This is a genomic window from Actinoplanes sp. NPDC051537, from assembly GCF_055586105.1.
In genome coordinates this window covers 1-52,985 of record NZ_JBVJIU010000012.1, presented here as the reverse complement: position 1 = coordinate 52,985, position 52,985 = coordinate 1, and the positions used below count along the sequence as shown (strand labels likewise).

General features: G+C 70.6%; 45 protein-coding genes and 2 pseudogenes. 23 read left to right on the top strand and 24 right to left on the bottom strand.

The features are described 5' to 3' along the window. Positions 1-137: 137 nt before the first annotated feature. The 5 genes from ACZ6TB_RS28240 to deoC form a co-directional block, all read right to left on the bottom strand. Positions 138-2,534 carry a transposase gene (locus ACZ6TB_RS28240; RefSeq protein WP_465558729.1) on the bottom strand — a complete coding sequence of 799 codons (2,397 nt, stop codon included), beginning with the start codon at positions 2,532-2,534 and terminating at the stop codon, positions 138-140. Between the two features lie 64 nt (positions 2,535-2,598). Next, the gene (locus ACZ6TB_RS28235) at positions 2,599-3,477 is read right to left on the bottom strand and encodes a DNA primase (protein WP_465558727.1); all 879 of its coding nucleotides are present in this window, start codon (positions 3,475-3,477) and stop codon (positions 2,599-2,601) included. Between the two features lie 100 nt (positions 3,478-3,577). Further along, positions 3,578-4,372, bottom strand: a complete 795-nt coding sequence (locus tag ACZ6TB_RS28230) for an aldehyde dehydrogenase family protein (RefSeq protein WP_465559245.1) — start codon at positions 4,370-4,372, stop codon at positions 3,578-3,580. 103 nt (positions 4,373-4,475) lie between these two features. Further along, positions 4,476-5,894 carry an aldehyde dehydrogenase family protein gene (locus ACZ6TB_RS28225; protein WP_465558725.1) on the bottom strand — a complete coding sequence of 473 codons (1,419 nt, stop codon included), beginning with the start codon at positions 5,892-5,894 and terminating at the stop codon, positions 4,476-4,478. Between the two features lie 5 nt (positions 5,895-5,899). Continuing rightward, positions 5,900-6,826 (bottom strand): deoxyribose-phosphate aldolase, encoded by a 927-nt coding sequence (deoC, locus tag ACZ6TB_RS28220; protein ID WP_465558723.1) that lies wholly within the window; start codon positions 6,824-6,826, stop codon positions 5,900-5,902. A 60-nt stretch (positions 6,827-6,886) separates the two neighbouring features. Between deoC and upp the strand changes: the two genes are divergently transcribed. Beyond that, positions 6,887-7,519: a uracil phosphoribosyltransferase gene (gene upp, locus ACZ6TB_RS28215; RefSeq protein WP_465558722.1), complete on the top strand. Its 633-nt coding sequence runs from the start codon at positions 6,887-6,889 to the stop codon at positions 7,517-7,519. On the opposite strand, the gene ACZ6TB_RS28210 is transcribed toward upp, so the two are convergent. Continuing rightward, a complete protein-coding gene (locus tag ACZ6TB_RS28210; protein ID WP_465558720.1) occupies positions 7,516-8,004 on the bottom strand; it encodes an NUDIX hydrolase in 489 nt (162 codons plus the stop codon). The genes upp and ACZ6TB_RS28210 overlap by 4 nt on opposite strands. Positions 8,005-8,082: 78 nt before the next feature. Here ACZ6TB_RS28210 and ACZ6TB_RS28205 point away from each other — a divergent pair, with 78 nt between their 5' ends. Beyond that, positions 8,083-9,693 carry a stealth family protein gene (locus tag ACZ6TB_RS28205; protein ID WP_465558718.1) on the top strand — a complete coding sequence of 537 codons (1,611 nt, stop codon included), beginning with the start codon at positions 8,083-8,085 and terminating at the stop codon, positions 9,691-9,693. A gap of 21 nt (positions 9,694-9,714) precedes the next feature. Here the strand turns inward: ACZ6TB_RS28205 and ACZ6TB_RS28200 are convergent, their stop codons facing one another. Next, positions 9,715-12,555: a stealth conserved region 3 domain-containing protein gene (locus ACZ6TB_RS28200; protein WP_465558717.1), complete on the bottom strand. Its 2,841-nt coding sequence runs from the start codon at positions 12,553-12,555 to the stop codon at positions 9,715-9,717. Positions 12,556-12,575: 20 nt separating this feature from the next. Beyond that, a complete protein-coding gene (locus ACZ6TB_RS28195; protein WP_465558715.1) occupies positions 12,576-13,580 on the bottom strand; it encodes a hypothetical protein in 1,005 nt (334 codons plus the stop codon). Between the two features lie 211 nt (positions 13,581-13,791). Between ACZ6TB_RS28195 and ACZ6TB_RS28190 the strand changes: the two genes are divergently transcribed. Then, positions 13,792-14,478, top strand: a complete 687-nt coding sequence (locus ACZ6TB_RS28190) for a GOLPH3/VPS74 family protein (RefSeq protein ID WP_465558713.1) — start codon at positions 13,792-13,794, stop codon at positions 14,476-14,478. Between the two features lie 12 nt (positions 14,479-14,490). Here ACZ6TB_RS28190 and ACZ6TB_RS28185 read toward each other — a convergent pair whose 3' ends face one another. Both ACZ6TB_RS28185 and ACZ6TB_RS28180 read right to left on the bottom strand, forming a co-directional pair. Continuing rightward, on the bottom strand, positions 14,491-16,128 hold the full coding sequence (locus ACZ6TB_RS28185; RefSeq protein ID WP_465558711.1) for a phospho-sugar mutase: 1,638 nt from the start codon (positions 16,126-16,128) through the stop codon (positions 14,491-14,493). Between the two features lie 18 nt (positions 16,129-16,146). Further along, positions 16,147-18,039 (bottom strand): serine/threonine-protein kinase, encoded by a 1,893-nt coding sequence (locus ACZ6TB_RS28180; protein ID WP_465558709.1) that lies wholly within the window; start codon positions 18,037-18,039, stop codon positions 16,147-16,149. A 205-nt stretch (positions 18,040-18,244) separates the two neighbouring features. On the opposite strand from ACZ6TB_RS28180, the gene ACZ6TB_RS28175 reads away from it, so the two are divergent. After that, positions 18,245-19,807 carry an acyl-CoA mutase large subunit family protein gene (locus ACZ6TB_RS28175; RefSeq protein WP_465558708.1) on the top strand — a complete coding sequence of 521 codons (1,563 nt, stop codon included), beginning with the start codon at positions 18,245-18,247 and terminating at the stop codon, positions 19,805-19,807. A gap of 240 nt (positions 19,808-20,047) precedes the next feature. Beyond that, the gene (locus tag ACZ6TB_RS28170) at positions 20,048-21,292 is read left to right on the top strand and encodes an amidohydrolase (protein ID WP_465558706.1); all 1,245 of its coding nucleotides are present in this window, start codon (positions 20,048-20,050) and stop codon (positions 21,290-21,292) included. Between the two features lie 243 nt (positions 21,293-21,535). Here the strand turns inward: ACZ6TB_RS28170 and ACZ6TB_RS28165 are convergent, their stop codons facing one another. Then, entirely contained in the window at positions 21,536-22,576 is a 1,041-nt protein-coding gene (locus ACZ6TB_RS28165) for a DUF4349 domain-containing protein (RefSeq protein ID WP_465558704.1), read from the bottom strand. Positions 22,577-22,684: 108 nt separating this feature from the next. Here ACZ6TB_RS28165 and ACZ6TB_RS28160 point away from each other — a divergent pair, with 108 nt between their 5' ends. From ACZ6TB_RS28160 to ACZ6TB_RS28145, 4 genes are all read left to right on the top strand, one after another. Continuing rightward, positions 22,685-23,314: an MBL fold metallo-hydrolase gene (locus ACZ6TB_RS28160; protein ID WP_465558702.1), complete on the top strand. Its 630-nt coding sequence runs from the start codon at positions 22,685-22,687 to the stop codon at positions 23,312-23,314. Beyond that, positions 23,283-24,242: a hypothetical protein gene (locus tag ACZ6TB_RS28155; protein WP_465558701.1), complete on the top strand. Its 960-nt coding sequence runs from the start codon at positions 23,283-23,285 to the stop codon at positions 24,240-24,242. The genes ACZ6TB_RS28160 and ACZ6TB_RS28155 overlap by 32 nt, the downstream gene beginning before the upstream one ends. A gap of 109 nt (positions 24,243-24,351) precedes the next feature. After that, entirely contained in the window at positions 24,352-25,089 is a 738-nt protein-coding gene (locus tag ACZ6TB_RS28150) for an SCO6745 family protein (RefSeq protein ID WP_465558699.1), read from the top strand. 59 nt (positions 25,090-25,148) lie between these two features. Then, the gene (locus tag ACZ6TB_RS28145) at positions 25,149-26,132 is read left to right on the top strand and encodes a GNAT family N-acetyltransferase (protein WP_465558698.1); all 984 of its coding nucleotides are present in this window, start codon (positions 25,149-25,151) and stop codon (positions 26,130-26,132) included. On the opposite strand, the gene ACZ6TB_RS28140 is transcribed toward ACZ6TB_RS28145, so the two are convergent. Further along, positions 26,129-26,590, bottom strand: coding sequence for a gamma-glutamylcyclotransferase (locus ACZ6TB_RS28140; protein WP_465558696.1), 462 nt, complete (start codon positions 26,588-26,590; stop codon positions 26,129-26,131). The two genes, ACZ6TB_RS28145 and ACZ6TB_RS28140, sit on opposite strands and share 4 nt — an antisense overlap. Before the next feature lie 98 nt (positions 26,591-26,688). On the opposite strand from ACZ6TB_RS28140, the gene ACZ6TB_RS28135 reads away from it, so the two are divergent. Beyond that, positions 26,689-28,089: an NAD(P)H-quinone dehydrogenase gene (locus tag ACZ6TB_RS28135; protein WP_465558694.1), complete on the top strand. Its 1,401-nt coding sequence runs from the start codon at positions 26,689-26,691 to the stop codon at positions 28,087-28,089. Here the strand turns inward: ACZ6TB_RS28135 and ACZ6TB_RS28130 are convergent. Continuing rightward, complete coding sequence (locus tag ACZ6TB_RS28130) at positions 28,019-28,792, bottom strand: DedA family protein (RefSeq protein WP_465558692.1); 774 nt, start codon at positions 28,790-28,792, stop codon at positions 28,019-28,021. The genes ACZ6TB_RS28135 and ACZ6TB_RS28130 overlap by 71 nt on opposite strands. Positions 28,793-29,124: 332 nt before the next feature. Between ACZ6TB_RS28130 and ACZ6TB_RS28125 the strand changes: the two genes are divergently transcribed. Further along, positions 29,125-29,646, top strand: a complete 522-nt coding sequence (locus tag ACZ6TB_RS28125) for a GNAT family N-acetyltransferase (protein ID WP_465558690.1) — start codon at positions 29,125-29,127, stop codon at positions 29,644-29,646. A gap of 28 nt (positions 29,647-29,674) precedes the next feature. Next, entirely contained in the window at positions 29,675-30,415 is a 741-nt protein-coding gene (locus ACZ6TB_RS28120; protein WP_465558688.1) for a TetR/AcrR family transcriptional regulator, read from the top strand. 311 nt (positions 30,416-30,726) lie between these two features. Here ACZ6TB_RS28120 and ACZ6TB_RS28115 read toward each other — a convergent pair whose 3' ends face one another. Beyond that, positions 30,727-32,475 carry an acetyl/propionyl/methylcrotonyl-CoA carboxylase subunit alpha gene (locus ACZ6TB_RS28115; protein ID WP_465558686.1) on the bottom strand — a complete coding sequence of 583 codons (1,749 nt, stop codon included), beginning with the start codon at positions 32,473-32,475 and terminating at the stop codon, positions 30,727-30,729. A 44-nt stretch (positions 32,476-32,519) separates the two neighbouring features. On the opposite strand from ACZ6TB_RS28115, the gene ACZ6TB_RS28110 reads away from it, so the two are divergent. Genes ACZ6TB_RS28110 through ACZ6TB_RS28100 form a run of 3 tightly spaced genes read left to right on the top strand, consistent with a single transcriptional unit; the run spans position 32,520 to position 34,850 of the window. Further along, positions 32,520-33,104: a PadR family transcriptional regulator gene (locus ACZ6TB_RS28110; protein ID WP_465558684.1), complete on the top strand. Its 585-nt coding sequence runs from the start codon at positions 32,520-32,522 to the stop codon at positions 33,102-33,104. 42 nt (positions 33,105-33,146) lie between these two features. Beyond that, a complete protein-coding gene (locus tag ACZ6TB_RS28105; protein ID WP_465558682.1) occupies positions 33,147-34,091 on the top strand; it encodes an ATP-binding cassette domain-containing protein in 945 nt (314 codons plus the stop codon). 3 nt (positions 34,092-34,094) lie between these two features. Further along, positions 34,095-34,850, top strand: coding sequence for an ABC transporter permease (locus tag ACZ6TB_RS28100; protein ID WP_465558681.1), 756 nt, complete (start codon positions 34,095-34,097; stop codon positions 34,848-34,850). An 8-nt stretch (positions 34,851-34,858) separates the two neighbouring features. On the opposite strand, the gene ACZ6TB_RS28095 is transcribed toward ACZ6TB_RS28100, so the two are convergent. From ACZ6TB_RS28095 to ACZ6TB_RS28075, 5 genes are all read right to left on the bottom strand, one after another. Continuing rightward, complete coding sequence (locus ACZ6TB_RS28095) at positions 34,859-35,473, bottom strand: Maf family protein (protein ID WP_465558679.1); 615 nt, start codon at positions 35,471-35,473, stop codon at positions 34,859-34,861. A 72-nt stretch (positions 35,474-35,545) separates the two neighbouring features. Continuing rightward, a complete protein-coding gene (locus ACZ6TB_RS28090; protein ID WP_465558677.1) occupies positions 35,546-36,655 on the bottom strand; it encodes a S8 family serine peptidase in 1,110 nt (369 codons plus the stop codon). A 57-nt stretch (positions 36,656-36,712) separates the two neighbouring features. Continuing rightward, positions 36,713-38,143 carry a hypothetical protein gene (locus tag ACZ6TB_RS28085; protein WP_465558675.1) on the bottom strand — a complete coding sequence of 477 codons (1,431 nt, stop codon included), beginning with the start codon at positions 38,141-38,143 and terminating at the stop codon, positions 36,713-36,715. Further along, complete coding sequence (locus tag ACZ6TB_RS28080) at positions 38,143-38,571, bottom strand: hypothetical protein (RefSeq protein WP_465558674.1); 429 nt, start codon at positions 38,569-38,571, stop codon at positions 38,143-38,145. Before ACZ6TB_RS28080 ends, ACZ6TB_RS28085 begins: the two co-directional genes overlap by 1 nt. A gap of 125 nt (positions 38,572-38,696) precedes the next feature. Then, positions 38,697-38,894 carry an acyl-CoA carboxylase epsilon subunit gene (locus ACZ6TB_RS28075; protein ID WP_465558672.1) on the bottom strand — a complete coding sequence of 66 codons (198 nt, stop codon included), beginning with the start codon at positions 38,892-38,894 and terminating at the stop codon, positions 38,697-38,699. Positions 38,895-38,995: 101 nt separating this feature from the next. Here ACZ6TB_RS28075 and ACZ6TB_RS28070 point away from each other — a divergent pair. From ACZ6TB_RS28070 to ACZ6TB_RS28060, 3 genes and pseudogenes are all read left to right on the top strand, one after another. After that, positions 38,996-40,258, top strand: a pseudogene (locus ACZ6TB_RS28070) (serine/threonine-protein kinase); the annotation flags it as partial. Between the two features lie 1,772 nt (positions 40,259-42,030). Continuing rightward, positions 42,031-42,264, top strand: coding sequence for a hypothetical protein (locus ACZ6TB_RS28065; RefSeq protein ID WP_465558670.1), 234 nt, complete (start codon positions 42,031-42,033; stop codon positions 42,262-42,264). Between the two features lie 23 nt (positions 42,265-42,287). Further along, positions 42,288-43,010, top strand: coding sequence for a M50 family metallopeptidase (locus tag ACZ6TB_RS28060; RefSeq protein ID WP_465558668.1), 723 nt, complete (start codon positions 42,288-42,290; stop codon positions 43,008-43,010). A gap of 7 nt (positions 43,011-43,017) precedes the next feature. Here the strand turns inward: ACZ6TB_RS28060 and ACZ6TB_RS28055 are convergent, their stop codons facing one another. After that, positions 43,018-44,592 carry an acyl-CoA carboxylase subunit beta gene (locus ACZ6TB_RS28055; RefSeq protein ID WP_465558666.1) on the bottom strand — a complete coding sequence of 525 codons (1,575 nt, stop codon included), beginning with the start codon at positions 44,590-44,592 and terminating at the stop codon, positions 43,018-43,020. Between the two features lie 405 nt (positions 44,593-44,997). On the opposite strand from ACZ6TB_RS28055, the gene ACZ6TB_RS28050 reads away from it, so the two are divergent. From ACZ6TB_RS28050 to ACZ6TB_RS28040, 3 genes are read left to right on the top strand one after another with little or no spacing between them, the layout of a single operon-like run. After that, positions 44,998-45,747, top strand: coding sequence for a hypothetical protein (locus tag ACZ6TB_RS28050; RefSeq protein ID WP_465558664.1), 750 nt, complete (start codon positions 44,998-45,000; stop codon positions 45,745-45,747). A gap of 9 nt (positions 45,748-45,756) precedes the next feature. Further along, positions 45,757-46,611: a biotin--[acetyl-CoA-carboxylase] ligase gene (locus ACZ6TB_RS28045; RefSeq protein WP_465558662.1), complete on the top strand. Its 855-nt coding sequence runs from the start codon at positions 45,757-45,759 to the stop codon at positions 46,609-46,611. 4 nt (positions 46,612-46,615) lie between these two features. Further along, positions 46,616-47,200 carry a PH domain-containing protein gene (locus tag ACZ6TB_RS28040; RefSeq protein ID WP_465558660.1) on the top strand — a complete coding sequence of 195 codons (585 nt, stop codon included), beginning with the start codon at positions 46,616-46,618 and terminating at the stop codon, positions 47,198-47,200. On the opposite strand, the gene ACZ6TB_RS28035 is transcribed toward ACZ6TB_RS28040, so the two are convergent. The 3 genes from ACZ6TB_RS28035 to ACZ6TB_RS28025 form a co-directional block, all read right to left on the bottom strand. Beyond that, positions 47,166-47,780, bottom strand: a complete 615-nt coding sequence (locus tag ACZ6TB_RS28035; RefSeq protein WP_465558658.1) for a GtrA family protein — start codon at positions 47,778-47,780, stop codon at positions 47,166-47,168. The two genes, ACZ6TB_RS28040 and ACZ6TB_RS28035, sit on opposite strands and share 35 nt — an antisense overlap. Before the next feature lie 28 nt (positions 47,781-47,808). After that, on the bottom strand, positions 47,809-48,357 hold the full coding sequence (locus tag ACZ6TB_RS28030; RefSeq protein WP_465558656.1) for a GtrA family protein: 549 nt from the start codon (positions 48,355-48,357) through the stop codon (positions 47,809-47,811). Positions 48,358-48,418: 61 nt separating this feature from the next. After that, positions 48,419-49,183, bottom strand: a complete 765-nt coding sequence (locus ACZ6TB_RS28025) for a sigma-70 family RNA polymerase sigma factor (protein ID WP_465558654.1) — start codon at positions 49,181-49,183, stop codon at positions 48,419-48,421. A gap of 233 nt (positions 49,184-49,416) precedes the next feature. Between ACZ6TB_RS28025 and ACZ6TB_RS28020 the strand changes: the two genes are divergently transcribed. Both ACZ6TB_RS28020 and ACZ6TB_RS28015 read left to right on the top strand, forming a co-directional pair. Further along, positions 49,417-51,267, top strand: a complete 1,851-nt coding sequence (locus ACZ6TB_RS28020; RefSeq protein ID WP_465558652.1) for a phosphoenolpyruvate carboxykinase (GTP) — start codon at positions 49,417-49,419, stop codon at positions 51,265-51,267. Between the two features lie 163 nt (positions 51,268-51,430). Then, positions 51,431-52,201, top strand: coding sequence for an isoprenyl transferase (locus tag ACZ6TB_RS28015; RefSeq protein ID WP_465558650.1), 771 nt, complete (start codon positions 51,431-51,433; stop codon positions 52,199-52,201). A 129-nt stretch (positions 52,202-52,330) separates the two neighbouring features. On the opposite strand, the pseudogene ACZ6TB_RS28010 reads toward ACZ6TB_RS28015, so the two are convergent. Further along, positions 52,331-52,633 (bottom strand): annotated as a pseudogene (locus tag ACZ6TB_RS28010) (IS30 family transposase); the annotation flags it as partial. Positions 52,634-52,985 lie beyond the last annotated feature (352 nt).

Genomic DNA, 52,985 nt, shown 5'->3' with positions numbered 1-52,985 from the left:
GGGTAGGCCGCGGGAGAGACCGCAGAGAGGACCACCACCCCCCCCCCCACCGCGCGCAACGCGAGCGCCCCCGCCCCCACCCCCCCTCCCCCCCCGCTAACGGCTGATTGGTGCGCCGGCGGGTGGGCCGGCCCGGCTCAGCGGGAGCTGTAGTTCGCGTTGTCGTTGTTCCGGTAGTCGTCGGCGCCCTCGCGGTCGCGGGTGAAGTCCCAACCGCCCGCCGACTCGCGGCCGGGGCGGCCGCCCATCGCGAAGCCGCCGATCTCCTGGCCGCGACGCCAGCCTCGGAAGTAGCCCGTGGTGTGGGCGGCGATGCTGGCCGCGTCGCGGACGATGCGCAGCGGGCGCTCGTCGCGCAAGGGGGAACCGGGCACCAGGTTGGCCTGCGGGACTCGCTTGGGCAGGCCGGCCGGGGTCTCGGCGGCGATCTCGGGGGTGGCCGCGCGCTCGGCGGCGCGCCAGCCGCTGTCGTTCGGGTTGGCCCAGTCGAGGTCGGCGGGGGTGTCGGTGTGGCCGGTGAACCAGGCGGAACGGGCCGCCGCGAAGATCAGCAGGTCGCCGTCGCTGCCGTCGGACGGGACCGGCGGCGTGGTGCTGCGGTCGAGCGCCGTGAGGGTGGTGCTGCTGCTCATCGCGCCGGTCGGCATGGGGGGAGCGACGGGGCGCCGGACGGGGGGGCGGCGGCTGTCGCCGTCGATCAGGCGCAGGGGCGGCGGCTCGCTCATCGCGGGCAGGTCGGTCACCGTTGCGTCGAGGCTGCTGCCGCCGCCGAGCTGGGTGTCCACCAGGCGCAGGGCCGGCGGCTCCTTCGGCATGTCCTGCCACGGGGGCTTGACCCGGCCGGTGTCGGCCGGCGGCGCGCTGATCGATGCCGCGGGGGCCTCGTCGTTGCCGGGGTTGATCAGCGGCCAGTTGGCCCGGGAGCCCGGCTCGGCCTGCTCGGGACGCTGCGTCGGCATCGGCAGCGAATAGTCGGTGGGGCTGCCGGCCGCGGGCGGGCGGGTGCTGGGCCGCGGCGGGATCACCGAACGCTGACGCTCGGCCCGGGCGTTGTTGATCGCCGCGTTGGTGAGCGTGGCCCGGAACGGCTGACCACTTTCCGCAGGCGAAACCGAAGCCGACGGCAGCGAGCCGTTGGAAAGCGAGCCGTTGGAAAGCGAGCCGTTGGACAGCGAGCCGTTGGACAGCGAGCCGTTGGACAGCGACCCGTTGGACAGCGACCCGTTGGACAGCGACCCGGTGGAAAGAGAGCCCGGCGGGAGAGACGTCGAGGCGGCCGGCAGACCCGAGGCCGGACGCGCGGCGGGCGACGACGGCGCCGGGGCCATCGGGTTGCGCGAGCCGGGAACCGGGCGCGAACCGGGCGTGATCGGCGTCATGCCGGGCGGGGGCGGCGGCACCGAGACCGGCCGGTTGCCGGGCACGGGCGCGCGGTTGGGGAACGCCGCGGCGGCCGCCGGAGCGGCGGGCGGCGGGGTGACCGGGCGTGGCGCGAGCGGCGGCGGGGCCACGGGGCTGGGCGCGGCGGGCGGCGCGTTCATCGGCTGGGGCACGACCGGGCCGTTGCCGGTGCTCATCGGCTCGCGGCGGCTGCGCCGGCCGGCGGCGCCGGGGACGGCCTGGAGGGCGGCGGGCGCGGTGGCCCGACGGCCCGAGGACGGGGCGCTGCGGTCACTGATCGTGCTGATCAGGGCGAAGCACGCGGCGTCGCAGGAGCGGACGGCGGCGATCGACTGGCGGACCGTCTCGGCGGCGGCCGGGGCCAGCGACTTGTTGACCCCGCCGCGGCGGGGCGACTCGCTGATCGCGACGTGCAGGGCGGTGACGGCGGAGATGATCTCGTCGTCGGAGCCGGCGCCGGCGCGGATCAGCTCGGCGGCGACCTGCTCGGCCACGCGCTCGGGGTCGGCGCCCTGTGCGGTGAGCCGGCCGGGCTCGGGCAGCGCGCCGAGCACGGCGAGCGCGAGCGGGTGGGCCGGGTCGGGGTAGGCGCGCAGCGCCGCGGGGTAGAGCTCGCGAAGGACCTCGCGCAGGGCGACCGCGGCGGCGTGGCGGCCACCGAGCATGGCGATGTGGGCGGCCAGCACCGGCTTGTAGCTCACCAGCTCGCGCGGGGTGGGCTGGTTGGCGGCGGCGATGGCGCCGGCCTGCAGGGCCCGGGCGAGGCCGACGGCACGACGGGCGGCCGGCGGCGCCTGCATCTCCTCGACGGAGTCGTCATCGGCGAAGCGCTCGGCGAAGTCGTCCGTGGTGTCGTCGTCGGTGACCACGAGTGGCCGGCCGGCCGCGGTGAGCAGCGAGGTGACCAGGTGGTCGTCGCTGTCGGCGGCGACCGCGGCGTCGGTGAATCCACTCGTCCGCTCCACGAGCAGCATCCCGAGCTCGGCGTAGCCGCCGGGGTCGTCGCTGATCTCGTGGACGCCGAGCAGCCGGCCTGCGTCATCCACCACGGCAATGGTCAGCTGCGCGGCCTGGGCCACGCGTACCGATTCATCAGCCGACGCCAGACCGCAGTACACGCGCACGAGCGCCACAGCGTCGTCCTCCTCCCCGGGATGCCCTGAATTTGGCCAAGCACTGATGGTCCCTGGTGAAGGGTCAGTCGCGCCAGTCCACAGCGGCAGAGATCTTGCCGATTACCGAACGCCAACCGAGGCTTGCCTGTTGTGCCCCGATTTTCTTCAATCGACGTCGACCGAAGAATCCGCCCATCCCGCCGGTCTCCGCGGACCGCAGTGACTCGTCCAGATCGTCGAGCGGCGAGCCCGGCGACAAGGCCAGGATCACCGGCTTGAGCCGGAGAGCGTACCCGAGGTCGCGGGCGATCTCGCCGGCGGCGATGAGCAGCGGCAGGTCCCACGTGTCGTGCCCACCGCGCAGGTTTTCCACCACGAGGTCGAGCTCGTAACGGTCGTCCGGCTGCGGGTCGACGTCGGTCGACTGTACCCGGTCGGCGAGGGTGGCCCAGCTGTCGAGTTGTGCGAGGTCGTTGGGAGCACCCGAACGAATGAAGGAGACCAGGGACTCCGGGCTCTTGAAGGCGAGCAGGCGGCCCTTGTGGCTGAGGAACATGGGCACCTCCTCATCGGCCGCCTTCTCCTCGGCCTCATCCGTCTCGTCCTCGAAGTCGGCCGGATCGGGTTCCTCGGCCTTCTCCTTGGCGGAGTCGTCGTCCTCGCCCTCGGCGAGCAGCGCCTGGAACTCCTCGTCGACGATGACCTCTTCGTCGTCATCGTCGTCGGCGGCGGCGTGGGCCCGCTTGCGCGCGTCGAAGGGGTCTTCCTCCTCCGCCTGGATCTCGGTCGGCGTCAGCTCGGACGACAACCGGAAGGCACGCAGGGTGATGCCCACCCCGCCGGGCAGGGCGATCTCGACCGGCTCGATCCGGACCTCGTCCCAGAGCTCCTGCCCGGAGAGTCCGGCAGACGACTTCTCGTCCACGGGCGCGGGCGCCTCTTCGTCGGACTGGCTGGCCACGGTGACCTCCGGAATGCGGATGGGATGCGGATGGACGTTCGGTCGGTGATTCTGCCGACACACCCTAGTGTGCGCCCCTGAGCGACGCCGACCGTCCCCCTCAGAATCCCTTCGGGTGCCAGACCGTCTTGGTCTCCAGGAAGGCGGTCATCGGCCGCAGACCCGGGTCGGCGGCGAGGTCGACGCCGCCGGCCGGCGCGCGGAGCACCCGCTTGAGCGTGCCGGACGCCGAGCGCTCGAGCTCGGTGGCGAGCTCCGGGTCGTCGACGCCGGTGAGGTCGAGCCCGTTGACGTCGTCGTGCGAGGCGAGCCAGGGCGCGGTCTCGGCGGCGCGGCCGGTCAGGATGTTGACCACCCCGCCGGGCACGTCCGAGGTCGCGAGCACCTCGGCCAGCGTGATCGCCACCTGCGGGCCGGCCGCCAGGACCACCACGGTGTTGCCGGTGACGATCGCCGGGGCGACGACGCTGACCAGGCCGAGCAGGGAGGCCGGGGCGACGACGCCGATCACGCCGGTGGGCTCGGGCGAGGACAGGTTGAAGAACGGGCCGGCCACCGGGTTGGCGTTGCCGGCCACCTGGGCGATCTTGTCGGACCAGCCCGCGTACCAGACCAGGCGGTCGACGGCCGCGTCCACCTCGGCGGCCGGGACGCCGAGCGCCACGAACTCACCGCGGCGGCCCTCGACCATCTCGGCGACCCGGTAGAGGACCTGACCACGGTTGTACGCGGTGGCGGCCGCCCATTTCGGCTGGGCCTTGCGGGCCGCGACGACCGCGTCCCGGGCGTCCTTGCGGGAGGCGAGGGCCACGTTGTCGCCGTCCACGAGATAGGTCCGTCCTGACTCGCTGCGGGGGAAGGCCCCGCCGACATAGAGCTTGTACGTCTTACGCACGGAGAGCCGGTTTTGTTCGGCACGCGCCGAGGGTGCGGGCGCGGCCGTCTTGGCGGCGCGCTTGGCGGGCTTGCCGGCCGCCGGCGAGGTGGTGGGTGCTGACTTAGGCAAGGTACGCCTCCAGGCCGTGCCGGCCACCTTCGCGACCGTATCCGGACTCCTTGTAGCCGCCGAACGGCGACGTCGGGTCGAACTTGTTGAACGTGTTGGCCCAGACCACGCCGGCCCGCAGCTTGTCGGCGACGGCCAGGATGCGGGAGCCCTTCTCGGTCCAGATGCCGGCCGACAACCCGTACGGCGTGTTGTTGGCCTTTTCGATCGCTTCCTCCGGCGTCCGGAAGGTCAGCACCGAGAGGACCGGTCCGAAGATCTCCTCGCGGGCGATCCGGTGCGCCTGGGTCACGCCGGTGAAGATCGTCGGCGCGAACCAGAAGCCCCGATCGGGCAGCGAACACGGCGGCGACCAGCGCTCAGCCCCCTCCGAACTACCAATTTCCGACAATTCAGTAATCTTCTCCAGCTGCGCCCGGGAGTTGATCGCGCCGATGTCGGTGTTCTTGTCGAGCGGGTCGCCGACCCGGAGCGTGGCCATCCGGCGCTTGAGCGAGGACAGCAGTTGGTCGGCCACCGATTCCTGCACGAGCAGGCGGGAACCGGCGCAGCAGACGTGCCCCTGGTTGAAGAAGATGCCGTTGACGATGCCCTCGACGGCCTGGTCGATCGGGGCGTCGTCGAAGACGATGTTCGCCGCCTTGCCGCCCAGCTCGAGCGTCAGCCGCTTGCCGGTGCCGGCCACCGAGCGGGCGATCTGCCGGCCGACCTCGGTCGAGCCGGTGAAGGCGACCTTGTCGACGTCGGGGTGCTCGACCAGGTAGCGGCCGGTGTCGCCGGCGCCGGTGATGATGTTGACGACGCCCGGCGGCAGGTCGGCCTGGCGGCAGACGTCGGCGAAGAACAGCGCCGAGAGCGGGGTCGTCTCGGCCGGCTTGAGCACCACCGTGTTGCCCGCGGCCAGCGCCGGCGCGATTTTCCACGCCAGCATGAGCAGCGGGAAGTTCCACGGGATGACCTGCCCGGCCACGCCCAGCGGCTTGGGGTCGGCGCCGAAGCCCGCGTACGCCAGCTTGTCGGCCCAGCCCGCGTAGTAGAAGAAGTGCGCGGCGACCAGCGGCAGGTCGACGTCGCGCGACTCCTTGATCGGCTTGCCGTTGTCGAGCGACTCGAGGACGGCCAGCTCGCGGGAGCGCTCCTGGATGATGCGGGCGATCCGGAACAGGTACTTGGCGCGCTCGGCGCCGGGCAGCGCCGACCACGTGCCGAAGGCGCGGCGGGCGGCGGCGACGGCGCGGTCGACGTCCTCGGGGGCGGCCATGGCCACCTCGGCCAGGACCTCCTCGCTGGCCGGGCTCACCGTCTTGAAGGTGCCCTTGCCCTCGACGAACTCGCCGTCGATGAACAGGCCGTAGGTGGGCTCGATCGTGACTATGGATCGAGACTCGGGGGCCGGAGCGTATTCGAACATCAGCCTCAGTCCAGCGTGAAGTAGTCCGGACCGGCGTAGTGGCCGGTGGTGAGCTTGGTGCGCTGCATGAGCAGGTCGTTGAGCAGCGAGGAGGCGCCGAACCGGAACCAGTCCGGGGAGAGCCAGTCGTCGCCGACCGTCTCGTTGATCAGCACCAGGTATTTGATCGCGTCCTTGGTGGTGCGGATGCCGCCGGCCGGCTTGACGCCGATCTGACGCCCGGTGCGGTCCCGGAAGTCGCGCACCGCCTCCAGCATGATCAGCGTGACCGGCAGGGTGGCGGCGACCGGCACCTTGCCCGTGGAGGTCTTGATGAAGTCGGCCCCGGCCATCATGGCCAGCCAGGAGGCCCGACGGACATTGTCGTACGTGCCGAGCTCGCCCGTCTCGAGAATGACCTTGAGGTGAGCGTCCCCGCACGCCTCCTTCACCGCGACGATCTCGTCGTGGACCTTGGCGTAGTCGCCGGCCAGGAACGCGCCCCGGCTGATCACCATGTCGATCTCGTCGGCGCCGTGGGCCACCGCGTCGCGGGTGTCGGCGAGCTTCACGTCGAGCGGCGCCTGGCCGGACGGGAACGCCGTGGCCACGCTGGCCAGGTGCACGCCGCTGCCGGCCAGCACCTCGGCGGCGACCGGAACCATCGCGGGGTAGACGCAGACGGCGGCGACCGCGGGGCAGGACGGGTCGGCGGGGTCGGGCCGCAGCGCCTTGGCGGAGAGGGCGCGCACCTTGCCCGGCGTGTCGGCGCCCTCGAGCGTGGTGAGGTCGACCATGCGGATCGCCAGGTCGATGGCCTTGGCCTTGGCGGTGGTCTTCACCGAGCGGGTGCCGAGCGCGGCCGCCCTGGCCTCGACGCCCACCTTGTCGACGCCCGGGAGCCCGTGCAACAAGGCCCGCAGATCGGCGGCCGACGTCATTGTCGCAGTCATGAAAACGATTCTACGCAGGGTGCCGACAGTTGATCTTGGTTGACCGGTAGGTTGTGGCCCGTGGACGTACTCGTCGTAGATCACCCTCTGGCCCAGACCCGGCTCACCGCGATGCGCAACGCGGAGACCGACTCGGGCGTCTTCCGCGCGTCTCTGCACGAGCTCACCACGATGGTCGTGTACGAGGCGGCCCGCGCCTTCGCGGTGGAGCAGTACCCGATCACCACGCCCGTCGCGCCCACTCAGGGCATCCGCCTGGCCAACCCGCCGCTGATCGTCCCGGTGCTGCGGGCCGGCCTCGGCATGGCCGACTCGGCGCTGGCCCTGCTGCCCGAGTCGTCCATGGGCTTCGTGGGCCTGGCCCGCGACGAGCACACGTTCGAGCCCCGGGCGTACATGGAGTCGCTCCCGGCCGACCTCGCCGGCCAGCCGGTGCTGGTGCTCGACCCGATGCTCGCCACCGGCGGCTCGCTGCTGCACTGCTGCAAGCTGCTGGTCGACCGCGGCTGCACCGACGTGATCATCTGCTGCGTGCTGGCCGCCCCCGAGGGCATCGAGCGGCTGAAGGAGTCGGGCCTGCCGCTGCGCCTGATCACCGCCGCGATCGACCAGGGCCTCAATGAGAAGGCCTACATCGTGCCCGGCCTCGGCGACGCCGGCGACCGCCAGTTCGGCGGCATGCGCCGCTTCTAAAGTTGGGTGTAATCCCAGCTCACAGCCTTGCCGTCGGCGAACGGCATGATGCCGTGGAACACCCGCGGGGAGTCGGCGAACACCAGCGGCAGGAAATGCCGGTCCGACTCCCACATCGGCACCTGGCCGGCCAGCACGTCGGCGATCGGCACCCAGTGCAGGCTGCCCTCGTCGTTTGCGGAAAGCGGCGTACCGGTCCACGAAAGAACGCGAAACAGGAACCCGAACCAGTTGGCGCCGTGCCGGCCGAAGCCGGGCCAGGAGATCGTGCCGGCGAAGTCGACCGCCGTGCACTCGATGCCGGCCTCCTCGCGGATCTCCCGGCGCAACCCGCCCACCACGTCCTCGTCCGGCTCGAGCTTGCCGCCCAGGCCGTTGTAGTAGCCGTAGTGGATGTCGTCGGGCCTCGTGTCGCGCCGGACCATCAAGATCTTCCGCCGGTCGGGGGAGAAGACGTAGCCGAGCGTGGCCAGGACGGCCTGCATCCATGAACTCCTGTCGGTAAGCGGCGCGGTGCTAGGGTGTGCGCCGGTTGAACGGGAAGGAAAGGGCAGGGAAACAGGGTGCCGCTGCTGCGCGTGGTGCGGAATGCCGTGCCCGGACCGGTCCGCACGTTGATTTATAAGGCACTGCCGGCCGGCGTACGCAAGAAGGCCGTCCGCCAGGTGCGCGAGCCCGACCCGATCGAGTTGGAGCTCGAGGCCGCGCCCACCGATCCGCACGCCTCGCCGTTCTCGGTCCGCACCGCCAACCTCGACCGGGTCGTCGACGCCCTCGACGCGGCCGGCGTGCCCTATTTCCGTGTCCCGACCGCGAGCCTGACGCACACCGTGGTCGCGGTCCCCGAGGCGCACCGGGCGCGGACCGAGGAAGCGATGGCGGGCGCCAAGATCGCACCGATCGTGCTCGGCGAGGACGAGGTGGCGCCGCGGGAAAGGCCGGTGGACGAGGCGGAGCCCGATCCCGTCGGGATTGCCGCCTACTGGCCGGTCACCGATCCCGAGCACCAGCTGCTGATGGGTGTCGAGTACGCCTGCGAGATCGAGTTCTGGTCCGAGCGCGACGGCCGGCTCGAGGCGCCCCGGTACCAGGCGTCGGTCGAGGCGGTGCGGCCCGGCGACGCCGAGGTCGAGGCCGATGAGAGCACATTCGGGGACTTCCGCCCGTACGGGAAGAGTCGCCGTTATCGCACCCGGCAGCCGTTCCTGACCCCGCCGTTCGAGCACATCGACTTCCCGATCGACGTCGTCTACACGTGGGTGGACGGTGGCGACCCGGCCTGGCTGGCCCGCAAGAACGCGGCGCTCGCCGAGAACGGCTGGGCCACCGGCAACCAGGTGGCCGCCAACAGCTCGCGGTACCTGTCCCGGGACGAGCTGCGCTACTCGCTGCGCTCGCTGCACCTCTACGCGCCCTGGGTCCGGCGGATCTTCCTGGTCACCGACGACCAGGTGCCGGAGTGGCTGAACACCGCCCATCCGCAGATCACCGTGGTGAGCCACAAGGAGATCTTCGGTGGCGCCGGGAAGCTGCCGACCTTCAACTCGCACGCCATCGAGACCCGGCTGCACCACATCGAGGGCCTGGCCGAGCACTTCATCTACACCAACGACGACGTGTTCCTCGGCCGGCCGACGCCGCCCGGGCTCTTCTTCACGCCGAGCGGCCAGACCCGGATCTACCTCTCCCGCCGCCGGATCGACGCCGGGCCGCCGACCGCCGACGAGCCGCCGGTGCAGTCGGCCGGGAAGAACAACCGCGCCATCATCGAGCGCGAGTTCGGCCGCTTCCTCGCCTTCAAGATCAAGCACATTCCGCACGCCGCGCGCCGCAGCGTGCTGGCCGAGATCGAGGAGCGCTGCGCCGAGCAGGTGGCGGCGACCGCGGCGCACCAGTTCCGGCACCCCGGCGACGTCTCGCTGCTCTCGTCGCTGCAACAGCACTGGTCGTACGCGACCGGCCGGGCCGTGGTCGGCGAGGTTCAGTCGATGTACCGCGACCTGACCGACCCGCTGCTGCCCAAGCGGCTCGCCAACGCCCTGCGCAAGCGGCACCACCAGATCTTCTGCCTCAACGACACCAACACCGACCCGGCCGAGGCTCAGGAGCAGCTCGAGGCGCTGGCCCGCTTCCTGCCGGCGTACTTCCCGTTCACGTCGCCCTACGAGAAATAGCGCCCTACGAGAGATAGCGCCCTACGAGAGATAGCCGCGGGCGGCCGCGGCCGCGTTGCGGGCGCTGCCTCGCTCGAACTGGCTCGGGATCGGGAAGTAGGCGCTCAGGAACGCCTCCATGATCCGGTGCTGGTTCTCCGGCGGCACGTCGCCGTCGTGGTAGTCGTTCAGGCAGAACACCTCGTGGAAGCGCCGCTGAAGCATCCACTGCAGCTTGGGCAGCTGGGTCTCGAGGCTGACGTTCACGAAGCCGCACCGGATCGTGCCGGGCACGCTGCGCCCGGTCATCAGCCCGAAGTGGTGTGCGAACGAGGACAGCGGGGAGATGTCGTCGCGGGTGCGGAACCGGGCCGCGGCGGTGGTCTGCCAGGCGCCGGCGAACTCCTGCTCGATCGCGGCCAGCGTGCTGCGGCGGTGCGGGTGCGGCGCGTGCAGGAAGGCGTGGGTCAGCGATCGCCCGTACGCGCGCTCGAGCAGTTCCCGGTTGTTCTTGGCGGCCGCCGCGAAGATCTCGTCATCGTCGGAGATCGGCGTGAACGGGATCGCCGTCGGGCTCGCGAACGTGCGGGTCAGCCCGCCCTCGGCGAAGAACCGGTCGGGACCGATCAGCCGGCCGAAGAACACGTCATCGTTCAGGTAGAGGAAGTGCTCGGCCAGGCCCTCGATGTGGTGCAGCTGGGTCTCGATCGAGTGCGAGTTGTACGAGGGCAGCACCGAGCGATCGGCGAAGATCTCGGCGTGGTCGACGACCCGCACCCGCGGATGGGACAGGTCGAGCCAGTCCGGGGTCTGCCGGTCGGTGACGATCCAGATCTTGTTGACCCAGGGCACGAACGTGTCGATCGAGCGCAGCGAGTACATCAGCTCGTTGCGCGACCGGAACCGGCCGTCGCCGTGCACGGCGTCGTCGACCTCGAGCGCGATGCCCTGCGAGGCGGCCTTGCGCCGCTGCCAGTCCGGGTCGTCGCCGTCGACCCAGGTGTAGACCACGTCGACCGGGTCGGTGAACTCACCGCCGAGCGTGCGGGTGAACGGCTCGATGGTGCGGTACCGCCGCTCGCCGACCTCGAGCGTGGCCGGGGTCATCGAGTCGGGCGTGACCCGCACGCCCAGCACGCTGCCGCCGGGCACGACCAGGTCGTCGCCGTCGTCGGCGGTCAGCCAGAAGCCGACGTTGCAGCCGTACGCGGCACCGGTGCGCAGCGTCCGCGAGGTGGTGAGCACGGGCGCGAAGACGCGGATGGCCGGCGCCTGGCGCACCTCGTCCACCGTGGTGCAGATCGCGGCCGGCCACGCGCCCGTGGGCCGGCCGGTCTGGTCGAGCGCCTCGACGTAGACGGGCCGGTCGGGAAAGGCCGCGGCCAGGGCGGCCAGCGCGTTGTCCCGCTCGTCGGCGGCCACCGCGACCCGGAAGGTCGGCGTCGGCTGCCGGACGAAGAAGTGCGGCACGCCGGCCCGCTCGAACGCCTCGGCCACCAGGTCGGCGTTGTCCTGCGCGACCTCGACCGGGGTGCGGTCGTCGTCGAGCCGGGTCAGCTGATAGCCGGTCCAGACCAGCCGCGGATGGGCGGCGTGCACCCGGGCCGCCCATTCCTCGGCGGTGCCGGTGGCCGGCGGCGCGTCGGCGACCAGGGTGACCGCGGTCGACTCCTGGGCCAGCTGGAGGGCCTGCGCCGCGCTGCGCCGCTCGACCCAGCCCCGCGTGTCGCGGCCGGCGAGCAGCTCGGTGTAGAGCGCCTCCCACTGCGGCATCACGACGTCGACCGAGTAGCGCTCGACGGCGGCCAGGCCGCGCTCGCCGATCTCGTGCCGCAGTTCGACGTTCTCGATCAGCTTGCGGATCGAGGACGCCAGCTCGTCGATGTTGTCGGCCGGGACCAGCAGGCCGGTCACGCCGTCCTCGATGACCTCGCGCGGCCCGTTCGGGCAGTCGTAGGACACCGCCGGGACGCCCGCGCCCATCGCCTCGATCAGGGTCAGGCCGAACGACTCCACCTTGGACGTGACCAGGGCGATCGAGGACTTGGACCACTCCTGGTCGAGCACGAAGCTCGGGCCCATCAGCTCGACGTTCTCGCCGAGGCGCATGGCGTTGATGTGCTTCTGCACGATCCGGTGATCGCCGTCGCCGAAGATGCGCAGCCGCCAGTCGGGGTGGTCGGGCACGATCTGGGCGAACGCGGTGACGGCGTGGTCGAACTGCTTCTCGTTGGTGAAGCGGCCGGCCATCATCACGGTGTTGTTCAGCCGGCTGGACCGCGGCCGGTAACCGCCCTCGATCGCGTTCGGAATGATCGGCAGGCGCGGCGCGGCCTCGCCCAGCCGGCTCGCGAACCACTGGCGGGTGCGCTCGGAGAGCACGGCGATGGCGTCCATCCGGGCCGAGTGGAGGCCGTACGGCTCGCCGGAGGCCGCGCGCAGCTCGGCGACCCGGTGCTCCTGGTGCACGAGCACGACCCGGCGCGGCACCAGGGCGGCGGCCACCGCCATCAGCGCCGGGGTCGTGGAGACCACGACGTCGGCGTTGGTCTCGCGCAGCGCGCTCTCCAGCTCGAGGTCGGTCAGCGCGTTGAACGCGCCCTCCCACTCGGGCTTGACGAGCTGGCTGGTCGAGGCGCTGAGGACCCGGCTGACCTCCTCGTCGAGCTTGCGCCGGACCGGGCGCTGGGTGCCGCCGCGGGAGTCGACGAGGAAACGCATGCGCACCTTGTCGGAGAACTCGAACGCCGGCTTGGTGCGGGTGCGGAACACGCCGAGCACCTCGACCTCGTGCCGCTCCGCGAGCCAGCTCGCCTGCCGCAGGATGGTGCGCTCGGTGCCACCCATCGCATCGGCCCAGGTGAGCAGGTACGTGATCTTCATGCGTTGCCGTTCGTCGGTTCCTACAGGTGGCGGCAGGCGAGCGTGAGCGCACCCGCCTGGGAGAACGTGGCCTCGACCCGGACGACCTTGCCCGGCGCGGTCCAGACGATGGCCGGCGTGGGCCGGATGACCTTTCCGGCGTTTGCGAGGTCGTGCAGCTCGCGGCCGACCCGCAGGCGCCGGCCGCCGCTGCGGAGGAAGAGGCGCGCGCCGCCGCCGAGCTTCGCGATCTGCGCCAGCGGGAGGTCGCAGCGAACCCGGTCGGGCGCCGTCCGCTCGGTGGGCACGCTGATCTGGGCGGTGCCGCCGCGCTTGACGACCTCGATCGTCGCCGGCCCGGCCAGCGCCCGCCCGACCAGGCGCACCTCGAGCGAGGACACCAGCCAGTCGAGGTCGAGCCGGCTCACCTCGGCGACCGGCTCCGGCGCGACGACGGTGATGGCGAGCCGCCCGGAGAGGCGGACCCGGACCTTGTAGCGGCGGCCGGTCTCGGGGTGCGGCGGGGACGGGACGGTGAGGCCGCGGGTGCCCGCGTTCTGCCGGCCGCCGAGGACCTTGAGCACCTGCTCGCCCCGAGACCTGGTGGTCACCGCCACCTCGAGCTGCCACTGGGTGCCCGAGCGCAGGGCGAAGCCGCCGGGGTTGTCGTCGAGAAGCGCGGTGGCCTCGACCCAGAGCGTGCCGTCGGCGCCGGGCCGCAGCCGGGCGGGGACGACCCGGTGGTGGCGGCCGCGCACGGCGTGCAGCTCGGCCGCGAGCGCGTCATCGAAGGGGATCGTCGGGACGTGCATGTCGATGTTCAGCGTGCGGCCGTCGAGAACGGCGGCGAGGCGGGCGTCGGCGACCACATCGCCGGACAGAGCCTTGGTTACCTTGCGTAGCGGCGCGCGCTGCTGGCGGAGCTCGTCGCGCAGCCGGTCGACGCGAGGGGTGAAGGTGCGGTCGAGGCGGCGGGCGACGACCGTGGCCTGGGGAAGACGGCGCAGCGAGCGGGCGGCGAGCTTGCGTGCGGAGTCGACCGACATCGACGCCTACTCCTCCTCAGGGAAATGCCTGCTGGTGCAAGGCGGAAACCATAGTGCAGCCTCCGGTACCCGTCAATTTAACTTGCTGTCGATCTGAAGGCCATCAATCCGATCACGTACGGTGAGGAAGGTCTCGATCAGCCGAACGGAGCGACCGTTCTGAGCGACTGCCTCTCGGCGACTGTGACTTGGGAAACTATCGTGTGTTTCCATGACCACCATTCCGCTCGCCGAGGAACTGCTCCTTCTCGCCTACGACGACCAGACCGGCAAGGCGACAGGTTCCCGCATCGGGCTCGACCTCGGCATGGCCGCGGGCGTGCTGGTCGACCTGGCTCTCGCGGGGCGGGTCGCGTACGTCGACGGTTATCTCAAGGTTCTCGACCCGACCCCGACCGGGGAGGCGATCGCGGACACGGTGCTGGCCAAGGCGGCCGGGGACGAGCCGCACACGCCGGCCCAGTGGCTCCAGCGGCTCCGGCACCGGCTGCGCACCCGGGTGCTGGAAGACCTCATCGCCCGCGGCGTGGTCAAGGACGTGGACGAGACCCAGATGGAATACATCCACGTCCACCGCTACCCGACGACCGACCCCGCGTACGAGGCCGAGATCCGGCGCCGGCTGGCCGACGCGCTGACCGGCGAGAGCATCTGCGACGAGCGGACGGCCGCGCTGGCCACCCTGCTCAGCGTGTGCCGGATGGAGCCGGCACTGCGGCTGTCGGCCGACGAGACGGCCCGGGCGCACCAGCGGCTCGAGCAGATCGCCACCGGCGCCGGGTTCTCCGGCACCATCGATCTCGAGGACTCGATCGTCCGTCCGGCGGTCGCCCTCGTGGTGGCCACCCTCGGCCGGGCGATCTCGGCCGCGCTCGGCGCGCCCAAGCCTGCTCTTTAGACGCCCAGCTCGTCAGACGCCCAGCGTCGCGGCGATCTCCTGCCGGAGGGTCTGCAGGGCGGCCGCGGCGCGGGTGCGGGCGGCGGCGACGTCGCCCATGGCCGGTTCGACCACTTCGAGGTACGCCTTGAGCTTCGGCTCGGTGCCCGACGGCCGGATGACGACCCGGGTCGTGGCAGTCCTGAGCGTGAGCACGTCGTTCTCCGGGAGCAGGTCGTCGACGGCCGTCACCGGGTGGCCGAGCAGGCTCGTCGGCGGGGCCTGACGGGCCCGGCCCATCGCCGCTCCGATCTCGGCGAGGTCGTCCACCCGTACCGAGAGCTGGTCGGTGGCGTGCACGCCGAACTCGGCCGCCAGCTCGTCCAGCCGGTCGGCGAGCGTGCGGCCCTCGGCCTTGAGGCCGGCCGCGAGCTCGGCCGCGGTGAGCGCCGCGGTGATGCCGTCCTTGTCGCGCACCAGCGCCGGGGCGACGCAGTAGCCGAGCGCCTCCTCGTAGCCGAACGCCAGCTCCTCGGCGGCCCGGACGATCCACTTGAACCCGGTCAGCGTCTCGGCGTAGGGCACCCCGCGGGCGGCGCAGAGGCGGCCGAGCAACTGCGACGAGACGATCGTGGTCGCGTACGTCCCCGGGATGCCCCGCCGGATGAGGTGGTCCGCGAGCAGCACCCCCAGCTCGTCGCCGCGCAGCGGCCGCCACCCGTCGCCGGCCGGGATGGCCAGCGCGCACCGGTCGGCGTCCGGGTCGTTGGCGATCGCCAGGTCGGCGTGGTTCGAGCCGGCCAGCGCGAGCAGCCGGTCCATGGCGCCCGGTTCCTCCGGGTTGGGGAAGGCGACCGTCGGGAACTCGGGGTCGGGCTCGGCCTGCTCGGCCACGGCGGCGGGGACCGGGAACCCGGCGGCGGCGAACGCGGCGGCGAGCGTGCCCCCGCCGACGCCGTGCATGGGCGTGTAGGCCGTGACGAGGTCGCGCGGGCCGCCCGGAGTCAGCACGGCGGCGGCGCTTCGCACGTACCCCTGGAGAATGTCCTCGCCGAGAACCGTGCCGGGACCGCCCAGCTTGACCCCCGCGATCGGACCGACCGCCCGGATGGCCGCCTCGATGCCCGCGTCGGCCGGCGGGACGATCTGCGCGCCGTCCCCGCCCGGGCCGCCGAGCTGCCGGCCGAGATAGACCTTGTAGCCGTTGTCCTGCGGCGGGTTGTGGCTGGCCGTGACCATGACCCCGGCCACCGCGTCGAGCGCCCGCACCGCGTAGGCGAGCACCGGGGTCGGCAGCGTCGACGGCATGACCAGCGCGGTACGGCCCGCGCCGGTGGCGACCTGGGCGGTGCGCTCGGCGAACGCCTTCGAGCCGTGCCGGGCGTCGTAGCCGATCACCAGCGGGCCGTCGCCGCCCTGCTCGGCCAGCCAGGCGATCAGGCCGGCCGCGGCCCGGGTGACCACCGCGAGGTTCATCCCGTTCGGCCCGGCCCGCAGCCGCCCACGCAGCCCAGCCGTGCCGAAGGTCAGCGGGCCGGCGAACCGGTCCCGGAGCTCCTCCGTGGTGCCAGGCAGCTCGTCGAGCAGCTCGCGAAGCTCTTTCTTCGTGGCCGGGTCCGGGTCGTCGGCGAGCCAGGCCTCGGCTTTTTCCCGGAGTTCGTCAGGTGCCATCTGGGATTGATAGCACGGTCAGGCGGCGGAGAGGGTGTAAGTCTTGATCATCTCGTCGAAGATCGGCTTGCTGTCGCCGAACTGCGCCTCGGTCGAGGTCATGTAGAACGAGTACGCCTTGCCGCCGGTCACCACCGCGCCCCACAGGCCGTGGCGGCCGTCGTCGCCGGTGCCGCAGGTGTACTCGAGGACCGCGCCGTCCTTGCCGGAGATCGTGGTCTTGTCGAGGTTGACCCGGGCGTACGGCTTCGGGCAGTTCGTCGACTTCGTCTTCAGCGTGTTCTCGGCGATGCCGAGGAACGCGGAGGGCGTCGCCTTCGAGTTCTCCACCAGGATGCGGACCTTGTGCTTGGCGTCCTGCGGGTCGGCGTAGTCGACCCAGGAGCCGGCCGCCTTGCGGGTCCAGCCCTTCGGCACGTTCACCGTGATGCCGCGGTCGTTGTACTGCTGGGTCTCGAACGCGGGCGCCGTGTCCTGGTTGCCCGCGGGCAGCGCGTCCGGCGGCGGGGTGTTCTTGGCGCCGCCCCCGCCGGCCAGCGAGAAGACCAGCACCAGCACGACCACGACGGCGAGCGCGCCGCCCCCGGCGATCAGCTGCTTGTTGCGGGGCCAGCGCTGAACCGTGGCGACCGTCTTGGACGCCGCGGCCTTGACCGAGCCGAGCGCCTTGTCGATCGACTGCTTGCGGCCGGCGCTGCCGGCGGGCTCGCGGGCCGCGCGGGCGCCGTTCCAGGCTTCGCGTGGCGGCAGGACGCTGGTCGTGTCGCCGCCGGCCGCCGGCATGGCCGGCATCATGCCGGTCGGGGCGCCCTCGGGATCGGGCGCGCGCCGCCGGCCGCCGGCCGGCGCGGCGTTGCCCTGCTGGAGCTTGGCCAGGTGGTCGGTGAGCGACTGGCCCGGCGGGAGCATGGCCCGGCCGCCGATCTGGCCGCTCGGCTGGGGCGGGAGCTGCTGCGTCTCGATCGGCGCGGCCGGCGGACGCTGGGCCGGGACCACCGAGTACGGGTCGGTCATCATGTGCGGCGGGGCCTTGCTGGCCAGCGGCCCGGCCAGTTGCTGCCGCAGCATCGTGCGCGCGGTCTGCACGTCCATCCGGCGGGCCGGGTCCTTCTCGAGCAGGCCCATCAGCACCGGGGTGAGCGAGCCGGCCCGCACGGCCGGGGCCGGCGGGTCCTCGACCACGGCGTGCATGGTCTCGATCGGGTCGCCCTTGTCGAACGGGGGACGGCCCTCGACCGCGGTGAAGAGCGTGACGCCCAGCGAGAACAGGTCGCTCGGCGGGCCGAAGTCGCTGCCCATGGCCCGCTCGGGCGAGATGAAGTGCGGCGAGCCCAGCACCATGCCCGGCGTCGTGAGCTGGATGTCGGTCGGCATCCGGGCGACGCCGAAGTCGGTCAGCACGCAGCGGCCGTCGGAGCAGATCAGCACGTTCGCCGGCTTGACGTCGCGGTGCAGCACGCCGTGCGCGTGGGCGACCTCGAGCGCGCCGAGCAGCGCGATGCCGATCTTGGCGACGACCCGGGGCGTGACCGGCCCGTCCTCGATCACCATGTCGGCGAGGCTGCGGGCGTCGAGCAGCTCCATCACGATCCACGGACGGCCGTTCTCGTGCACGACGTCGTAGACCTGGACCACGGCGGGATGCTGCAGCGCGGCCGCCGCACGGGCCTCGCGCATGGTGCGCTCGTACATCGAGTCGCGGTCGCTGGGGGCCAGGCCGGGCGGGAGGATGACCTCCTTGATCGCCACGTCACGGCGCAGCAGCGTGTCCGCCGCGCGCCAGACCGTGCCCATGCCGCCGTGCCCCACCGCCGCGCGCAGTGTGTAGCGCCCGCCGATGAGCGTGCCCGGAGCTGCGCGTCCGCTGGTGGGAGCGTTGTTGCCGCCGCTCCACGTCGGAATCTGAGTCACTGAGGATGCCACCGAGGGGGTGTAGGGGGCCGTCGACCAACCCCGCTATCTTGCCGGTAAGGCACCCCTGTTTGAAAGTCGCGACGCGGTTGTTCCGCCGATCTCGACCGACCGTGACCGCCGGATCCCGCTCGGTGCCTGATATCGGACTCTCTGTGCCAAAGTCCTCACGCTGCCGAGCTGAACGAAGCCTTAGGATCAACGGGTGAACGCAGAGTCGGGTTTTGAGATCAAGCCGGTCTACCGTCCCGAGGACGTGCCCGCTTCACGAATCGGCGAGCCGGGTGAGTTTCCGTACACCCGCGGTGTCTATCCGACGATGTACACCAAACGCCCCTGGACCATGCGGCAGTACGCGGGCTTCGGCACGGCGGCCGAGTCCAACGCGCGCTACCACCAGCTGCTGGCGGCCGGGACGATGGGCCTCTCCGTCGCGTTCGACCTGCCGACCCAGATGGGGTACGACTCGGACGACCCGATCGCGCACGGCGAGGTGGGCAAGGTCGGGGTCGCCATCGACTCGATCGACGACATGCGGCGGCTGTTCCACGACATCCCGCTCGACCAGGTCTCCACGTCGATGACGATCAACGCGCCCGGCTCGGTGCTGTTGCTGCTCTACCAGCTGGTGGCCGAGGAGCAGGGCGTGCCCGGGTCGTCTTTGCAGGGCACGATCCAGAACGACATCCTCAAGGAGTACATCGCCCGCGGCACGTACATCTTCCCGCCCAAGCCCTCGCTACGGCTGGTGGCGGACACGTTCGCGTACTGCCGCACCGAGATCCCGAAGTGGAACACGATCTCCATCTCCGGCTATCACATGGCGGAGGCGGGTGCGTCCCCGGCGCAGGAGATCGCGTTCACGCTGGCCAACGGCATGGAGTACGTACGCGCGGCGCTCGCGGCCGGGCTGGCGGTCGATGACTTCGCGCCCCGGCTGTCCTTCTTCTTCGTGGCCCGCACGACGCTGCTCGAGGAGATCGCCAAGTTCCGCGCGGCCCGCCGGATGTGGGCCCGGATCATGCGCGAGGAGTTCGGCGCCCGGGACCCGAAGTCGCTGATGCTGCGATTCCACACACAGACCGCGGGCGTGCAGCTCACCGCCCAGCAGCCGGAGGTCAACCTGGTGCGGGTGGCGATCCAGGCGCTCGGCGCGGTCGCCGGTGGCACCCAGTCGCTGCACACCAACGCGTACGACGAGGCGCTCGCCCTGCCCACCGAGAAGTCGGCCCGGCTCGCCCTGCGCACCCAGCAGGTGCTCGCCTACGAGAGCGGCCTGACCGGCACCGTCGACCCCTTCGCCGGCTCGTACGCGATCGAGGCGCTGACCGACGAGGTCGAGCGGGAGGCCGTCGCGCTCATCGAGCGGGTCTTCTCGTACGGCTCGGCCGTCGACGCCATCGAGCAGGGCTTCCAGAAAGAGGAGATCGAGACCTCGGCGTACCGGATCGCCAACGAGATCGACTCGGGCGAGCGGGTCGTGGTCGGGGTCAACCGGTTCGCGATCGAGGGCGAGGAGCGGTACGAGCCGCTGCGGGTCGACCCCGCGATCGAGGCCGCCCAGGTGGCGCGACTCGCCGAATTGCGGGCGAATCGCGACAACGGTGCCGTCGAGGCCGCCCTGGCCGATTTGGCGAAGGCGGCACAGGGCACGGAGAACGTCCTACCGTTGATGAAAGAGGCGTTGCGGCTGCGTGCCACCGTGGGCGAGGTATGCCACACGTTGCGTGGCGTGTGGGGCGTCCACCACCCGGTGGAGCGCTTCTGAGACGGACTCGAGGTGTGGGTCATCACCTCCACGATCCGTTACCCGTTGTAGGAGGTGATGGGACAAGTGCTTCGCCGGGACGACACCCCGAGCATCAACCCACCTCTCTATCAGGGAATTCGTGACCCAGCGCAATGCGGCGCATACGGGAATGACGTTGCACAGCGTCACCAAAATGGGTCTAAGCTGTCGCGCGTCAAGAAAACGCGACAAAACTTCGAGAGTGATACGGAAACCGACGTGACTACTGCTCTGACGGCGCCCTCGGGTGCTCAGACGGAGTGGCCCGGGCCGCTGCCCGGCGCCGAGCCCCTGCCCGGCCAGCTCGACCGCTGGCTCGCCACTCGCGGCGCGGAGCTCGTAGCGATTCGTCGGCACATCCACGCCCACCCGGAGCGTTCCTTCCACGAGTTCGAGACGGCCGCGCTGATCGCCCGCGAGCTGGCCGTCGCCGGCCTGTCGCCGCGCCTGATGCCCAAGGGCAACGGCGTCATCTGCGACATCGGCGAGGGCGACCGGGTGATCGCGTTCCGGGCCGACCTCGACGCGTTGCCGCTGCCCGACCTCAAGGACGTGCCCTACCGCTCGACCGTCGACGGGGTGGCGCACGCCTGCGGGCACGACGTGCACACCACCGTGCTGCTCGGCCTCGGCCTGGCGCTGGCCCAGCTCGAGCTCCCCGGCCGCATCCGGCTGATCTTCCAGCCCGGCGAGGAGCAGATCCCGTCCGGCGCGCCCGAGGTGATCGCGGCCGGCGCCCTCAAGGACGTCGCGGCGATCTACGCGCTGCACTGCTACCCGCAGCTGCCGACCGGCCTGGTCGGGGTCCGTTCCGGCCCGTTCACGGCCGCCGCCGACACGGTCCGGGTCCGGCTCACCGGCCCCGGCGGGCACACCGCCCGGCCGCACCTGACGGCCGACCTGGTGCACGCGCTGGGCCGGGTCATCGTCGACGTGCCGGCGCTGCTCGACCGCCGGATCGACCCGCGCGCCGGGGTCTCGATGGTCTGGGGCTCGGTGCACTCCGGGCAGGCGTTCAACGCGATCCCGGGCGAGGGCGAGGCGTCCGGCACGGTCCGCATCCTCAGCCGAGAGGCCTGGCGGGAGGCGCCCGAGCTGGTCACCCGGCTGATCCGCGAGGTGGTCGCCCCGACCGGCGCCGAGGCCGAGGTGACGTACCACCGAGGCGTCCCCCCGGTGATCAACGACCGCATGGCCGCGGCCGTCATCGCCGGCGCGGCGGGCGCGGCGCTCGGCCCCGACCGAGTCGTCGAGGCCGAGATCAGCATGGGCGGCGAGGATTTCGCCTTCTACCTGGACCACGTGCCCGGCGCGATGATCCGCTTGGGCACCGGCGTGCCTGGTTCGACCGAGCGCCACGATCTGCACCAGGGCGACTTCGACGTGGACGAGCGAGCCATCGGGTACGGCCTGCGAGTCTTCGTACACACGGCGCTGGCGGCCCTCTCGACGGGCGCCTTCTAGCCCGGACGCCCGCCGCCTGTGGACAACGTCGGAAAACTGTCGTAGCTCGGCCGTATTTTCGGCCCACCCGAACGAGGGTGGGCCGCGGTAAGCCGACGGTCGGCAGATGCCGGCGGCGGCCGAACCGCCGCCTGTGGACAGCGTCGGAAAACTGTCGTAGCTCGGCCGTACTCTCAGCCCACCCAAACGAGGGTGGGCCGAGAGCAGGCCGACGGCGGCCCGGCGAGCGTCGTCGGGCGGGTCTCAGCTCTTCTTCTCGTCCCCCGGCCCAGACGCCGGCGGCGCCGATGTCGGCTGCTGCGCCCCGAGGCCGGGCCGCGGCGGGAAGACCGGCAAGGGCGTCCCGGCCGTAGCCAGCCGCGGCCGTCCCCGCCAGTGCTTGCGGTACAGGTAGAGCAGGCCCCAGATCGGCAGGCCCAGCGCGATCAGCCACGGCAGCAGCGCGCCCAGCACGGTTAGCAGCACCTTGAGCGAGGCGAGCAGCGCGTGCCAGCCCGCGCCCAGGCCGCCGAGGAAGCCGGGCGGCTGGTCGTCGGCCGCCTTGGGGCCGGGGGCGACCGGGCCGAGGAACGTCACGGTGATCGTGGACAGCGCCGTGAGGTCGGCCAGGCGGCGCTTCTTGGCCTGCAGCGACGCCAGGTCGGACTCCCGGGAGGCCACCTCCTTTTCCAGCATCACCAGGTCGTTCAGGGACTTGGCCTGGGCCAGCAGCTTGCGGCCGCTGTCCACCCGGGCCTGCTGCACCTGGATCCGGGCGTCGAGGTCGACGGTCTGCTCGGTGACGTCCTCGGTGTTGATCTCACGGTGTTCCTCGGTGCCCAACTTGGACAGCTGGTCGACGACCGTGGAGAACTTGTCGGCCGGCACCCGCAGCGTCATGGTGGCCGTGCCCGAGCCGGCCGTGCTGCTGGTGCGGTTGTCGGCGCCGATGAAGCCGCCGGCGGTGTTGGCGATGCCGGTCGCCTGGCCGGCCGCGGCGTTGACGTCGTCCTTGACGCGCACCGAGATGCTGCCGCGGTAGATGATCGAGCGCTGGTCGACGGCCAGGTCCGGCGCCTGGGCCGGGGTGTCCTGGCCGGTGGCGGCGCCGCCCTCGGCCTTGGCCGCGTCGGCGCCACCGGCCTCGGGCGCGGCGGCCTGTGGCGCCGCGGCCTTGTCGGCCATGCCGCCGCCATTGCTGCTGGAGGAGCTGTCGCCGGAACTGGCGCCGCAGCCGCTCAGTACTATGCCCGCGACGACCGCGGTGGCGAGTAGGAATGTCGTTCTCTTATGGGTGACGCGCACGATTTTCTCCCATCCCCGTTGGGCGTGCACCTGGGACGTGCGGCATGCACTTCCCGGTTCCGGCAGACTGCAGAATGAGCGGTTACGAATCGGCAGCGGAGGAGTCCCGTGCGCATCACGAAGTTCACGCATTCCTGCCTCCGGATCGAGGGCGACGGAGTGCTGGTCGTCGATCCGGGCGAGTTCAGCGAGCGTGCCGCGCTGGACGGTGCGGACGCCGTTCTGATCACCCACGAGCACATGGATCATCTCGATCTGGCGGCGGTGGCCGATACCGCGGCCCGGCGTCCGGGGCTGCGCATCTTCGCCCACGCCGACGTGCTGCCCAAACTCGCCGCCCTCGGTGACGTCACGGCGGTGGCGCCCGGTGAGAATTTCGAGACGGCCGGTTTCCGCGTACGGGCGCATGGGGGTCACCATGCCGTGATCCACTCCGACATTCCGCGCATCGCGAACCTGGCCTATCTCATCGCCGACAACGAGACGAACGTCTATCACCCGGGCGACTCGTTCACCGTTCCGGCGGACACGGTCGTGGACACGCTCTTCGCGCCGTTGAATGCTCCGTGGATGAAGCTCGCCGAATCCATCGACTTCGTCCGGGCGGTCAAACCCGGCCGCGCGTACGCGTTGCACGACGCGCTCCTGACCGAGACCGGCGCCAAGATCTCCGACGGCCACCTCGCCCGGCTCTCCGGCACGAGCTATGCCCACGTCGCGCCCGGGACCACGATCTAACGTGCCGAGCAGCGCAACCGACGAGCTGATCCAGCGGCTGTACGAGGAGCCGCCGGAGGGATTCGTGGCGGCCCGCACCGCGGCCGTCGACGAGGCACGCAAGGCCGGCGACCGCGATACCGCGAAGCGGCTGGCCGCCCTGAAGAAGCCGACCGTGGCCGCCTGGGTCGTCAACCTGCTCGCCCGGCGCCGGCCCGAGCTGATCGACCAGCTGGTCGAGCTCTCCTCGGCCCTGCGCGACGCCCAGCGGGGCCTCGACGGCGGGCAGTTGCGCGAACTGACCGCGCAGCGGCGGCAGGTGGTCACGGCGCTGGTCGACGCCGCCCGCCGGCTGGCGCTGGCCGCCGAGCCCGGGGCGAAGCTGCCGCTGGCCGAGGTGGAGTCGACGCTGACCGCGGCGCTGGCCGAGCCGGAGATCGCCGCCCAGATCCGGACCGGCCGGCTGATCCGCGCCGCGGCGTACGCGGGCTTCGGCGAAGTTCCCCGCCCCCGCCTGCGGCTGATCTCGTCCGGCGATGATCTGGACCTGGACGCGGACGCCGACGCGGACGGCGAGGAAGAGCCCGGCGAGGTCGTCGAGTTCCCGCAGTCGGCCCGGGAGCGGGCCGCGGCCGAGCGTCACCGTCGCGAGTTCGAGCAGAAGCAGCGGACGCTGCGCCGCGAGCTGAGCGCCGCCCAGGCCGCCGAGAAGCGGGCCGACGAGCAGCTGGAACGGGCCGAGGTGGCCGAGCGCGAGGCCGAGCACCTGGTCGAGGACCTGGATGCCGAACTGGCCGAGCTGGAACGGCGCCGCACCGAGGCCCAGGCCGATGTGGCCCGGCGCAAGCAGGCCCGGCGAACCGCCGAACGCGAGACCGCCGCCGCCCGGCGACAGGTCGGCGACGTACAGGCCGCTCTGGAAGATCTTGAATCGGACGAGCCGGATTGATCTCCATCCAACCGCCCCGCCCGCCACCCAAAATCGGACTAAAGTCGACTTTCGCGTCGGGACGCCAAGAATATTTTCCGAATCGGACGCGGAAGAGCACAATCGGCGCGTGACCCCCGAACAGGCTGCCGCCAACGCCAGAACGGGACTCGCGACGATCGTCGGCGCCTTCGCCGAGTCACCGCAGACGCTGCGCCGGGCGCGGCTTCTGGGACTCTCCGGCTGGGCGTACCACGTGTCTGCGCGAGCCGGTGCACTCGGCGACGTACGACCCGAGACCGTCGCCGCGGCGATCGGCTTCATCGCCCCCGAGGCCGTGATCGACGGCTGGGAGGCGACCGCCAAGACCTCCGCGCCGGTCGAGGTGGCCACCTGGCACCTGCATGAGCTGTGCAAGTGGGGCATCGAGCAGATCGGCGGCTTCCCCCGCCTGGGGCGGCTGCTCGAGCTGGCCGGCCGGGTGGTCGACGCGGTCGAGCACGCCGCTCTGCCGCTCTTCGCGGCGTGGCGGGCGATGCCGGTGCCCGACCAGGCGCCGGGCGCGCGGGCCGCGGTGACCCTGCACCTGCTGCACGAGCACCGGCTCGGTGTGCACCTGCTCGCCGTACGGGCCAGCGGTTTGACGCCGTTGCAGGCCATCATCGCCGGCCCCGAGGGCGAGACCGGCGCGGTCGCCTTCGGCTGGCAGCCGCCCTACCCGGCGGCCGGCCCGATCGTCCGCCGTCTGATGTGGGCCGACTCGGTCGCCGACGCCGTGGCCGGCCAGGCCTACGGCACCCTCGACATGGCCGAGCGCATCGAGTTCGTCGGCCTACTCGAGTCCCTCAGCCAGCGCCTCGCCCGCTAGGTTCGGCGCGAGCGCGAAACTCGGTCGACGCGGCGGGGCATTCGTGGTCCGATGCTTCGATGACCGCCGCCGCGACGACCTCGCTGCCCGTGGGGTGGACCACCCGCCGCCCGACGCTCGACGACGTGACCGAGATTCTCGCGCTGGTGCACGCCAGCGACATCGCGGCGATCGGCGAGCCCGACTTCACGGCCGACGAGGTGCGGGAGAGGCTCACCGAGCCGCACACCGACCCCGAGCGGGACAGCTGGCTCGCGGTCGACGCGGAGGGCGCCATCGTCGGCTGGACCTTTGCCAGCAACCCGACCGGCGGCGACCGCGACTTCCTGGAGGTCTTCGTCTGGCCGCAGCGCGGCGTGCCCGCCCTGCGGCCGTTGCTGGCGCTGATGCTCGACCGGATGGAGGAGCGGGCCGGCGAGCTCGGCCACGACCCTTATGAGGTACGCGCCGGCGCGATCCCGACCGAGCAGCCCTACATCGATGCGCTCACCGAGGCCGGGCTCGTCTTCCTCAAGCAGCACGCCCGCATGCGGATGTCGCTCGACGGCTTCCCGCACACCGCGCCCGAGCCGCCGCCGGGGGTGACCTTGCGGCCGGTTCGTGGGGACGACGAGGCCGACCTGCGCGCGCTGCACGCCGTGATCCAGGAGGCGTTCCGGGACACCGACCACTTCAGCGTCGACTACGAGACCTGGCGGCAGCAGGTCGATCACGAGCATTCGATCTCGTACGACGAATGGTTCGTGGCCGAGATCGACGGCCGCGTGGTCGGTTCGTTGCAGTCGTCGGACGCGGGGCTGGACGACAACGAGGGATGGGTCAAGCGGCTGGCCGTGCTCCGTCCGTACCGGAAAAGGGGTGTGGGTGAGGCGCTCCTGCGCCGCGCGTTCGCCGTCTACGCCGCCAAGGGCCGGGTGTCGGCGGGGCTCGGCGTCGATCTGCAGAACCCCACCCGGGCCGCCCAGCTCTATCGCGCGATCGGGATGACCCCGATGTACGAGGCCAACATCTATCGCACGTACGTGACCGCGCGGCCGGTCTAGACCTCGGGCGTCGACGTGCGGCTCGGGCGGCGGCGCAGATCCTCGACGTAGTCGTCGGGCGCGCCGGCCTTCTCCGCGGCGTTGGCGATCTCGGAGAGGTACCACGCGGTCGGCAGGCCACCCTCGTAACCGTCGTAGACGTACACCCAGGCGCTGAACTCGCCTTCGAGCGTTGATACACGCACGGTGAGCTTCTGGTACGCCCCCGCGGTCACGCCCTCGACTTCGTCCAACTGTGACGCGTCCCACGGATGCACGTCGTAGAGCGACACGAAGACGCGCTCGCCGGGTGCCTCGGCGATCGTGGTGACCGCGCCCTCCCAGCCCATTTCCCCCTCACCGGCAAAGGTCAGGCGCCAGCCTTCTATCCACCCGACGCCGACCATGGGCGAGTGCGGACAGTAGGCCCGCATGCGGGCCGGGTCGAGGTTTGAGCCATACGCGGCGTAATGACGCACGGCGATGACGATAGCCGCACTCGGCGGTCGTGGAGAATACAAGGAGTGCGTGTCGGCACAAGCCACCGGTTTTGCGCCGGTATACGGAGGGGAACGTCGTGAGTCGGATCGTGATCATCGGTGGGGGACCGGGCGGCTATGAGGCGGCCCTGGTCGCGGCCCAACTCGACGCGGAAGTCACGCTGGTCGAGGCCGACGGTCCGGGCGGAGCCTGCGTCTTGACCGACTGCGTTCCGTCCAAGACCTTCATCGCCAGCTCCGAGGTCATGACGGGCTACCGGCACAACGACCGGTTCGGCATCCGCTCGGCCGGCCTCGAGGGTGTCTCGGTCGACGCGGTGGCGGTGAACAACCGGGTCAAGAAGCTGGCGCTGGCCCAGTCCGGCGACATCCAGGCCAAGCTGATCAAGGCGGGCGTCGAGGTCATCCACGGGCGGGCGCTGCTCGGCGAGGACACGCTCGGCCACACCCACCAGGTGCTGGTCATGCCGGACGGCGGCGAGATGTACGCGATCGAGGCCTCGACGGTGCTGATCGCGACCGGCGCCACGCCGCGGGTGCTGGCCACGGCCCGGCCCGACGGCGAGCGCATTCTCGACTGGCGGCAGGTCTACGACCTCACCGAGCTGCCCGAGCACCTGATCGTGGTCGGCTCCGGCGTGACCGGCGCCGAGTTCGCGAGCGCCTACCTGGCGATGGGCACCAAGGTCACGCTGGTCTCCAGCCGCGAGCGGGTCATGCCGCACGAGGACGCCGACGCGGCGATGGCGATCGAGCGCGTCTTCCGCGAGCGGGGCATGACGATCCTCAACCAGTCCCGCGCCGAGTCGGTGGTGAACACGGGCGCGGGCGTCCTGGTCACTCTTTCCGATGGCCGTACGGTCGAGGGCTCCCACGCGCTGATGGCGGTCGGCGCCATCCCCAACACCGACAAGCTCGGCCTGCGGGAGTACGGCGTCGACGTCGGGCCCGGTGGCTACCTCGCCGTCGACCGGGTCTCGCGTACCAACGTGCCCGGCGTCTACGGCGCCGGCGACTGCACCGGTGTGCTGCCGCTGGCCAGCGTGGCCGCCATGCAAGGCCGGATCGCGATCTGGCATGCGATGGGCGAGGCGGTGGCGCCGTTGCGGCTGCGCACGGTCTCGGCCAACGTCTTCACCGACCCCGAGCTCGCCACCGTCGGCGTCTCGCAGAACGAGGTCGACTCCGGCCGCACCCCGGCCCGCCAGGTGATGCTGCCGCTGACCGGCAATGCCCGGGCCAAGATGGCCGACCTGCACGACGGCTTCGTAAAGCTGTTCTGCCGGCCGGCCACCGGTCAGATCGTGGGCGGCGTGGTGGTGGCGCCGAAGGCGAGCGAGCTGATCCTGCCCATCACCATGGCGATCGAGAACAACCTGACCGTGGACCAGCTGGCCCACACGATCACTATCTACCCGTCGTTGTCGGGGTCGATCGCGGAAGCTGCCCGTCAGCTGATGCAGCACGAGCTGCAATAACGTCGGCCTCGGCGGCGGTCTCGGCCGCCGCCCGCTCGACGGCCAGCTCGGTCTTGGCCTCTGCTTCGGCCTCTTTGCGGCCGCCGAACAGCGCGAGGATCCAGCCGGCGGTGCCGAAGACGACCGCGGCGGTGGCGGCGATCGCGAAGAGCCGCCAGGCCGACTGCGTGATGGCCGTGCCGCCGACGTGCCCGACCAGGCCGCCGTAGCCCGCCCAGCAGAGCGCGGCGGCCCCGTCGTAGAGCGCGAAGAGCTTCAGCGGGTAGCCCGTGCGACCGGCATGAAAACCGGCGGCCATCCGGCCGCCGGGAACGAACCGGCACAACAGCAGCACCAGGGGTCCCGGCTTGCGCAGCCCCCTGGTGAAGCGGGCCGCGGCCTTGCGGGTCTTGGAAATCTCGCGCGGGGTCGCGTCGTCGTGCTTCGGGGCGCAGCGGGCGCGCAACGAGCCGAGCCAGCCCCGCCCGACCTGCCCGGTGGAGCGACCCAGGAAGTACGCGATCGAGTCGCCCGCCAACATGCCGGCGGCCCCGATGAGGATCACCGGCGCAAGATCAAGGTTGCCGTAGACAGTCAGCGCGCCGGATGTGATCATGATCGCCTGCACCGGCACGACCGGAACCATGGCGTCGATCGTCAGGAATCCGAACAGCGCCAGGTATGCCCACACGGGTGTGGCCATCATGGTCAGCAGTTCGGTCATCGGTTCGGCCACCTCACGGCTTCAGGGCTCGCCACATTGTCGACCGGCTCACCTGAGAAAGTGCTGTGTTACAGCATGCGCCCTGATCAGGGCCGCGGAACGGTGATGCCTGACACGGTATTGTCTCGGTCTCGGCGGCGAACCCCCGCGGACCCGCGCCGGTTATTTCCCCCGATTTCATCCCAGCGCGCACAGCGAGTTTTTCGCTCGCCTCTCGTCGGCGTACCGTGAGATTGCCGGAGACGCCGGGTCCCCCGTTCTCGGTGTGCCGGCCCGGGCCGTCGGTAGGTCCCGTACCGACGGCCCACCCCTTTCGGGCCTACGCTGGGCGCGTGCCTTCGCTGGTAGCGCCCACCGTCGACGTGCACGCGTCGTTCCTGCGGGCCGTCGCCGAGCATCGCGCCGAGGGCCGCGGCCTGCCGTCCGACCGGACCAACCTGGGCCAGCACATCCGCACCTACGGCGAGGCCTGGGACGACGCCGCGGAGTTCGCGCGGTTCGTCGCCTTCCTCGGCGACTGCCGCACGTGGCCGGTGCCGACGACGACCCTGTGGTGGGTCGCGGGCGACGACTATCTGGGCCGCCTGGCCATCCGGCATCGCCTCGGTCCGGGCCGCGTGGGCGAACGAAACGGCCACATCGGTTATGACGTACGCCCGTCGGCGCGCCGCCGCGGGCACGGCAGCGCGATGCTGGCCGCCGCGCTGCCTGTGGCGGCGTCGCTGGGTCTGCCCCAGGTGCTGATCACGTGTGACCGCGACAACATCGCGTCCCGCCGGACGATCGAACGCAACGGCGGTGTCCTCCACGACCGCCTCGACGAGAAGCTCCGTTTCTGGCTTCCCACGGCCTGACGCCGCATCTTGTCAGCGGCTAGTTAAAATGCCGTCCATGCCCTATCACCACGGCGACCTGCGCCGCACCCTCCTGCGCGCCGCGGAGGAAGCGATCGCCGACACCGGCGTGGCCACGCTGAGCATGCGCGACCTGTCCCGCCGGGCAGGCGTCTCGCATGCCGCCCCCACCCACCATTTCGGCGACAAGGCGGGCTTGCTCACCGCCTTGGCGACCGAGGGTTTCGAGCAGCTCGCGAAGGCCCTGGCCACGTCCCGCCTGGCCAGCAACAGCTTCGTCGAGCTGGGCGTCACGTACATCCGCTTCGCCGTGACGAGGAGGCCGATGTTCGAGGTGATGTTCCGCACCGACCTCTACCACCCCGCCGACCCCGACCTGCTGGCCGCGCGGGCGAAGGCGGCCGATGCCCTGTACGCCGCCGTCTCCGACCTGCCCGACGGCTTCCTGGCCCCGCCCTCGCCCCGCGGCGCGGCCCCCGCTTCCGCTCGCGCCACCGCCGCCACCACCACCGCCGCCGGCCGGCCAGCCGGGGCGGCGGACGGCGAGTCGGACGCGCAGCACCCAGCGGATGTCGCCGCCCGGCCCGCGAGACCCGGCACCGCCGAGACCGCGCCGTCCGATGTGCGCACCGCCGGCCTGGCGGCCTGGTCGATGGCGCACGGGTTCGCCACGCTCTGGCTCAGCGGCGCCTTCCCCGACCGAGACCTCGACCCCGCCGAGACGGCCCGGCACCTGTTCTCCGAGCTGAATCGGCACTACGCGCCGTAGAGCCCCGCGCCATGCCCGCGCCGCATTGAGCCATTTCCCGCGCCGCGTTGGGCCATTCCCGCGCCGCGTTGCGCCAGGCCCGCGCCGCGTTGCGCCACGCCCGCGCCACGCCCGCGCCACGCCGCGCACCCTCGCGCCGCGCCCGCCCGCGCCCACGCTGCGCCGCGGTGCGCCACGCCGCGCTGTGCTGGGCGGTGCTGGGGCTGGCCAGCCGCTCTGCGCCGCGACAGGCCTACGCTGTGCGGCCCACACAGGCCGGCCGCACGGCGCTCACGCCGCGCTATCGGCCCGCGATCTCTCCCTCGCGGGCGTCAGTCGATTGCGCAGATCACCGTGCCTGCGGTCACCGTGGCGCCTACCTCGACCGCCAAGCCCGAGACCGTGCCCGATTTGTGGGCCTGCAAGGGCTGCTCCATCTTCATGGCCTCGACCACGACGATGGTGTCGCCCTCCTGCACCTCGTCGCCGTCGGAGACTGCCACCTTGACGATCGTGCCCTGCATGGGGGCGGTCAGTGTGCCCGCGCCGGCGGGACCCGCGGCCGTGGCCGCGCTCGTCGAGCGGCGCGCCGTCGGTCTCGTGGGTGCGGCTGTGCGCGTACCGGTGAATAGGTCTTTGGGAAGGCTCACCTCGAGTCGCCGGCCGCCCACCTCGACCACGACGGTCTCGCGTTCGGCCGGCGTGCCGGAGGCCGCGGCCGCGCCGAACGGCTCCACGCCGCCCGCCCACTCGGTCTCGATCCATCGGGTGTGGACGGTGAACGGCTCGGACGTGAACGCCTCGTCGCGCACCACCGCGCGGTGGAACGGCAGCACGGTCGCGATGCCCTCGACCACGGTCTCGTCGAGCACGCGGCGGGCCCGCTCGAGCGCCTCCTCGCGGGTCGCGGCGATCACGATGATCTTGGCGAGCAGGGAGTCGAAGTTGCCGCCGATCACGCTGCCCGGCTCGACGCCCGCGTCGACCCGCACGCCGGGACCCGAGGGCCAGGTCAGCGACGTGACCGTGCCGGGCGCCGGCAGGAAGCCGCGGCCCGGGTCCTCGCCGTTGATGCGGAACTCGATCGCGTGCCCGCGCGGGACGGGGTCTTCGGTGATGGCCAGCGCGGCGCCGTCGGCGATGCGGAACTGCTCGCGCACGAGATCGAGCCCGGCCGTCTCCTCGCTGACCGGGTGCTCGACCTGGAGTCGCGTGTTGACCTCGAGGAACGAGATGGTGCCGTCCTGCCCGACGAGGTATTCGACGGTGCCGGCGCCGTGGTAGCCGGCCTCGCGGCAGATCGCCTTGGCGCTCGAGTGGATCTGGGCGCGCTGGGCGTCGCTGAGGAACGGCGCCGGCGCCTCCTCGACCAGTTTCTGGTGGCGGCGCTGGAGTGAGCAGTCGCGCGTGCCGACCACCACCACGTTGCCGTGCGTGTCGGCGAGCACCTGCGCCTCGACGTGCCGCGGGCGGTCGAGATAGCGCTCGACGAAGCACTCGCCCCGCCCGAAGGCCGCCACCGCCTCGCGCGTCGCGCTCTCGAACAGCGCCGGGATCTCCTCGATGGTGCGCGCCACCTTGAGCCCCCGGCCGCCGCCGCCGAACGCCGCCTTGATCGCCACCGGCAGGCCGTGCTCCTCGGCGAACGCCACGATCTCGGTCGCGTCGGCCACCGGCTCGGCGGTGCCGGCGACCAGCGGGGCGCCGGCGCGCTGGGCGATGTGCCGGGCGGTCACCTTGTCGCCGAGGTCGCGGATCGCCTGCGGGGTCGGGCCGATCCAGGTGAGCCCGGCGTCGATCACGGCCTGGGCGAACTCGGCGTTCTCGGAGAGGAAGCCGTAGCCCGGATGCACCGCGTCGGCGCCGCTGCGGGCCGCGACGTCGAGCAGCTTGTCGATTCGCAGGTAGCTCTCGGCCGCGGTGTCGCCGCCCAGCGCCCACGCCTCGCCGGCGAGCCGGGCCGGCAGACCGTCGCGGTCGCTGTCGGCGTAGACGGCGACGCTGGCGAGGCCGGCGTCCTGGCAGGCCCGGATGACCCGGACGGCGATCTCGCCTCGGTTGGCGATCAATACCTTGCGCACGGCCTGAGCTTAATGCCAGCGTCCGACAGTTCTACTCTGAAGTAGTGTCCGCTACGCGCATGATGATTCTCGGGCTGGTGCAGTGGATGCAGCCCGTCCACGGCTACGACGTGCGGCGCGAGCTGCTCAGCTGGAACGCGGACAAATGGGCCAACGTGCAACCCGGGTCGATCTACCACGCGCTGCGCAAGCTGAGCGAGGAAAGCCTGCTCCGCGAGGTCGGCACCGAGCAGGTCGGTGGCCGGCCGGCGCGTACGTCGTACGAGATCACCGAGAAGGGCAAGGCCGAATTCCAGTCGCTTCTGCGGGGCAACTGGTGGAGCATTGCTCCCGCGCCCGACCCGTTCATGGCCGCGTTCTCGTTCCTGCCGGCGCTCCCGCGGACGGAGGCGGCGGCCGCCCTGCGCAATCGGGCGACGCAACTGCGGGCCGGCGTGGAGCAGCTGGCGGCGGCGATGGCGGCCGACTGGGCGCACAAGAAGCCGGTCTTCGTGAACTGGATGTGGGAGCTGCAGATCAACCGGGCGGCGGCGGAGATCGCCTGGTGCGAGAGCATCGCGTCGAAGATCGAGGGCGGCGAGCCGTACATGCCCGATGCGCCCGATGCCGGATGGCCATCCGCTCAATAATCAAGTTTGACTAATAAAACTTGAACACCGTACGCTGCCCGCATGATAGAGACTCGCGGGTTGCGCAAGTCGTTCACGTCACGCCAGGGGCGTGAGAAAAAGATCGTCGAGGCCGTACGCGGCGTGGACCTCGACGTTTCCGAAGGTGAGATCTTCGGCTTCCTCGGGCCGAACGGAGCCGGCAAGACCACCACGCTGCGGATGCTCGCCACGCTGATCGAGCCCGACGGGGGCACGGCCACGATCGCGGGCGCCGACCTGCGGTCCGACCCGGCCGAGGTGCGCCGGCGCATCGGATATGTGGCGCAGGGCGGCAGCACCTGGGACGACTCCACCGCGCGTGAGGAGCTCGTGCTTCAGGCGCGCCTCTACGGCGCGAGCAAGGCGTCGGCCCAAGCACGTGCCGCGGCGGTGCTCGAGAGCTTTCAATTGAGCGAGTACGCGGACCGCAAGTGCAAGACGTACTCAGGTGGCCAGCGTCGGCGGGTCGACATCGCGCTCGGCATCATCCACGAGCCCCGGGTCGTCTTCCTCGACGAGCCGACCACCGGCCTCGACCCGCAGAGCCGCGCGCACATGTGGGACGAGGTGCGCCGCCTCCGCGAGGAGGGCATGACGGTCTTCATCACCACGCACTACCTCGACGAGGCCGACGCCCTGTGTGACCGCATCTCCATCATGGACAACGGCGAGATCGTCGCGTCCGGGACACCGTCGGATCTGAAGCGCGAGATCTCCGGCGATGTCGTTCGCGTCGGTCTGCCCGTGCAAGCTGTCGACGCGGCGGCGGCAGCTCTCGCGGACTACAAGATCGAGAAACATGACGACAGCGTGCGGCTCTATGTCGAGGACGGTGCCGTGGCGATCCCGCAGATTTTGCGCGCGCTGGACGCGGCCGACGTGCCACTCGGCACGATCGAGCTGCACCGGCCCAGCCTCGACGACGTCTTCCTGACCAAGACCGGCCGATCCCTGCGGGAGAGCTGAGCCATGAAACTTTTCCGCGACACTTCGCTGATCTTCCAGCGCCAGATGCAACTCCTGCTGCGCAACCCGGTCTGGATCTTCGTCGGCGTCTTTCAACCGGTGATGTACCTGCTGCTGTTCGCCCCGCTGCTGAAGCCCGCTCTCGGGGTGAGTTCAAACGCGCAGGCGTACGAGATATTCGTGCCCGGCCTGTTGGTCCTGCTGGCCATTTTCGGGGGCCTGTTCCAAGGTTTCGGCCTGATCGCCGAGCTCCGCGCCGGCGTGATCGAGCGCTCCCGGGTCACCCCCGTCAGCCGCCTGGCGCTGCTGCTCGGCCGCTCCCTGCGCGACGTCGTGTCCCTGATCGCCCAGGCCGTGATCATCACGCTGCTGGCGCTGCTTTTCGACCTGCGGGTGTTCCTCGGCAACCTGCTGCTGGCCTACCTGATGCTGGCCCTGATCTCGCTGATGACCTCGGCCGTCAGCTACGGGGTGGCGCTGAAGGTGAAGAGCGAGGACGCACTGGCGCCGCTGATGAACACGGTGGCTCAGCCGGTGCTGCTGCTTTCGGGCATTCTGCTGCCATTGACGTACGCGCCCGGGTGGCTCCAGGGAATCGCCGACTGGAACCCGTTCTCGTGGGCCGTCGACGGAACGCGCGCGTTGTTCCGAGGCGATCTCGGATCGTCCGATGTGTGGCAGGGCCTACTGATCATGGCCGTCCTGGCCGCCGCGGCCGTGGGCTGGGCGGCGCGGGAGTTCGCCCGAAGCGTGCGCTGAGCTTGTTTCTACGCCCGCCACAGATCCGTGATCGAGACGCCCATCTCGATGAGGAGCTTGCGCAGCAGCGGAAGTGACAACCCGATGACGTTGCCCGGGTCGCCCTCGATGCGCTCGACGAACGCCCCACCGCGCCCGTCGAGCGTGAACGACCCGGCAACGTTGAGGGGTTCGTCGGTGGCCACATAGGCCGCGATCTCCGCGTCGGTCACATCGGCGAAGTGCACCACGGTCGTGCCCACGGCCTCGGCCTGCTTGCCACTGACCAGCCCCGTGAGGTGATGCCCCGTGTGCAGCACGCCGGACCGCCCACGCATCATCGCCCACCGCTTAGCGGCCTCGGCGGCGTCGGCCGGCTTGCCGAAGATCTCCCCTTCGAACGCCAGCACCGAGTCACACCCGAGCACCAGAATCCCCGGATCGGCCGGCAGATCGGCCGCCACAGTCCGCGCTTTCATCCGCGCAAGGGCGAGGCAGAGCTCGAACGCGTCCTCGGCCTCGACGGTCGACTCGTCCACCCCGCTGACCATCACCTCAGCGTCAATGCCGGCCGCCGTCAGCAGCCCCCGCCGAGCCGGACTAGCCGAGGCAAGCACCAACCGGTACGCGATGTCGTTTCCCACCTCTAGGAGGCTACAGACCCCACCCGCCGCAAAGGGCCACAGAAGCGCGCGTTTCGACCAGCTTTTCCCAAGTCAGAACCCCCGGCGCCGCCGAACGACAAGAAAGGCGACGGCGCCGCCGGCGATAAGAAGCCCGGCCAAAACCCCAAAAACGAGGGGGAGCGCGCTGGAGGAAGACGAGTTTTCCTCAGCTTGAGGCGCCTGGGCGGCGGTGGTAGCGCCGGGATCGATGTACCCGGGGGGCACGCTGCCGGCGGCGGCGCCTGAGGCAGTTTGAGTGGGAGCGCCGGTGGGCTTTCCTAGCGGCGGCACGTCAGCAGTCAATGCCCTGACCACGTTCAGGACTCCGAACCCGCACTGATCGTCCTGCCCGGCAGGCCCAATGTCGTCTGCGGTGGCCGTAAGGCGATGGATGACCTCAGGCCCCGTAAGATCAGGAAATTTTGCTCGGACCAAGGCTGCGGCACCGGAAACTATTGCTGTAGAGAGAGAAGTTCCGTCCGCATCGGCATACCGGTCTTTAGGCTCTGCCGTAGTAATATCTACGCCTGGAGCGCAGATTTGAACTTTTTTGTCAACGACCGACAAGGATGCGTGTTTCCCGCTCCGATCGGTCGCCCCTACTACGAGAACGCCTTCAACCGCGGCAGGGTATCCGATTATGGCCTGCTTGCTAACGTTACCAGCACCAGAGACTACGACTACATCAGATTTGATCGCGGAACTCACGGCATCAACAAGTTCGGTTGCTGGCCCAGTCTCGGCGGAGACGTTGATGACCTTGGCTCCGTGGCTGGCAGCCCATTGGACGCCGGTCGCCAAAGCCTCGGTAGACATGTTGTTGGCGTCGTTGCCGATCTTTATCGGCAGGATCTTCGACGCAGGTGCGACGCCTAGGACGCCGTCATTACTATTCTTTCCGTGGGCCGCGATAAGCGCTGCCATGTTCGTTCCATGGCCGTCTTGATCCTGGCGTCCGTCACCCTTGCCGCCTGGTATGAGATTGATGCCCGCGAGAAGATTCCGTCGAATATCGGGGTGTGGATAAACGCCGGTATCGATCACAGCGACAGTTACGCCGGCGCCCCTGCTAATGGCTTGTGCCTGAGGAATCTTTAGGCTCTTCAGATACCATTGATCATTGCGAAAGCTGTCGGCATTCGCGGGATCAGCTTGAAGCACAATAGCGGCCGCAAGGATGAAACCCCCTGCGGCCGCAGCTGCTCGGGAAAGCATTGTTTAGCCGAGTCCAATCGCAGGTCCTGGGTCAATGCGCTGTTCTCGGGCCGGCAGGACCACGGGGTCCACGCCCTCAGCGGTTTCCCACGGGTTATCGGGATCCCAATGCGCACTGCCGGTTTCGTCGTGGCGGCCGGATCGACGGCTTCCGCCCTGCCCATACATGCTGGTTGCCATCGGGTGTTCAGTCGCGGACATCGCGCCTACGCCGACTCCGCGGCGTGATCCGAGAGCGCCTTCGCCCTCGCCGATGACTCCGCCAACGGGGTTGACGCGCCGCGTGCCAGCTCGACCAGTGCCTGGCGCGCCGAGCCCTGCTCGCCCAGCGCCGGGCTGCCCGATTCCGATGGCAGGCGTGCCGCCAATTACGCCGCCAGGCGCAATTGCTCGCATTCCTCCCTCCGGTATGCGACTTCCCGGTCGAAGGAGGTTTTCACGCGGCGTTCCGATTCCGCGGCCGACCCCGGGCGCGCCTGGCGCCAAGGACGAAGTTCTCCCTGGTAGAAGACCGGTGCTCGGCGGAAGGAGGCCGGGGTTGGAAATCGTGCCGCCTCCGCCGCCCGGCAGGGCTGGAGTGAGCGGATTCATGCCGGTAGTCGGCGGAGACAAGATTGGCTGGGCCGTCCCACCAAGGACGAGACCAGGCTGGGTGCCGCCGCTGGGCGGCGTGACAGGTGCAGGCAAGGTTGTGTGCGTCGACGTCGGGAACGCCGTGGCGTGGGAGGAGTTCGTGGAACTCGAGGTGGAGCTGTCATTAGCGAAGCTAGGCGTAATGGGCGGGATAAGCGGTGCGGTGTAAGTATTGCCATCGCTTATCGACTTGTCATCCTCGATGCCATCTGTCTTGCCGTAAGGGATTGGCCTGACGATTCGAGACTGGGCCTGGGCTAAGTCGGAGCTCACGCCGCTGAGTAGAGTCACTGCTTGGAGTCGAAGCGCCTCCTGGCGGCCAGGGGCGACCGGCGGCTCCTCGCCACTTGGGCTCGGGCTTGGCTGGGGATCGGGACTGCTTTGCTGCTGCTGCAACTTGGTGTTGTAGGTGTTCAGCGCAGTCTCGTTGTTCTTGTACTCCTGGTAAATCTTGTCCATCTGGACCTGGGCCTGGTAGATCGACCCGGTAACTGAGGAGATGGCATCGTGGTTTGCCAGGGATGCTTCGTATGTGTCGGAAAGGTTTTTGATCAAGTCGTCAAGGCGGGCGATGTAGGCCGCCGCAGCCGAGCTCTTTTCGGGGGGCCATGCCGCGGCAAGATTGTCGCGGTAGCCCTGTACCTGGAATCGGTGCTCGCTGAGTAGTTCGGCCGACTTCGTCCATCCGTCGACCAAGTTCCACTGCGCGTCAGTGTTCGGATTCTGGATGAGCGACTGCATCTTGTCGATGGTCATCGACTCCCACGGGGTGCCGCCGCCACCGCCGGCTGCTTCCAGCATCAGGCCACTCCCTCGTCGGACCGCTCAGGCGGGATGCCCACCTTGTCGAACGCCTTGTCTACGTCCCTCACCTTCGCGTGCGAGAAGGCGTCCGAGCCGCGGTATTCCTTGCTGATGTCCGTGGCTGCCGTCGCGAAGCCTTGAGTCTTGTTCGCGTAGTTATAGACGTTTTGGTGCGCGACATCTTGGGCCTCGTTGTGGACGAACAGGAACGTCAACAACTCGATGAACTCGCTAGGCGGATCGGGCAACTTCGTCGACATCGCGTCTGTCACGGTGGTCAGGTGCGGGGCGTAGTTGTCCTTCACGTTGGCGGACAACTTGGCGGCGAAGTGCTCCATCGCCTCGATGTCGGCCTCGATCTGGCTGAAGTCCGTGTAGCCGTAGTCGCGCAGCCATGATGGGCCGCGGTCCTCATCTGGGATCATCGCTCGCCTCCCCCGACGGAACTAATGTGACGCCGGACAACCGCCAACGCATCCGTGAGCGTAGTCGCTCCCCGCCAACCCCGCGGCACCCTGTGGACAGCCGGAAACTATCGATGAGCGGTGATCTATCGGGGCAGTGTCGACTGGCGCCAGGTGGTGGGGCGCATCGATGACCTTGCCGATGTTGTCCAGGATGATGGGGCTCGTCGGGGGGAAATTGCATTCAACGAGGTGGATCGGGCCGCGAGCACGGCGGCCAGCGCGGCCAGCTCAAGATCGGTGGGGGCGCCTCGGACTACCCTGACCAGCGGTTCCTCATCCATCGACCGAGCGTACGACGTCGTGGGGGATGTCCGGTGACACGCGTCCCACACTCGGCTGATCGATTCGCTGTCCCTGGACATGACCGGGTATTTTCTGCGTGATGTCTTCTTCTCCCCCAGCCGTTGTCGCTGACCGTTACCGGCTTGTCGCGCCGCTCGGTCAGGGCGGGATGGGTCGCGTCTGGCGTGCGACCGATGTCGTGCTGCACCGTGACGTGGCCATCAAGGAGCTGGTTCCGCCGCCCGGTCTGACTCCGGGTGAGCGGCAGGAGATGCGCGAGCGGTCACTGCGCGAGGCGCGGGCGATCGCCCGGCTCAACAACGTCAACGTGGTACGTGTCTTCGACGTGCTCCGGACCGATGCCGACCCGTGGATCGTCATGGAGTACGTGGCGTCCCGCTCGCTGCAGGACACGCTCGCCGCCGACGGGCCGTTCCATCCGGTCCGCGCCGCCGAGATCGGCCTCGGTGTGCTGGGCGCGCTGCGGGCCGCGCACCGCGCCGGCGTCGTGCACCGCGACGTCAAGCCGGGCAACGTGCTGCTCGGCGCCGACGGCCGGGTCGTGCTGACCGACTTCGGCCTGGCGACCGTCCCCGGCGACCCGAACGTGACTCGCACCGGCCTCGTGCTCGGCTCCCCGGCCTACATCGCTCCCGAGCGGGCGCGCGACGGCACGGCCGGTCCCGCCGCCGACCTCTGGTCGCTCGGCGCCACCCTCTACGCCGCGGTCGAGGGCACGTCGCCGTTCGCCCGCCCGTCGGCGATCGCCACGCTCGCGGCGCTGGCCACCGAAAACCCGCCGCCCGCACGCAACGCCGGCCCGCTCAAGCCGGTGCTCAACGGCCTGCTGCGCAAGGACCCGACGCACCGGATCAACGCGGAGGAGGCCGAGCGCCTGCTCAACCGCGCGGCCGGCCGCCGTACGAAACTCGCCTTCCCGATGAGTCCGACCATGCGCCGTCCGGGTGTGGGCCGTGACCGCGTGGGTGGCCTGATGGCTCCGACCGGTTCGACCCCGGTGGTGCCCGGTCCGAGGCCTCCCGTGGCGCCTGCCCGGCCGGTCGATCCGCCGGGTCGGCCGTCTGTGTCGGGGGGACGCCCGGCGGCCGGCGAGGGCCGGCCGCCGGTCTATGTGCCGGGTAAGGCCCAGGTGGGGCGTCCGCCGGCCGATCGGCCCACGCGCGTCGACGGACCCAAGGCCGAACCCCCGCGCCTCGATGCCACGCGGGTGGACACGCCTGCGGTCCGAGATGACAAACCACGATTTGGTACGCGCGAAGCGGCCCCGATCACGCCCGGTCAGCCGCCGGCGACCCGTCAAACGCCGCCGCCCGCCGCCCGCCAGGCACCGCCCGCCGCGCCGCGGGCCGCCGGTCAAGCGCCGCCGCCCGCTGCCCGCCAAACCTCGCCGGCCGCTGGTCAAGCGCCGCCGCCCGCTGCCCGCCAAACCTCGCCGGCCGCTGGTCAAGCGCCGCCGCCCGCCGCCCGCCAGACGCCGCAGGCCGCGCGCCAAGCCTCGCCGCCGCCCACCACGCCGCCGGCCGTGACCAGCCGTGGCGCCGGTGGCTTCACCGCCGCCGACGTGGCCGCCAACCGCCGCGGCCAGGCGGCCCCCGAGCACGAGCAGTCCCTGGCCGACGCGACCGCCCTGGTCAACCGCATCGACGCCGCGCCCGCGGACGCCACCACGGTCGTCGGCCCGGTCGACGCCACGACGAAGGTCGGCCCGCTGGTGGTCCCGTCCGCCGACGCGACCACGATCGTGCCCCCGCCGAAGAAGCAGACGCCGAAGAAGCTCTCCGCAAAGCAGAAGGCCAAGGCGGCCGCACTGGCCGAGGCGAAGCCGGAGCCCAAGGCCGAGGAGAAGGTCGAGGCCGAGACCCCGGTCGAGCCGGAGCAGCAGCCCGACGGCGCCCCCGAGGCCGTGGTCGACACCGAGGCGGAGAAACCGGAAACGGCCGAGCCGGAGACGGCCGAGGGCGAGAAGACCGAGCCCGAGGCGGCCGAGCCCGAGACGGCCGAGCCCGAGACGATCGAGCCCGAGACGGCCGAGCCCGAGACGGTCGAGGCCGAGGCGACCGAGGCCGAGGCAGCGGAGGCCGAGGCAGCGGAGCCGGAGACGGCCGACGCCGAGGCGACCGCGCCCGAGACGATCGAGCCGGTTGACGACGCCGACGAGGCCGACGAGAGGGAAGCCGGGAAACCGACCGCCCCTCAGCAGGACAAGGACGACGACGAGGCGATCGAGCCCGTCTCCCCGGTCCCGCCGATCAACCGCTCCACCCGCCCGGCCTGGCGCCCGATGGACGTGCCCCGCACCTCCCGCGGCGGCGTCACCATCTTCGGCACCCGGCTGACCTATCCCCAGGCGGGCATCGGCGCCGGCATCCTGCTGCTCGTCCTGATCCTGGTGATCACGCTGGGCGTCAAGGCCTTCGGCAAGGACGACAACCCGGGCGCCACGCCGACGACCGCACCCACCGCGGCCGGCGCCGGCAACGGCAAGCCGTCCGCCACCGGCAGCACGGCCCAGCAGCCCGCCGGCGGCGGAACCAAGACCACCACCCCCTCGAGCGCCGCCCCGCCGGCGTCCAGCGCCCCGGCCGGCCTCACGCTGCCCGCCGGCTGGCGCATCTACACCCAGAAGGCCTCCGGCAGCGCACCCGGCTACACGATCCCGATCCCGAACGGCGCGAAGATCTCCGGCGGCAGCGGCTCCTCGCTCGAGTTCCGCTGGAACAACCGCCTGCTGATCGTCGACCGGTCCGGCTCGCCGCAGGCCGACGCCTACCAGGACTGGAAGACCCAGGAGGCGTCCCGTCGTGGCGGCTACCGCAACTACGGGTACATCCGGCTGGACCGCGTCACCTACCGCGACTTCGACTCCGCCGCCGACTGGGAGTTCACGTACACCACGAACAGCGGCAACCCGCAGCACGCGGTGAAGCGCAACATCCGGGTCGACGACAGCCGGGCGTACTCGCTCAGCTGGTACGTGTCGCCCGAGGACTGGAACGGCTCGCAGAGCGATCTTCGGCTGCTCTACCAGGGCTTCCAGCCGAAATAAGAAGCCGATGTGCGTGAAGCCGGATGAATGGGTAATTCATTCGGCATCACGGATGGAGGTGCAGTCCCATGAACTGCCGACGGCACGGCAGTAAGCCGACGATCGCGCTCTGGATGCTGGTCGCGCTCGCCGACCTGGCGATCCTGGTCGCCGCCACCAGCGCGCTCACCGTTTCCCTCGTGCTGGCCGGCCTCGTCGTGCTGGCCGGCGGCGTCTTCGCCACCCGCACGATCCTGCGCCGGACCGATCCCACGCCCGTCGTGGCCCGCGCGACGCAGACGGTGGCCCGTCGGCGGGCATAGCGCGATCGGCTACAGTCCCCCGGGTGATCGACGGTGTGACTGATCTCTGGGACAAGCTGCTCGGCGCTCAGCCGGACCCGCCCGGCCTTCTCGTGCTGCTCACCGCCCTGGCCGCCCTGCTGGCGGTGTCGTTCCGCCCGGTGTGGCGGATCGCCCGCAACGCGGTGACCATCGCGCACGAGGGCGGCCACGCCCTGATGGCGCTGCTCACCGGGCGCCGGCTCCGCGGCATCCGCCTGGAGTTCGACACGTCGGGCCTGACGCTCTCGTCCGGCCGCCCGACCGGGCCGGGGATGATGCTCACGCTGCTCGGCGGCTACATCGCGCCATCCCTGATCGGCGTGCTCGGCGCCTGGCTACTCGGCGGCAACCGCATCACGCTGCTGCTCTGGCTGGCCGTGGTCCTGCTGCTGCTCATGCTGATCAACGTGCGGAACCTGTTCGGCGTCGTCTCGCTGCTGATCACGGGCGCGATCGTCTTCATCGTCTCCTGGTATGCCTCGCCCCAGGTGCAAGCGGCATTCGCGTACGTCGGCGTCTGGTTCCTGCTCTTCGGTGGTGTCCGTCCCGTCTTCGAGCTCCAGAGCCTGCGCAGCCGCGGCCGGATGCCCGAGTCGGACGCCGACCAGCTCGCCCACATCACGCACGTCCCGGCGCTGTTCTGGGTCGGCGTCTTCCTGATCGTCGACCTGGCCGCCCTCGTGGTCGGCGGGTTCCTGCTGGCCGGCCAATGGCTGCCGAGCTGAGACAGCGCTAAAGAGGAATGTTGCCGTGCTTCTTCGGCGGCAGCGTCTCCCGTTTTGTCCGTAGCGTCCGCAGTCCCCGCGTGACCTGCGCGCGCGTCGCCGAGGGCCGGATGACCGCGTCCACGTAACCGCGCTCGGCCGCGATGTAGGGGTTGGCCAGCGCGTCCTCGTATTCCTGGATGAGCTCGGCCCGCCGCTCGGGAGTGTCGATCTCGCCGCGGTAGAGAATGTTGACGGCGCCCTGCGCGCCCATCACCGCGATCTGGGCGGTGGGCCAGGCGAAGTTGAGATCCGCGCCGAGGTGCTTGGACCCCATCACGTCGTACGCACCGCCGTACGCCTTCCTGGTGATGACGGTGACCTTCGGAACGGTCGCCTCGGCGTACGCGTAAATGAGTTTGGCCCCGCGCCGGATGATGCCGTCCCATTCCTGTGACGTGCCCGGCAGGAAGCCCGGCACATCGACGAACGTCACCACCGGAACGTTGAAGGCGTCGCACGTGCGCACGAATCGGGCCGCCTTCTCGCTCGCCGCGATGTCGAGCGTGCCGGCGAAATGCATGGGCTGGTTGGCCACCACGCCGACGGGCCGTCCTTCGACGCGGCCGAAGCCGACGACGATGTTCTGCGCGTAGAGCGGCTGGACCTCGAGGAAATCGTCGACCACGGTCTCGACGACCTTCTTGATGTCGTACGGCTGATTCGCCGAATCCGGGATGAGCGAGTCGAGCGCCAGATCGGCCTCGCTCGCCTCCAGCGCGGCCAGCTCCTCGTAGACGACCGGCTCATCGAGATTGTTCGACGGCAGGAACGAGAGCAATGCCCGTACGTAATCGATGGCGTCATCCTCGTCGGAGGCGAGGTAATGCGCGTTGCCCGACCGTGAGTTGTGCGTCCGCGCTCCGCCCAGCTCCTCGAAGCCGACTTCCTCGCCGGTGACGGTTTTGATGACGTCGGGGCCGGTGATGAACATGTGCGAGGTCTGGTCGACCATGACGGTGAAGTCGGTGATCGCGGGGGAGTAGACGGCGCCGCCCGCGCAGGGGCCCATGATCAGTGAGATCTGCGGGATGACGCCGCTGGCGCGCACGTTGCGGAAGAAGATGTCGGCGTAGAGGCCGAGCGCGACGACGCCTTCCTGGATGCGGGCGCCGCCGGAGTCGTTGATGCCGATGATCGGGCAGCCGATCTTCATGGCGAGGTCGAGGACCTTGACGATCTTCTCGCCGAAGACCTCGCCGAGGGAGCCGCCGAAGACGGTGAAGTCCTGGGAGAAGACGCAGACCTGGCGGCCGTCGATGGTGCCGTAGCCGGTGACGACGCCGTCCCCGTACGGGCGGTTCCGGTCGAGGCCGAAGTTGGTGGTGCGGTGCCGGGCCAGTTCGTCGAGCTCGACGAACGAGCCCTCGTCGAGCAGCAGGTCGATCCGTTCGCGGGCGGTCTTCTTGCCGCGGGCGTGCTGCTTCTCGACCGCGCGGGCCGAGCCGGCGTGCACGGCCTCGTCGGTGCGGCGCTCGAGATCGGCGAGCTTCCCGGCGGTGGTGTGGATGTCGGCCTGGGCCGAGTCCTGCTGCGTCGTCACGGTGAACCTCGCGGTCGTGAGCGTTCGTGAACGGTCGTAAAGGAGCCTCGCTCGTGATCGTAATGCGGCGGGAAGCGGGCGTCGCTACGGGTGCGTTTCGCACCCAATGCCCTATTCGTTACTCTGGACGTGACGAACTGGATGACCGCGGCCGGGCTCGCCCTCATCGCAGGGGGCCTCGCCACATTGATCAGCTTCCGGGCGATCCTGTTCGGGGGCGGAAGTCGCGGTTCGCGCCGGCGACAGGCGCGGGCGATCGAGGCGCCGCGGCGGCGGCCGGCGCTGACGTCGGGGCGTCGGGAAAAGCCGGAAAAGCCGGAAAAGCGGGAAAAGCCGCGGCGTTCGCGGCGTTCGGCGGAGGAAGCGCCGAGCCAGGCGATCCGGGCCGAAGCGATGGTCGAAGCGATGGTCGAAGCGATGGCCGAAGAGCCGGCCGAAGCGATGGCCGAGGGAATGGCCGAACACCCGATTCCGGCGGTCGTGCCCGAAATGTCCCGCCGAGCGCGGCGAGGCCGGCGACGTGCGCTGGTCGCGGCCTCCGAGGCGCAGCCGGTGCGCGCCCGGTCCGATGAGGACGATCGCGGCGGCCTGGCCTCGATCGGCCTCGCCGACGAGGACGAGGGTGAGGGCGAGGGCGGGGGCGATCTCCCGTCCGAGACCGCAATGCCGGAAACACCGGAAGAGCCGGAGAGGGAGGCCGACGAGGCGGAATCCGCCCCGAGGGCCGAGCGCTTCGGCGACCGGGTCGAGGGCTGGATCCGCCCCGAGTATCACGACCAGTCCGACGAGCCCGAGCCCGGCGAATACTGGACCCCGATCCCGGTCGACCTGGCCGGCGACGCCGAGCCGTCGGCCAAGGGCTACGGCTGGCCCCGCCCGGTCGAGCGCCTCCCCGCGGTGCCCGACTACGAGCCCGCCACCGGCTTCGACCTCGTCCCGATCTCCGAGCCGACCGAGGTCGTCCCGGCCTGGCCGCGCAACGACGACCGGCCCGGCCGCATCCGCCTGCCGCGTTCCTGGTCGACCCGCAACGACAAGAACGACAAGAAGGAGGAGCCGCGCCGGCGGCCCCGCCCGCGGCCCCGCCCCGAGGAGCCCGACCGCAGCACCACCGTCTACGTGAGCCGGCACGCGGCCGATCCGCCGCCGCACTAGGCTCGGTTGATGCACGCCTCGCCGTACAGCGATCTCGAGCGCCCGCCCCTGTCGGTGCGCGGCCTCGAGCGAGCGCTGGTCACGCCCGACTCGCTGTGGACCCGGATCGAGGTGCGCGCGGCGACCGGCTCCACCAACGCCGACGTCGCCGCCGCGGCCGCCGCCGGCGCGCCCGAGGGCCTGGTGGTGGTGGCCGAGGAGCAGACCGCGGGCCGGGGCCGCCGCGACCGGCAGTGGACGTCGCCGCCCCGGGCCGGTCTCACACTGAGCATGCTGCTGCGCCCGGGTGTGCCCAATCCGGAACGGGACTGGCCCGCGGCGCCCGCGAAGGCGTACTCCTGGTTGCCGCTTTTGGCCGGGGTTGCCCTGCTCGAGGCCGTGCGCCGGGTCGCCGAGGTCGAGGCCGTCCTCAAGTGGCCGAACGATCTGCTGGTCAAGGACGGCAAATGCGCCGGCATCCTGGCCGAGATGACCGGCGACGCCGTGGTGGTCGGGATCGGACTGAACGTTTCGACCCGCGCCGAGGAGCTGCCCGAGACCACCGGGATGCCCGCGACCTCGCTGCGACTGGCCGGCGCCGCGAGCACCGACCGCGATCCGCTGCTGCGCGCCCTGCTGCGCGGGGTCTCCAGCTGGTACGGCGGGTGGCGCGAGGCGGGCGGCGACGCCGAGCTGTCGGGCCTGCTCGGGGCGTATCGGCGAGGGTGCGCGACGATCGGCCGGCCGGTGCGGGCGCTGCTGCCGGGCGGTGGCGAGGTGAGCGGCCGGGCCACGGCGGTCGACGTCGATGGCCGGCTGGTGATCCGTACGGCTGATGACGCCGACATTCGCGTCTCGGCGGGTGACGTGCTGCACGTACGCTGAGCGCGTGGCGTTCCCGGACGAGATTCTCACCGACGAGGAGGAGGTCGTCTTCCATCTGCATCCGCACTGGAAGACGGCGATCCGCCCGGCCCTGGTCACCCTGCTGGCCCTGGCCACGCTGATTCTGGCCTGGGTGATGCTGCCGCAGAACAGCGGCGGGTTCCTCGCGTTCGGCGCGGTCGCCCTCATCATGGGCTATTACGGCATCCGGTACGGGTTGGCGCCGCTCGTCGTCTGGCGCTGCACCCACTACGTGGTGACCGACGAGCGGATCCTGCTGCAGGACGGCGTGTTCGCCCGGGAGCGGCGCGATCTGCCGCTCAACCGGATCAACGATCACCTGCTCAGCCAGTCCCTGCTGGACCGTCTCTTCGGCACCGGCACGCTGACCGTCGACTCGATCGGCGAGCAGTCCGCGGTCATGCCGGCGCTGCCGCACGCGCACCATTTCCAGACCGCTCTCTACGAGCTGATCGAGCGCGCGCCCGCCGATGAGGAAGAACCCGCCGATGAGGAAGAAGAAGAGGAAGAGGAAGTAGCGCCGCCGCCGCGAGCTAGTGCGTGGCGTCGAGCTCGGCCGCAGCGCTGAGCTCGGCCGCAGCGCTGAGCTCGGCCGCAGCGCTGAGCTCGGCCGCAGCGCTGAGCTCGGCCGCAGCGCTGAGCTCGGCTTCGGCGCTGAGCTCGGCGAAACCGGCCGCCGCGTCCAGCTCGGCGAGCTCGGCCTCGTGCCCGTCCACCGGCGGCTTCAGGAAGACGAAGGTGCGGTAGGCCCAGAACCGGAAAATGGTCGCGATCACGATGCCGACCAGCGTCACGCCCATGAAGGCGAGCTCGTCGTGCTCCTCGGTGAGGCCGAACCCGTACTTGCCGAGCGCCACCAGCCCGGACTGGATCACCATGCCGACCAGGTTGAACCCGAAGAACAGCGTGTACTCCCGGCGCAGGGCCGTGCGCGTGTGGTTCCGGTAGGTCCAGTACCGGTTCGCGAAGTACGCCAGCGTGGTGGTCACGACCGTCGCGATGACGCTGGCCTTGACCGCGCCGATCGGCAGGGCGGCCCAGGTGATCGCCATGTAGAGGAGCGTGTTACCGGCGCCGATGACACCGAACGCGATCGCCTCGGGCGCGAGACGGCGCAGTCGATCCGACAGCGAGCTGGCTGAGGGCATGGGAAAACCTAACGGGAGGGAATGGCGGTCACGCCGAGTCACGTACGGGGGATGGCGAGGCCACGTTAGCCGCGGGACGCCCGGGTTGCTGCCCCGAGGTGACCTGACCGGGGGGTGGTGTGTCGCGGAACACGAAGCGGCGGTAGGACCAGAACCGGAACAGCGTGCCGACCGCGGTGCCGACGAGCTGGCCCGACACGTTGTCGGCGAGCGGGGTCCGCAGGGCCGGCCAGATCTGCCCGAGCCCGTAGTGGCTGATCGCCAGGCAGGCCAGGCCGATGCCGAGGCCGATCGCGTTCAGCACGAAGAACATCGTGTACTGCCGGGCCATGTTCGCGTGGGACCGGTGCCGCCAGGTCCAGAACCGGTTGCCGGCGAAGGCGACGGTCGTGGCGATCACAGTGGAGATCGTCTTCGCGAACAGCGTCTCGACGCCGTTCTGGAGGAGCACGTTGAAGATGGCGAGGTCGATCGCGAACGAGATCGCGCCGACGGTGCCGAACTTGCCGAGCTCGCGAATCAGCGCCCGAAGCTTGACGCGCAGGCGGGATGGCTGCGTCGGCGAGGTATCGGGCACGTCCCGAGAGTACCGGCGGTCGTCACGGTCCGCTGTTTGCGCGTTTTTTCGTTGGCGAGTCTTAACCGGTTGATCGTGCCGGGTGACGCTGCCGGTACGGTCGGTGACCCACCCCGTCGATCTCGCTGACCTCGGCGAACCGTGCCCGGCATTCGCCGCACCAGGCCAGGTGGGCGCGCATCCGGGTGGCGTCCCGCGGCGCGAGCCGGCCCCGCAGGTGCCCGCCGAGCCGGTCGCCGGCCCAGCGGCACTCCGGGTGCTCGGCCACCGCCACGTGCTGTTGCAGATACAGACTGCGCAGGCCCTCGCGCGCACGATGGGCGAGGACGGCCACCGCGTTCGGCGTCATCCCGAGCATGCCGGCCACCTCGGCCGGGGAGTTGCCCTCGACCGCGGTCTGCCAGAGGACGTCTCGCCATCGCTCGGGCAGCTGGCGGAACGCGGCGGCGGCGTACGACCGCTCGAGCCGGTCCAGCGCCGGGTCCGTGAACGGCTCGCCCTCGTCGTACCGGGTCAGGTCGTCGGTGAACTCGAGGCGCGAGTCGCGCCGGGCCCGGTGATAGCAGACGTGCCGCATGGTCGTGTGCAGATAGGCGCGGAAGGCGACCAGCGGGCCGCGCCCGGCGCGCAGGGACGCGAACACCTTGGCGAAGGTCTCGGCGACCAGGTCGTCGGCGTCGGCCGGGTCGCGGCTGAGCCCGTACGCGAGGTGTCGTGCCGCCGCCCGGTGCCGCTCGTAGAGCGTGCCGTAGGCGGCGGTGTCGCCGCCCCGGACCGCCGTCAGCAAGTCGGTGTCCGAGTCCGGCGTGTCTGCCGGGATCGTCATTCCTGCCTCCGGAAGGGGGACTAGGCGGAAAGACCAGATATCGGCAGTTTAAGGGGTTACGTCCGATTTGTGGAAGTGGGCCGAACGGCCATCGTTTTCGCGATGTTGCGCGAAACTGCGCTGTTCACCGAAGGATCGATCGTCTGCAAGCAAAGCTTCCGAGGATTGTGCGGTCTTCCACAGGAATTGCCGATGAACCTCACGTGACGCGGCCTTAGGCTCATGTGACTCCCATGACCGCAGAGGTCATTGGTCAGTGCCGACCGAAGGAGATCACCTTGCTTCAGCCCCCGACGTCGCACCCGCGCCTGCTGGCCTGGGTCGACGAGGTAGCAGCCCTGACCACGCCCGACCGGATCGTCTGGTGCGACGGATCGGAGTCCGAGTGGACCGGCATCACCGATGCCCTGGTCGACTCCGGCGCCCTGGTCCGGCTCGATCCGGCCAAGAAGCCCAACTCGTTCTGGGCCCGCACCGACCCCGGTGACGTCGCCCGTGTCGAGGAGCGCACCTTCATCTGCTCGGTCGACGAGGCCGACGCCGGTCCCACCAACAACTGGATGGCGCCGGCCGAGATGAAGGCGACGATGACGGAGCTCTACCGGGGCTGCATGCGCGGGCGGACGATGTACGTCGTCCCGTTCTGCATGGGCCCGCTCGACGCGCCGCAGCCGATGTTCGGCGTCGAGCTCACCGACAGCCCGTACGTGGTGGCCAGCATGCGGATCATGACCCGGATGGGGGCCGGGGTCCTGACCGCACTCGAGGAGGCCGACGCCGATTTCGTGCCGGCGCTGCACTCGGTCGGTGCGCCGCTCTCGGAGGGCGAGGAAGACGTCGCCTGGCCGTGCAACGAGACGAAGTACATCTCGCACTTCCCGGAGACGCGGGAGATCTGGTCCTTCGGCTCCGGCTACGGCGGCAACTCGCTGCTCGGCAAGAAGTGCTACGCGCTGCGCATCGCCAGCGTGGCCGCCCGCGACGAGGGCTGGCTCGCCGAGCACATGCTGATCATGAAGCTGACCTCGCCCGAGGGTCAGGTCCGCTACATCGCCGGCGCGTTCCCGTCGGCCTGCGGCAAGACCAACCTCGCCATGCTCGAGCCGACGCTGCCGGGCTGGAAGGTGGAGACGGTCGGCGACGACATCGCCTGGATGCGCTTCGGCTCGGACGGGCGGCTGTGGGCCACGAACCCCGAGTTCGGCCTCTTCGGTGTCGCGCCCGGCACCGACTTCCACACCAACCCGAACGCGATGCGCACGCTGGCCCGGGGCAACTCGGTCTTCACCAACGTCGCGCTCACCGACGACGGCGACATCTGGTGGGAGGGCATGGGCACGCCCCCGGCGCACCTCACCGACTGGAAGAACCACGACTGGACGCCGGGGTCGGAAAGTCCCTCGAGCCACCCCAACAGCCGCTTCTGTACGCCGATCGAGCAATGCCCGATCCTGGCCGACGAGTATCACGACCCGCGCGGTGTCCCGATCGACGCGATCCTCTTCGGCGGCCGCCGCAAGACCACGGTCCCGCTGGTCGCCGAGGCCCGCGACTGGGTGCACGGCGTCTACCTCGGCGCCACGCTTTCGTCCGAGACGACTGCCGCCGCCGTCGGTCAGGTCGGCGTGGTCCGCCGCGACCCGATGGCGATGCTGCCGTTCATCGGCTACCACGCCGGCGACTACTTCCAGCACTGGATCGACATGGCCAAGGGCGCGTCCGGCGACGCCGCGAAGCTGCCCAAAATCTTCTACGTGAACTGGTTCCGGCGCGGCGATGACGGCCGCTTCCTGTGGCCCGGGTTCGGCGAGAACAGCCGCGTGCTCAAGTGGATCGTCGAGCGCCTCGACGGCCACGGCGAGGCGGTGGAGACCGCGATCGGTCACGTGCCGACCCCGACCGGGCTCGACCTGACCGGGCTCGACCTCCCGGCGGACGACGTCGTGGCCGCGCTGGCCGTCGACCGCGACGAGTGGCTGGCCGAGATTCCTCAGGTCACCGAGTGGTTCACCAAGTTCGGTGACAAGCTTCCCGCCGTCCTGTGGGCCGAGCTCGACGCCCTCCGAGCCCGGCTCGCCGACTGATCTGCTTTCCTCGTCGCTTTTTGTCCGCCTCGGGTCGTCGTCGGGTCGTCGTCGGGTCGTCCTCGGTCGTCCTCGGTCGTCCTCGGTCGTCCTCGGGGCGGACAAAGAGTATTAACCGCCCGGCCGACGCCGTCCCGCGCGCTGAGGGCTAGGGTTTGGGGCGATGAGTGTGCGGTCCCTGATCTATTCGTTCTACGAGCGGCGGCTGGCCGGAAAGCTGGCCGGCAAGCCCGTGCCCCAGCATGTCGGCGTCATGTGCGACGGAAATCGGCGCTGGGCCAAGGAAATGGGCTTCGTCGACCCCAACGACGGCCACCGCGTCGGTGCTGCCCGCATCAAGGAGCTCCTCACCTGGTGCGACCAGGCGGGCATCAAGCACGTGACGCTCTACCTGCTCGCCACCGACAACCTGCGGCGCCCGGCCGTCGAGCTCGACCCGCTCGTGAAGATCATCGAAGATCTCGCCACCGAGCTGGCCGAGGACGGCAACCCGTGGCGGCTGCGCATGGTCGGCGCGCTCGACATCCTGCCGGCGCCCACCGCCGCAACGCTGAAGGCGGCCCAGGAGAAGACCCGCGACCGCACGATCGGCGTCGAGGTCAACATGGCCGTCGGCTACGGCGGCCGCCGCGAGATCGCCGACGCCGTGCGCTCGCTCATGCAGGAGCACGCCTCCCGCGGCGGCACGCTGGAGGAACTGGCCGAGGTCCTCGACGTCGAGCACATCGCCGAGCACCTCTACACGCGCGGCCAGCCCGACCCCGACCTGGTCATCCGCACGAGCGGCGAGCAGCGGCTGTCGGGCTTCCTGCTCTGGCAGTCGGCCCACTCGGAGTTCTACTTCCACGACGCCAACTGGCCCGACTTCCGCCGCATCGACTTCCTGCGAGCCCTACGCTCATACGCCAACCGCCAGCGCCGCTTCGGCGCCTAGCGACCGGCACGGCCTCTTCCCCTCCCGGTAGCGCGCGGCCTCTTTTCCCCATCCCGGTTGGCGGATTCTGGGGTCGTTGCAACATGGCTGGTCAGCTGGCTTGTGCGAGGAGGGTGGTGAAGCGTTCGGCGGGGTGTCCCAGTTGAGGGTTTTGCGGGGTCGGCCGTTGAGTTGCACGGCCACGGCGTCTAGGTGGTCGCGGTCGTGCACGGTCAGGTCGGTGGATTTCGGGAAGTACTGGCGTAGCAGGCCGTTGGTGTTTTTCGTTGGAGCCGCGTTGCCAGGGTGAGTGTGGGTCGCGGAAGTAGACGGTCATGTCGGTGGCCAGGGTGAATTGGTGGTGCAGGTGCATTTCGCTGCCTGGTCCCAGGTCAGTGACCGGCGCAACTGCTGCGGCAGCCCGCGGATGGTGTCGATCAGGGCGTCTCGGACGTGCGCAGCGCGGCGGCACCTCGCGGCGCAGTTCGCCGCGGCCTTGCAGGTAAAGGGCTTGGTAGATGGTTTCGGGTGTCATCGAAAGCTCCGGCCGGTCGGGATACTCGCGGCGTACGCGTGCCCCGATCTGTTCCGGACTCCACCGCAGGTCCAACCCGTCCTGCACAGCGTCACGTAGTTCAGGGTCGGTGGTGAGCTTGCGGGGTTTCGGGCGTAGGGGGGGGGGGCGGGCCCCCCCCCCCCCCCCCCCCCCCCCCCACCCCCCCCCCGCCCCCCCCTCCCCCCCCCCCCCCCACCCCAACCGTAAATGTCCCCACCCACACCCCACGACGCACGCCCGACCCACCCT

Excerpts from the sequence above, each read along its gene's own strand:
- ACZ6TB_RS28225 (WP_465558725.1), bottom strand. The coding sequence starts at position 5,894 with ATGTTCGAATACGCTCCGGCCCCCGAGTCTCGATCCATAGTCACGATC.
- deoC (WP_465558723.1), bottom strand. The coding sequence starts at position 6,826 with ATGACTGCGACAATGACGTCGGCCGCCGATCTGCGGGCCTTGTTGCAC.
- ACZ6TB_RS28210 (WP_465558720.1), bottom strand. The coding sequence starts at position 8,004 with ATGCAGGCCGTCCTGGCCACGCTCGGCTACGTCTTCTCCCCCGACCGG.
- ACZ6TB_RS28200 (WP_465558717.1), bottom strand. The coding sequence starts at position 12,555 with ATGAAGATCACGTACCTGCTCACCTGGGCCGATGCGATGGGTGGCACC.
- ACZ6TB_RS28195 (WP_465558715.1), bottom strand. The coding sequence starts at position 13,580 with ATGTCGGTCGACTCCGCACGCAAGCTCGCCGCCCGCTCGCTGCGCCGT.
- ACZ6TB_RS28190 (WP_465558713.1), top strand. The coding sequence starts at position 13,792 with ATGACCACCATTCCGCTCGCCGAGGAACTGCTCCTTCTCGCCTACGAC.
- ACZ6TB_RS28185 (WP_465558711.1), bottom strand. The coding sequence starts at position 16,128 with ATGGCACCTGACGAACTCCGGGAAAAAGCCGAGGCCTGGCTCGCCGAC.
- ACZ6TB_RS28155 (WP_465558701.1), top strand. The coding sequence starts at position 23,283 with ATGCCCACGTCGCGCCCGGGACCACGATCTAACGTGCCGAGCAGCGCA.
- ACZ6TB_RS28145 (WP_465558698.1), top strand. The coding sequence starts at position 25,149 with ATGACCGCCGCCGCGACGACCTCGCTGCCCGTGGGGTGGACCACCCGC.
- ACZ6TB_RS28130 (WP_465558692.1), bottom strand. The coding sequence starts at position 28,792 with ATGACCGAACTGCTGACCATGATGGCCACACCCGTGTGGGCATACCTG.
- ACZ6TB_RS28120 (WP_465558688.1), top strand. The coding sequence starts at position 29,675 with ATGCCGTCCATGCCCTATCACCACGGCGACCTGCGCCGCACCCTCCTG.
- ACZ6TB_RS28105 (WP_465558682.1), top strand. The coding sequence starts at position 33,147 with ATGATAGAGACTCGCGGGTTGCGCAAGTCGTTCACGTCACGCCAGGGG.
- ACZ6TB_RS28100 (WP_465558681.1), top strand. The coding sequence starts at position 34,095 with ATGAAACTTTTCCGCGACACTTCGCTGATCTTCCAGCGCCAGATGCAA.
- ACZ6TB_RS28085 (WP_465558675.1), bottom strand. The coding sequence starts at position 38,143 with ATGCTGGAAGCAGCCGGCGGTGGCGGCGGCACCCCGTGGGAGTCGATG.
- ACZ6TB_RS28080 (WP_465558674.1), bottom strand. The coding sequence starts at position 38,571 with ATGATCCCAGATGAGGACCGCGGCCCATCATGGCTGCGCGACTACGGC.
- ACZ6TB_RS28075 (WP_465558672.1), bottom strand. The coding sequence starts at position 38,894 with ATGGATGAGGAACCGCTGGTCAGGGTAGTCCGAGGCGCCCCCACCGAT.
- ACZ6TB_RS28065 (WP_465558670.1), top strand. The coding sequence starts at position 42,031 with ATGAACTGCCGACGGCACGGCAGTAAGCCGACGATCGCGCTCTGGATG.
- ACZ6TB_RS28050 (WP_465558664.1), top strand. The coding sequence starts at position 44,998 with ATGGTCGAAGCGATGGCCGAAGAGCCGGCCGAAGCGATGGCCGAGGGA.
- ACZ6TB_RS28045 (WP_465558662.1), top strand. The coding sequence starts at position 45,757 with ATGCACGCCTCGCCGTACAGCGATCTCGAGCGCCCGCCCCTGTCGGTG.
- ACZ6TB_RS28035 (WP_465558658.1), bottom strand. The coding sequence starts at position 47,780 with ATGCCCTCAGCCAGCTCGCTGTCGGATCGACTGCGCCGTCTCGCGCCC.
- ACZ6TB_RS28025 (WP_465558654.1), bottom strand. The coding sequence starts at position 49,183 with ATGACGATCCCGGCAGACACGCCGGACTCGGACACCGACTTGCTGACG.
- ACZ6TB_RS28020 (WP_465558652.1), top strand. The coding sequence starts at position 49,417 with ATGACCGCAGAGGTCATTGGTCAGTGCCGACCGAAGGAGATCACCTTG.
- ACZ6TB_RS28015 (WP_465558650.1), top strand. The coding sequence starts at position 51,431 with ATGAGTGTGCGGTCCCTGATCTATTCGTTCTACGAGCGGCGGCTGGCC.